This window comes from Nonomuraea sp. NPDC049709 (genome assembly GCF_040674815.1).
Lineage (GTDB): Bacteria > Actinomycetota > Actinomycetes > Streptosporangiales > Streptosporangiaceae > Nonomuraea.
On record NZ_JBFANM010000018.1, the window covers coordinates 1 to 56487 of the forward strand.

54 protein-coding genes (1 of these 54 only partly in view) are annotated in these 56487 nt (G+C 71.3%); 25 read left to right on the top strand and 29 right to left on the bottom strand.

The annotated features are described in order from the left end of the window. Window positions 1-84: 84 nt before the first annotated feature. Window positions 85-651, bottom strand: a complete 567-nt coding sequence (locus tag AB0J69_RS19450) for a GNAT family N-acetyltransferase (protein ID WP_364118673.1) — start codon at window positions 649-651, stop codon at window positions 85-87. 82 nt (window positions 652-733) lie between these two features. Here AB0J69_RS19450 and AB0J69_RS19455 point away from each other — a divergent pair, with 82 nt between their 5' ends. Together AB0J69_RS19455 and AB0J69_RS19460 are read left to right on the top strand one after the other, a co-directional pair. After that, a complete protein-coding gene (locus AB0J69_RS19455) occupies window positions 734-1624 on the top strand; it encodes an alpha/beta hydrolase (protein WP_364118675.1) in 891 nt (296 codons plus the stop codon). 13 nt (window positions 1625-1637) lie between these two features. Continuing rightward, complete coding sequence (locus tag AB0J69_RS19460; protein ID WP_364118677.1) at window positions 1638-2543, top strand: oxygenase MpaB family protein; 906 nt, start codon at window positions 1638-1640, stop codon at window positions 2541-2543. Here AB0J69_RS19460 and AB0J69_RS19465 read toward each other — a convergent pair. From AB0J69_RS19465 to AB0J69_RS19480, 4 genes are read right to left on the bottom strand one after another with little or no spacing between them, the layout of a single operon-like run. After that, window positions 2500-3681: an MFS transporter gene (locus tag AB0J69_RS19465; RefSeq protein WP_364118679.1), complete on the bottom strand. Its 1182-nt coding sequence runs from the start codon at window positions 3679-3681 to the stop codon at window positions 2500-2502. The two genes, AB0J69_RS19460 and AB0J69_RS19465, sit on opposite strands and share 44 nt — an antisense overlap. Window positions 3682-3691: 10 nt before the next feature. Continuing rightward, window positions 3692-4597 (bottom strand): PD-(D/E)XK nuclease family protein, encoded by a 906-nt coding sequence (locus AB0J69_RS19470; protein ID WP_364118681.1) that lies wholly within the window; start codon window positions 4595-4597, stop codon window positions 3692-3694. Window positions 4598-4627: 30 nt separating this feature from the next. Beyond that, the gene (locus tag AB0J69_RS19475) at window positions 4628-5344 is read right to left on the bottom strand and encodes an MBL fold metallo-hydrolase (protein ID WP_364118683.1); all 717 of its coding nucleotides are present in this window, start codon (window positions 5342-5344) and stop codon (window positions 4628-4630) included. Window positions 5345-5396: 52 nt separating this feature from the next. After that, on the bottom strand, window positions 5397-6056 hold the full coding sequence (locus AB0J69_RS19480; protein WP_364118685.1) for a DUF6758 family protein: 660 nt from the start codon (window positions 6054-6056) through the stop codon (window positions 5397-5399). A 41-nt stretch (window positions 6057-6097) separates the two neighbouring features. On the opposite strand from AB0J69_RS19480, the gene AB0J69_RS19485 reads away from it, so the two are divergent. Further along, on the top strand, window positions 6098-6496 hold the full coding sequence (locus AB0J69_RS19485) for an NUDIX domain-containing protein (RefSeq protein WP_364118687.1): 399 nt from the start codon (window positions 6098-6100) through the stop codon (window positions 6494-6496). Between the two features lie 18 nt (window positions 6497-6514). Here the strand turns inward: AB0J69_RS19485 and AB0J69_RS19490 are convergent, their stop codons facing one another. Together AB0J69_RS19490 and AB0J69_RS19495 are read right to left on the bottom strand one after the other, a co-directional pair. Beyond that, window positions 6515-9262 carry a hypothetical protein gene (locus AB0J69_RS19490; protein WP_364118689.1) on the bottom strand — a complete coding sequence of 916 codons (2748 nt, stop codon included), beginning with the start codon at window positions 9260-9262 and terminating at the stop codon, window positions 6515-6517. A gap of 338 nt (window positions 9263-9600) precedes the next feature. Further along, on the bottom strand, window positions 9601-10584 hold the full coding sequence (locus AB0J69_RS19495) for a type II CAAX endopeptidase family protein (protein ID WP_364118691.1): 984 nt from the start codon (window positions 10582-10584) through the stop codon (window positions 9601-9603). Window positions 10585-10683: 99 nt separating this feature from the next. Between AB0J69_RS19495 and AB0J69_RS19500 the strand changes: the two genes are divergently transcribed. Both AB0J69_RS19500 and AB0J69_RS19505 read left to right on the top strand, forming a co-directional pair. Continuing rightward, window positions 10684-11388: a hypothetical protein gene (locus AB0J69_RS19500; RefSeq protein ID WP_364118693.1), complete on the top strand. Its 705-nt coding sequence runs from the start codon at window positions 10684-10686 to the stop codon at window positions 11386-11388. Then, entirely contained in the window at window positions 11385-11930 is a 546-nt protein-coding gene (locus tag AB0J69_RS19505) for a DUF6529 family protein (protein ID WP_364118695.1), read from the top strand. The genes AB0J69_RS19500 and AB0J69_RS19505 overlap by 4 nt, the downstream gene beginning before the upstream one ends. Here AB0J69_RS19505 and AB0J69_RS19510 read toward each other — a convergent pair. Further along, complete coding sequence (locus tag AB0J69_RS19510) at window positions 11920-12852, bottom strand: CoA ester lyase (RefSeq protein WP_364118697.1); 933 nt, start codon at window positions 12850-12852, stop codon at window positions 11920-11922. The two genes, AB0J69_RS19505 and AB0J69_RS19510, sit on opposite strands and share 11 nt — an antisense overlap. Before the next feature lie 84 nt (window positions 12853-12936). Between AB0J69_RS19510 and AB0J69_RS19515 the strand changes: the two genes are divergently transcribed. Next, window positions 12937-13305, top strand: coding sequence for a hypothetical protein (locus tag AB0J69_RS19515; protein WP_364118699.1), 369 nt, complete (start codon window positions 12937-12939; stop codon window positions 13303-13305). Here AB0J69_RS19515 and AB0J69_RS19520 read toward each other — a convergent pair. Beyond that, complete coding sequence (locus AB0J69_RS19520; RefSeq protein ID WP_364118701.1) at window positions 13289-14236, bottom strand: EamA family transporter; 948 nt, start codon at window positions 14234-14236, stop codon at window positions 13289-13291. The two genes, AB0J69_RS19515 and AB0J69_RS19520, sit on opposite strands and share 17 nt — an antisense overlap. A gap of 95 nt (window positions 14237-14331) precedes the next feature. Between AB0J69_RS19520 and AB0J69_RS19525 the strand changes: the two genes are divergently transcribed. Continuing rightward, window positions 14332-15540: a CBS domain-containing protein gene (locus tag AB0J69_RS19525; RefSeq protein WP_364118703.1), complete on the top strand. Its 1209-nt coding sequence runs from the start codon at window positions 14332-14334 to the stop codon at window positions 15538-15540. Continuing rightward, entirely contained in the window at window positions 15530-16009 is a 480-nt protein-coding gene (locus tag AB0J69_RS19530) for a DUF1003 domain-containing protein (protein ID WP_364118705.1), read from the top strand. The genes AB0J69_RS19525 and AB0J69_RS19530 overlap by 11 nt, the downstream gene beginning before the upstream one ends. Here the strand turns inward: AB0J69_RS19530 and AB0J69_RS19535 are convergent. Next, window positions 15981-16454, bottom strand: coding sequence for a MarR family transcriptional regulator (locus AB0J69_RS19535; protein WP_364118707.1), 474 nt, complete (start codon window positions 16452-16454; stop codon window positions 15981-15983). The two genes, AB0J69_RS19530 and AB0J69_RS19535, sit on opposite strands and share 29 nt — an antisense overlap. Window positions 16455-16613: 159 nt before the next feature. Here AB0J69_RS19535 and AB0J69_RS19540 point away from each other — a divergent pair, with 159 nt between their 5' ends. Next, window positions 16614-17750 carry a P-loop NTPase gene (locus AB0J69_RS19540; protein WP_364118709.1) on the top strand — a complete coding sequence of 379 codons (1137 nt, stop codon included), beginning with the start codon at window positions 16614-16616 and terminating at the stop codon, window positions 17748-17750. A 58-nt stretch (window positions 17751-17808) separates the two neighbouring features. Here AB0J69_RS19540 and AB0J69_RS19545 read toward each other — a convergent pair whose 3' ends face one another. The 4 genes from AB0J69_RS19545 to sigE form a co-directional block, all read right to left on the bottom strand. Beyond that, window positions 17809-18177: a sec-independent translocase gene (locus AB0J69_RS19545; protein WP_364118711.1), complete on the bottom strand. Its 369-nt coding sequence runs from the start codon at window positions 18175-18177 to the stop codon at window positions 17809-17811. A 210-nt stretch (window positions 18178-18387) separates the two neighbouring features. Further along, window positions 18388-20127, bottom strand: a complete 1740-nt coding sequence (locus tag AB0J69_RS19550) for a trypsin-like peptidase domain-containing protein (protein WP_364118713.1) — start codon at window positions 20125-20127, stop codon at window positions 18388-18390. Window positions 20128-20292: 165 nt separating this feature from the next. Further along, window positions 20293-20820, bottom strand: coding sequence for a zf-HC2 domain-containing protein (locus AB0J69_RS19555; RefSeq protein ID WP_364118715.1), 528 nt, complete (start codon window positions 20818-20820; stop codon window positions 20293-20295). A 1-nt stretch (window position 20821) separates the two neighbouring features. After that, on the bottom strand, window positions 20822-21454 hold the full coding sequence (gene sigE / locus AB0J69_RS19560; protein ID WP_364118717.1) for an RNA polymerase sigma factor SigE: 633 nt from the start codon (window positions 21452-21454) through the stop codon (window positions 20822-20824). A 196-nt stretch (window positions 21455-21650) separates the two neighbouring features. Between sigE and AB0J69_RS19565 the strand changes: the two genes are divergently transcribed. Further along, window positions 21651-22289 (top strand): O-methyltransferase, encoded by a 639-nt coding sequence (locus AB0J69_RS19565; RefSeq protein ID WP_364118718.1) that lies wholly within the window; start codon window positions 21651-21653, stop codon window positions 22287-22289. A gap of 39 nt (window positions 22290-22328) precedes the next feature. On the opposite strand, the gene AB0J69_RS19570 is transcribed toward AB0J69_RS19565, so the two are convergent. Further along, a complete protein-coding gene (locus AB0J69_RS19570; RefSeq protein ID WP_364118720.1) occupies window positions 22329-23732 on the bottom strand; it encodes a leucyl aminopeptidase in 1404 nt (467 codons plus the stop codon). A gap of 79 nt (window positions 23733-23811) precedes the next feature. Next, the gene (locus AB0J69_RS19575) at window positions 23812-23979 is read right to left on the bottom strand and encodes a DUF3117 domain-containing protein (protein ID WP_020545024.1); all 168 of its coding nucleotides are present in this window, start codon (window positions 23977-23979) and stop codon (window positions 23812-23814) included. Between the two features lie 160 nt (window positions 23980-24139). Between AB0J69_RS19575 and AB0J69_RS19580 the strand changes: the two genes are divergently transcribed. The 3 genes from AB0J69_RS19580 to AB0J69_RS19590 are packed head-to-tail and all read left to right on the top strand — an operon-like array spanning window position 24140 to window position 28005. Next, window positions 24140-24937, top strand: a complete 798-nt coding sequence (locus AB0J69_RS19580) for a PaaX family transcriptional regulator C-terminal domain-containing protein (protein WP_364118721.1) — start codon at window positions 24140-24142, stop codon at window positions 24935-24937. After that, complete coding sequence (locus AB0J69_RS19585; RefSeq protein WP_364118723.1) at window positions 24934-25710, top strand: enoyl-CoA hydratase-related protein; 777 nt, start codon at window positions 24934-24936, stop codon at window positions 25708-25710. The genes AB0J69_RS19580 and AB0J69_RS19585 overlap by 4 nt, the downstream gene beginning before the upstream one ends. Before the next feature lie 36 nt (window positions 25711-25746). Next, on the top strand, window positions 25747-28005 hold the full coding sequence (locus tag AB0J69_RS19590; protein WP_364118725.1) for a polysaccharide lyase 8 family protein: 2259 nt from the start codon (window positions 25747-25749) through the stop codon (window positions 28003-28005). Here the strand turns inward: AB0J69_RS19590 and AB0J69_RS19595 are convergent. From AB0J69_RS19595 to AB0J69_RS19620, 6 genes are all read right to left on the bottom strand, one after another. Further along, window positions 27965-28483 carry a DNA-3-methyladenine glycosylase I gene (locus AB0J69_RS19595; protein ID WP_364119069.1) on the bottom strand — a complete coding sequence of 173 codons (519 nt, stop codon included), beginning with the start codon at window positions 28481-28483 and terminating at the stop codon, window positions 27965-27967. The two genes, AB0J69_RS19590 and AB0J69_RS19595, sit on opposite strands and share 41 nt — an antisense overlap. Before the next feature lie 32 nt (window positions 28484-28515). Then, window positions 28516-29175 carry a hypothetical protein gene (locus tag AB0J69_RS19600; protein ID WP_364118726.1) on the bottom strand — a complete coding sequence of 220 codons (660 nt, stop codon included), beginning with the start codon at window positions 29173-29175 and terminating at the stop codon, window positions 28516-28518. 95 nt (window positions 29176-29270) lie between these two features. Continuing rightward, complete coding sequence (locus AB0J69_RS19605; protein ID WP_364118728.1) at window positions 29271-29855, bottom strand: TIGR00730 family Rossman fold protein; 585 nt, start codon at window positions 29853-29855, stop codon at window positions 29271-29273. An 11-nt stretch (window positions 29856-29866) separates the two neighbouring features. Next, window positions 29867-30664 carry a TIGR00730 family Rossman fold protein gene (locus AB0J69_RS19610; protein ID WP_364118730.1) on the bottom strand — a complete coding sequence of 266 codons (798 nt, stop codon included), beginning with the start codon at window positions 30662-30664 and terminating at the stop codon, window positions 29867-29869. A 228-nt stretch (window positions 30665-30892) separates the two neighbouring features. After that, window positions 30893-31948, bottom strand: coding sequence for a succinyl-diaminopimelate desuccinylase (gene dapE / locus AB0J69_RS19615; protein WP_364118732.1), 1056 nt, complete (start codon window positions 31946-31948; stop codon window positions 30893-30895). Beyond that, entirely contained in the window at window positions 31948-32781 is an 834-nt protein-coding gene (locus tag AB0J69_RS19620) for a 2,3,4,5-tetrahydropyridine-2,6-dicarboxylate N-succinyltransferase (protein ID WP_364118734.1), read from the bottom strand. Before AB0J69_RS19620 ends, dapE begins: the two co-directional genes overlap by 1 nt. Between AB0J69_RS19620 and AB0J69_RS19625 the strand changes: the two genes are divergently transcribed. After that, on the top strand, window positions 32780-33631 hold the full coding sequence (locus AB0J69_RS19625; protein WP_364118736.1) for a hypothetical protein: 852 nt from the start codon (window positions 32780-32782) through the stop codon (window positions 33629-33631). The genes AB0J69_RS19620 and AB0J69_RS19625 overlap by 2 nt on opposite strands. Before the next feature lie 9 nt (window positions 33632-33640). On the opposite strand, the gene AB0J69_RS19630 is transcribed toward AB0J69_RS19625, so the two are convergent. The 3 genes from AB0J69_RS19630 to fdxA all read right to left on the bottom strand — a co-directional run bounded on the left by AB0J69_RS19630 (window position 33641) and on the right by fdxA (window position 35894). After that, window positions 33641-34294, bottom strand: coding sequence for a DUF4178 domain-containing protein (locus tag AB0J69_RS19630; protein WP_364118737.1), 654 nt, complete (start codon window positions 34292-34294; stop codon window positions 33641-33643). 92 nt (window positions 34295-34386) lie between these two features. Next, window positions 34387-35457 (bottom strand): succinyldiaminopimelate transaminase, encoded by a 1071-nt coding sequence (gene dapC, locus AB0J69_RS19635; protein ID WP_364118739.1) that lies wholly within the window; start codon window positions 35455-35457, stop codon window positions 34387-34389. A gap of 110 nt (window positions 35458-35567) precedes the next feature. Next, complete coding sequence (gene fdxA / locus AB0J69_RS19640; RefSeq protein ID WP_357733390.1) at window positions 35568-35894, bottom strand: ferredoxin; 327 nt, start codon at window positions 35892-35894, stop codon at window positions 35568-35570. A 353-nt stretch (window positions 35895-36247) separates the two neighbouring features. Here fdxA and AB0J69_RS19645 point away from each other — a divergent pair, with 353 nt between their 5' ends. From AB0J69_RS19645 to AB0J69_RS19680, 8 genes are all read left to right on the top strand, one after another. Beyond that, complete coding sequence (locus tag AB0J69_RS19645) at window positions 36248-37318, top strand: ABC transporter substrate-binding protein (RefSeq protein ID WP_364118741.1); 1071 nt, start codon at window positions 36248-36250, stop codon at window positions 37316-37318. A gap of 102 nt (window positions 37319-37420) precedes the next feature. After that, a complete protein-coding gene (locus tag AB0J69_RS19650) occupies window positions 37421-38197 on the top strand; it encodes a methyltransferase domain-containing protein (RefSeq protein ID WP_364118743.1) in 777 nt (258 codons plus the stop codon). A 112-nt stretch (window positions 38198-38309) separates the two neighbouring features. Further along, complete coding sequence (locus tag AB0J69_RS19655) at window positions 38310-40724, top strand: hypothetical protein (protein WP_364118745.1); 2415 nt, start codon at window positions 38310-38312, stop codon at window positions 40722-40724. Between the two features lie 4 nt (window positions 40725-40728). Next, complete coding sequence (locus AB0J69_RS19660; protein ID WP_364118747.1) at window positions 40729-42549, top strand: UvrD-helicase domain-containing protein; 1821 nt, start codon at window positions 40729-40731, stop codon at window positions 42547-42549. 48 nt (window positions 42550-42597) lie between these two features. Beyond that, window positions 42598-44442 (top strand): sigma factor-like helix-turn-helix DNA-binding protein, encoded by a 1845-nt coding sequence (locus AB0J69_RS19665; protein ID WP_364118749.1) that lies wholly within the window; start codon window positions 42598-42600, stop codon window positions 44440-44442. A 20-nt stretch (window positions 44443-44462) separates the two neighbouring features. Beyond that, complete coding sequence (gene cysS / locus AB0J69_RS19670; RefSeq protein WP_364118751.1) at window positions 44463-45833, top strand: cysteine--tRNA ligase; 1371 nt, start codon at window positions 44463-44465, stop codon at window positions 45831-45833. An 81-nt stretch (window positions 45834-45914) separates the two neighbouring features. After that, window positions 45915-48401 (top strand): penicillin acylase family protein, encoded by a 2487-nt coding sequence (locus AB0J69_RS19675; RefSeq protein WP_364119072.1) that lies wholly within the window; start codon window positions 45915-45917, stop codon window positions 48399-48401. Between the two features lie 257 nt (window positions 48402-48658). Then, window positions 48659-49633, top strand: a complete 975-nt coding sequence (locus AB0J69_RS19680; RefSeq protein WP_364118752.1) for a hypothetical protein — start codon at window positions 48659-48661, stop codon at window positions 49631-49633. Here AB0J69_RS19680 and AB0J69_RS19685 read toward each other — a convergent pair. Beyond that, the gene (locus AB0J69_RS19685) at window positions 49585-50007 is read right to left on the bottom strand and encodes a hypothetical protein (RefSeq protein WP_364118754.1); all 423 of its coding nucleotides are present in this window, start codon (window positions 50005-50007) and stop codon (window positions 49585-49587) included. The genes AB0J69_RS19680 and AB0J69_RS19685 overlap by 49 nt on opposite strands. A gap of 21 nt (window positions 50008-50028) precedes the next feature. On the opposite strand from AB0J69_RS19685, the gene AB0J69_RS19690 reads away from it, so the two are divergent. Then, entirely contained in the window at window positions 50029-51018 is a 990-nt protein-coding gene (locus AB0J69_RS19690) for a hypothetical protein (RefSeq protein WP_364118755.1), read from the top strand. 185 nt (window positions 51019-51203) lie between these two features. Here AB0J69_RS19690 and AB0J69_RS19695 read toward each other — a convergent pair whose 3' ends face one another. Genes AB0J69_RS19695 through mshB form a run of 3 tightly spaced genes read right to left on the bottom strand, consistent with a single transcriptional unit; the run spans window position 51204 to window position 53049 of the window. Next, a complete protein-coding gene (locus tag AB0J69_RS19695; protein ID WP_364118757.1) occupies window positions 51204-51698 on the bottom strand; it encodes a flavin reductase family protein in 495 nt (164 codons plus the stop codon). 17 nt (window positions 51699-51715) lie between these two features. Next, the gene (locus AB0J69_RS19700; protein ID WP_364118759.1) at window positions 51716-52132 is read right to left on the bottom strand and encodes a DUF6113 family protein; all 417 of its coding nucleotides are present in this window, start codon (window positions 52130-52132) and stop codon (window positions 51716-51718) included. A gap of 11 nt (window positions 52133-52143) precedes the next feature. After that, entirely contained in the window at window positions 52144-53049 is a 906-nt protein-coding gene (mshB, locus tag AB0J69_RS19705; RefSeq protein ID WP_364118761.1) for an N-acetyl-1-D-myo-inositol-2-amino-2-deoxy-alpha-D-glucopyranoside deacetylase, read from the bottom strand. Between the two features lie 33 nt (window positions 53050-53082). Here mshB and AB0J69_RS19710 point away from each other — a divergent pair, with 33 nt between their 5' ends. Together AB0J69_RS19710 and AB0J69_RS19715 are read left to right on the top strand one after the other, a co-directional pair. Next, window positions 53083-55146, top strand: coding sequence for a prolyl oligopeptidase family serine peptidase (locus tag AB0J69_RS19710; RefSeq protein WP_364118763.1), 2064 nt, complete (start codon window positions 53083-53085; stop codon window positions 55144-55146). A 551-nt stretch (window positions 55147-55697) separates the two neighbouring features. Further along, window positions 55698-56487, top strand: partial view of an alpha/beta fold hydrolase gene (locus AB0J69_RS19715; RefSeq protein ID WP_364118765.1) — the 5' portion only. The gene runs 671 nt beyond the window's last position; the window shows 790 of its 1461 coding nt (coding positions 1-790); its start codon is at window positions 55698-55700; its stop codon lies off the right edge, out of view.

A 56487-nucleotide genomic window follows, 5' to 3' on the forward strand; every position in this document is an offset into this window, starting at 1 on the left:
GCGGCCCCCCCCCCGCCCGCCTGGCTCGGGCCGCCCCCCCCCCCGCCGGCGCGCGCCGCCTCTCGCGCCTTCTGGGCGGCGTTCCTACGGCAGGGCGCGGCGCATGATCGGCCGGGTGGGCGAGCGGCGCGCCGCCTCCTCGAACCCCGCCTCCTCGAAGAGCGAGCCCCACCCGTGGTAGAGCTCCCCGGCGGGCAACCGCTTCTCCGTGTCCTTCGGATACCCCTCCACCACTTGAGCCCCCTGCCCCGCCGCGTACGACACGGCCCCCTCCAGCAGGGCCGCGGCCACGCCCCGCCCGCGACCGCCCCGGGCCACGTAGAAGCACGTCACCGACCACACCCCGGCCTCACCGGGGTCGGCGGGCCTGGTGACGGACGACCGGAGGAGCCGTACGTGCTCCTCACGCGGCGCCACGGCGCACCGCCCCACAGGAGTGCCCTCCAGGTACGCCAGCACCCCAGGCGCCCGCTCAGAGCCTTCCACGAGGTCCTGAAGACGGTCCCTGCGCTCGCCGGCCGGCATCGCACCGAACGCCGCCCCGGCGACCCGGAACCACATGCACCAGCACCCGGAACAGGCCCCGTTGGGCCCGAGGACCGTCCGCACGTCGTCCCACGAGGTGGCGGGCCGGATCTCAAGATCGCGCATACCTCACAACTCCTCAGAACTCGCACCAGCGTAATGGCCATGCCGGTGTCGAGGCGCTGACCTCTGGGTATTGTTGCCCCACGTGAGTACGCCGCGATTCCTCGACCTGCCTCCAGGCGTTGCACCACAGAAGATCGAGACGCCACAGGGCACGTTCGCGGCCCTGGAGGCGGTTCCGGTCAGTGGTGTGGTGGAGCGCTGGCCGGCGCTCCTGGTCCCCGGCCTGACGGGCAGCAAGGAGGACTTCATCGCGGTCCTGATGACCCTGGCCCAGTCGGGCCGCCGGGTCGTGGCCATCGACCTGCGCGGCCAGTTCGAGACCCCCGGCCCCGACGATCCGGGCGCCTACACGTGCGCCGCCCTGGGCGCCGACGTCGACGTGCTCGCCCAGGTCATCGGCGCCGGCGACCCCGTCCACCTGGTGGGCCACTCCTTCGGCGGGCTGGTGGCCAGGGAGGCGGTCATCGACGGGCGCACGAAGTTCGCGTCCTTCACGCTCATGGGCTCGGGCCCGGCCGCCATCGAGGGCCGGCGGGCCGGCAACGGCCGGAAGATCATGGAAGAGGTGCCCGTGCTCGGCCTGGAGCACGTGTGGCACAGCAGGTTCGAGCCCGAGGCGCTGGCCGGCGACGTGCCCGACGAGATCCTGCGGTTCCTGCACAAGCGCCTGCTCGCCAACTCCCCGACCGGCCTGTCCTGCATGGCCGAGCAGGTCCTGACCATGCACGACCGCACCGACGAGTTGCGCGAGATCGAGGTGCCCACGCTGGTGCTGTACGGCGAGCACGACGACGGCTGGCCGCCCGAGGCGCAGTCGGAGATGGCCGCCAGGCTCGGGGCCGAGTGCGTGGTCGTGCCGGGCGCGGTGCACTCCCCCGCCGTCGAGGCACCGGAGACGACGGCGGCGGCGCTCGTCCGGTTCTGGAACGCGGCCGAGAGGCATTATTTGGACACACGGTCCAATGCCATGTAATCCTTCACTTACTATGACGAGGCTCGAAGACATCGTCGTCCAGCCGCCGCAGAGCGCGACCTGGCAGGTGCACCTCGACCGCTCGATGTGGATCGGCGGCGTGCGCGGCCTCATGCTGCAGGCGTTGCACCCCCTGGCCATGCTGGGCGTCTGGCAGAACTCCAACTTCCAGGAGGACCCGTTCGGGCGGCTGCGCCGCACGGCCGACTTCGTGGGGCGGGTGACGTTCGGCAGCCCTCAGGAGGCCGACGAGATCGGCAGGCGCGTGCGGGGCATCCACAAGGCGCTGCGCGTCCACGAGCCCGGCAGCGGGCGGACCCATCGGGTGGACGACCCGGAGCTGCTGCTGTGGGTGCACTGCGCGGAGGTGTCGTCGTACCTGGAGGTGGCCAGGCGCGGCGGGCTGGCGCTCAGCGAGCGCCAGGCCGACCGCTACCTCCACGAGCAGCGCAAGAGCGCCACCTACGTCGGCCTGCACGCCGACGACGTGCCGGGCACGTGCGCGGAGATGGACGCCTACTTCAAGCAGGTGCGCCCCGCCCTGCGCGTGACACCGGAGGCGGCCGCGACCGTGCGGTTCCTGCTGTGGCCCCGGCTGCCGAGGGAGCTGCGGATGTTGTCGCCCGGCAAGCCCGCCTACTTCCCCTTCGGCGCGCTCTGCTACTACACGCTGCCCGACTGGGCCAGGCGGATGTACGGCGCGCTGCCCGAGGTCCCCCGGGCGACGGTCACGGCCGCGCTGAGGGCGTTCCGGCTGAGCATGAACGCGCTGCCCGAGCCCGTGCACGACCGCGCCTTCATGCCGGCCACCAGGGACATGCTGCACGCTTCCCGGGAGCGGCTGCGCGCGGCGGGCTACGACGTCGACAGGGGGCTCAAGGGCCTGACCGACCCCCGTCGCTGGCCGAAGGCCGCCTGACGGGCAGGAGCACCGCCCCCGCCAGCACGACCGCCGACACCCCCGCCATCGCCCAGCCGCCGCCACCCAGCCCGGCCCGGTCGAACAGCACCCCGAGCAGGGCGGAGGCGGTGGCCGCGCCGACGTACCTGGACGCCTGGAAGACCCCCACGGCCGCTCCCGTGTCACGCCGGTCGGCGTGCACGAAGACCAGCGAGTTCAGCGCGAACTGGCCCAGCGCCGCCGCCACTCCCAGCACCGCCCCTGCCACCAGCACCGGCCCCACCGAGTCCGCCGCCGCCATCACGCAGGAGCCGCCGAGCAGCAGCGCCGCGCCCGCCACCAGCACCGTGCGCATCCCGGCCCGCGCGGCCAGCCACACCGCCACGGGCGTCATCACGATCCCCAGCCCGGCCAGCGGCAGCACGAGCAGCCCCGCGAGGTGGGCGGGCACGCCGGCCGTGCTCTGGGCCCACAGTGGGACCGCGAAGAAGGCGACGTAGAAGGCCACGTTGGTGAGCGCGAACTGGCCGCAGGTGGCCAGCAGGCCGGGGCTCAGCCGGGGCAGCAGCGCCGACTCGCGGGCGCCGTCCACGCGTACCCGGGGCAGCCACCGCAGGGCAGCGACCAGCGCCACCACCGCGAGCGGCACGTTGACCAGGAAGATCGCCCGCCATCCCCACAGCGAGATCAGGACCCCGCCGAGCACCGGACCGGTGGCGGCGCTGGCGGTGAGGACCATCGAGATCGTCGCGATCACCCGCGGCGGCGGCCGGCCGTCGTCGCCCGGCATCGCGGCCTGGATGATCGCCATCCCCGCGGGCATCGTCGCGCAACTCCCGAACGCCTGCAGCAGCCGCGCCCCCAGCAGCACCGGGAACGACGGCGCCAGCGTGGCCAGCACGCCGGTGACCGCCATCGTCACCAGCCCGCAGCAGAACACCAGCCGCGGCCCGAACCGGTCCCCCAGCGTGCCCATCAGCGGCGGCGCCAGGATCCCGACCAGGTAGAAGCCGGCGGCCAGCCAGGTCACGGCCGCGATGCCGACGTGGAACTCGGCCTCGACATGAAGGAGCGCGACGGCGATCATCGACGAGTTCAGCGGGTTGAACAGCGTGCCCAGAGCCACTGCCGCCGGTAATCGCCCTTCGCGTCTCACATGGCGTCCTTTATTCGGCCAGGCCGTCCCAAGGTTGGCGGTCGGGCCCCGCGGCCCGCCCCTGAGGGCAGTGGCGGCGGAAGTCGCACCAGGAGCAGATGGGGCCGGTGCTGGGCGCGAACAGCTCGTCGATCTCGTCCGGCACCGACGCGGGCCCGACCGGCTGCCGGTCCCCGGCGGGGCGGCGCCGCCCGGGCGCCACGACCTCCCGGTAGCGGTCGTCGGCCGCCGCGGCCTCCGCGGCCAGCTCCTCGGCGCGGCCGAGGTGGCGGGCCAGGGACTCGTCGGTGTGCCGCCACTCGACGACCTCGCCGGTGGGCAGGTGGTGGAGCTCGACCGTGTGGCACGGCGTGCGCATCATCGTCGAGGCCGCGACCGCGTAGATGGCCAGGGCGAGCGAGGAACGGGCGTCGTCCTGGGTGAGCGGGCGGCGGCCGGTCTTGTAGTCGACCACGACCAGCTCGTCACCGCGCCGGTCTAGCCGGTCGATGCGGCCGGACACGGCGATGGCCTTGGTCCGCGTGGCGACCGTGCGCTCGACGCCGACCGGGTCGTCGGACGGATCTAAAGTCGCGACATATCCGGACACGAGGTCGCGGGCGCGGGCCAGCCAGCGCCCCGACTGCTCCTCGTCCCTGAACCCCTCGGTGATCCACCCGTTCGTGACCAGGACGGCCGCCGTCAGCGGGGTCCGGCGGTCGTACGGCTCCCGCCACCAGCCCGCCAGCGCGTTGTGCACGCTCGCCCCGACGCTGTTGTGCGCCCAGGCGGGCCCCTTGGACGGCTGCGGCCGGTCCAGGTAGGTGAACCGGTAGCGGCGGCGGCAGTCGAGCCAGGTGTTCAACCGCGACGGCGTGCACGAATAGAGCCGCCGCGGCATCCCCTCCAGCGGCAGCTGCCCCTGCACGCCGCTCATCCGGCGTGCCCGGTCGCCAGGCGCCGCACCCTACTCGTCGCCCGGGCCGAGCTTGATCCCGGAGATCCTGGTGCCGTCGGTCAGCGGGCCGTCGTCCTCGCCGTCGGTGTCGACGCGGGTCAGGGAGCCCGACACCCAGTCGTCGAAGTGCGGCTCGAGGTCGCCGATCGTGACCTCGTCGCCGTGGGTGGCCAGCACCCGCGTGTCGCCGGGCAGCGTGAACAGCCGCCCGCCGATCGAGGTGAGCTGGTCGGCCAGGGCCGGGTATTCGCCGCCGATCTTGCCGGGGCCGTCGGCCTGCAGGGCCTTGCCGCTGAAGACCGCCCCGAGCGCCTCGCAGTAGAGCGACACGCCGCCGGGCGTGACACCGGGCGTCTCCATGACATCGAGCTGGACGTCGGCCACGCCGAAGATGCCGTCGTCCTCCATGTCGATGTCGGGCCAGGTCTCCCGCCAGGTCTCCCGCCACAGCGGCTTGTCCTTGGGGTGCAGGGCGACCACGGCCTCGTCGCGGCTGGCCACCTCGATGGCCGCCCCGACGTGGTCGGGCAGGCCCGCCGTGCAGATGACGGCCAGCACCTCCCGCTCGCCCACCTGCTCAAGGATCTTCTCGGCGTCACGCGCCGCGTCGATGACGATCACTTCGTCGTCGTCACCCACGATCCAGGTGTTGTTCTCGACCTTGTGCTCGGTGCCGTCGATGTCGACGACTCCCTCGGTCACCACTCGCTCGATACGCGCTGTCACGCCTCCGAACTCTAGCCCGTCTGCATGACAGCGCGAATCGCGTACGCGCGGGCTAATCCTCAAGTCTGGGCGAGAACGCCCCGAACGGCACATCCAGGTCATGATCGCGGGCGTCGAGCAGTGACAGCTCGGCGAGCGCGATCACGCAACCCGCGTCGGCCGGCCAGGCGATCGCCCACAGCCAGTTGCCCAGCGCCTCGCCCGCGTAGACGGCGCGGTCGTCCTGGCCGTCCACGCACCACAGGGCGGTGGGATGGCCGAGGACCGTGATCTTGGCGTTCGGCGGTCCCGCGTCGAACCCCTCTCCGGGGTCGGGCCCGTCGAGCCCCGCGAACGCCGCGCCGAGCCCGATTCCGGGCTCCTCGGCGATGACGATCAGATCGGCCGGCCCTTCCATCAGCGACGGCCCGGTCAGCGCGACCAGGCTCGCCCGGGCGCCGGTGCGCTGGTCGCCCACCTCGCCGAAGCCGGTCACCAGCCAGCCGGCGGGCAACGGCCACGGCAGCCATACGGGCACGACGGAAGACTTGCGTATCGCCTCTAGCGCGGTGCTGGTCGGCGGCCACGGAGGCTGATACGGCAGGACATCACCGTGCGCATCACATCGAAACGCACTAGACCAGGCGCTCGGCCCGTGAAGCGGGCCAAAACACCGCGGGCAGGTTGGAGCCGCTCTCACAACTACCCACGGTGCTTTCTCCGGCACGGCCACGTCAAGACCGCTACCCGTTATCCCGTCGTAATCTTGGTCATGTGCGCGTAAATTGTGTCGGCGCGATCATTTTCGACGCCTCTGACCGGCTCCTTCTCATCAAGCGCGGCCACCCGCCGGGCATGGGGCTGTGGTCCGTCCCCGGGGGGCGGCTGGAGCCTGGAGAGACGGACGAGGCCGGCGTGTGCCGTGAGGTGCTGGAGGAGACGGGGCTGGAGGTCGAGGTCGGCCGCCTTGCGGGCACGGTGGACCGGCCGGGGCCGGGCGGGGTCACGTACGTGATCCGCGACTACCTCGCCACCGTGTCGGGAGGGGTGCCCGCCGCCGGGGACGACGCCGCCGACGTGCGCTGGTGCGACCGCGCCGACCTGGTACGGCTGCCGCTGTCCGAGGGCCTCCTGGAGTCGCTGACGGCGTGGGGTGTGCTCCCGCCGAACTGAGCCGGGAGCCCGCCCCACCTATCGGCTGGACGTCAGGCTGGAGGTCCAGAGGATCAGGTGGTCGGCGCTGTACGTCGTGGACCGGCCGAGCGCCACGACCTCCGACCCCGCCACGGCCACCGCCGACAACCACTGCGTCCCCTGGCCCGCCAGGCGGTCCTGGGTGAGCCCGATGCGGTTCCACGACAGCCCGTCCTGCGAGGTCCAGGCCGCGCTGTCGCCCTCGCCGGGCACGCCGTGCCAGCCGACGGCCACGAGGCCCTCCTCCGCCGCCGCCAGGTCGTACACCGCGGCCGCCCGGTCCGCCGGGAGCCAGGCCGTCTGCCAGGTCCGGCCCTCGTCCTCGGAGACGGCGGCGAACGCGTGCCGCGTCCCTCCCGTCAGGGCCGTGCCGATGGCCACCAGCTTGCCCTGGTAGGTGGTGACCCGGCGGAGCCCGGCCGACGTCGCGTCCGGAGGGGACACGCGGTCGCGCGCGCTCCAGTTCACGCCGTCCTCCGAGTGCCAGACCACGGTGGTCTCCTGGTCGGCGTTCCCGGAGCCGCCCACCGCCACGTACCCGTCGCCGGTGGCGATGGCGTCGTGGACGCGCACGCCCGAGCCGCCCTGCGGCAGCTTCTTCGACCGGGTGTACTTGCGCATGTCGGGGGTGAACCACATGGCGGCGCCGAGGGTGCCCGACTGGTCCTTGGTCTCGCCCGCCACCACATAGCCCTCCTTGCCGGCTGTCACCACGTGGGCCCGCAGGTAGGGCTGGTCGGGCCGGCGGGCCAGGTCGCCGGTGGCGTTCACCTTCTTCCAGCTCTCGCCGTCCTCGGAGGTGACGAGGAGGGGGTCGGCGACGGCGACGTTCGTCTCGGTGCCGCCGACGGCCAGCCAGCCGCGGCCGCCGTGCGCCACGTCCTCCAGCGTCTGCCTGCCGGTGCCGCCCAGGCTCATGGACTTCCAGCTCTGCCAGTTCTTGATCGTCCACAGGCCGGCGTCGCCCGAGGCCGAGCCGACGGCGACGTACCGGCCGCCGGCGCCGGCCAGCGCGTTCGTCTCGCGGGCGATCCTGGTCAGGCCCTCTACCTCGCCGAGCGGCACCCGGGAGACGGAGCCGCGCGGGGGCGCGGTCATGAGCACGAGCTGGTTGTCGACGTCGGAGGCCGCCTGGTCGCCGCCGGCGAACAGGGTGCCGCCGGAGGAGATCGTGAAGCCGCGCAGGGTCGCCCCCTGCAGGTCCCCGAGGTCGGTCCGCTTGGCCCAGTCACTCCCGTTCGCGGTGGTCAGGACCGCGTACTTGCCGATCACGGACTGCGCGATCGCCGCGACGCCCGTCGGGTAGGAGATCAGCGACTCCACGCCGGGGCTCTCGGGGCCGAGGCCGCCGATGGAGCCGCACTGCGACCACTGCGCCCCGGTCGGGGAGCAGTAGACGCGTACGTCGCCCTCGGCCGTCCGCCGCCGCGTCGGCACCAGCACGAAGCGCTTGGGCAGCACGGCGACCATCCCGGCACGCGGGGCGAGCGCCTCGGGGAGCTGGAAGCCGGTCGCCTGCCAGTTGCGGCCGCCGTCGGCCGAGCGCAGCACCCGCGATCCCTCGCCGTCCGCGGGTACTCCGATGGCCACGACCGTGTCGCCCTTGGCCACCACGGCCTTGATCTCCCGTACTCCCAGCTCCCTCGTCTCGATTCGCTCCCAGATGGCGCCGTCGCCGGAGCGCCAGGCCGCGGGGCCGGAGCCGCCGTCGGCTCCCGTCGCACGTCCCACGGCGACGAACCCGGAGCCCGTCCTGGCGATGTCGTCGATGTGGTCACCCGCCCTGAAGGCGGACCCGGTCTCCTCCACGGCCGTCCAGCTGAACCCGTCGGTGCTGGTCCACAGGCCGCGCTCGCCGGAGACGTCGTCGCCGCCGCTGGCCAGCCAGCGGCCGTTCCCGCCGACCACGCGCCGGACCGTGGGGGTGGAGGCCCGGTTCACCTGGCCGAGCTGCCAGTTCTTGCCCCCGTCGGGGGAGAACAGGAAGAGCGGGCGCGGGGTCGGGCTCGTCGTGTCGCTGCCGACCGCGACCACCGCGCGGCCCACCGAGGTCATGTCGTTGAGCTTCTGATTGGCGCCGACGCCCGCGGCGGGGACGGTGAACAGCTCATCCCCCGACCGGCCGGTGCCCGCCGCCAGGCTCAGGCCCGGGGCCTCGTCGTCGCTCCACTGCCACACGAGCACGCCGGTGGCCACCAGGACGGCCGCGGCCACGGTCAGGACGACCGGGACGGCCCTGCTGCCCCGGTGGACGGGGCTGGACCGGCGTACGGCGGCGGGGGCCGGGCCCCTGTGGTGGCGGCCGCTCGACCCCTGGGGGCGCGGCGGGCCGGTCGCGACGAGCAGGTCGGGCCGGGTGGGACGGCCCGCCGGTGGCCGCCCGACGCGCCGCACCTCCGGCTCGTCCACCGTCTCCTCCTTACCGGAGGGCTCCTGCTCGATGTCCTGGGAGGCGGCCACGTGCGGCTCAGGCGCCTCGGAGACCGGCTCTGGGACGGGTTCGGTGGCGGGCTCAGGGGCGGGCCCGGGGATGGGCCCAGAGGTGGTCTCGGAGGCGGGCGGCTCCGAGGCGGGGTCCGCGGAGAGGGGCGCGCCGGCGACCAGCTTGTCGGGCCGGTTGACGATGCGCCGGGGCCGGCGGCGCTGCTCCACCTCGGGCTCGGCCGTCGGTGAGCTGTACGGCCGGCGCCCCTTGGGCCAGTCCTGCGGCTCCTCCTCGGGTATGGGGGCGGCGAACGGCGGCATCCCCCAGGGTGAGGTCAGCGGTAGGCCTCTGGCCCGATCATCGGTGGGGCCGGGTGGCGAATGGCTGATCCTGGGCTCTTCGGAAGGATGCGGTTCTGAAGCGCCCTCGGAACGCGGGTCGTCGTCTTCCGGCGGTCGCCGTGGCGGTTCGCTGGGGCCGGAGGCCACGCGCCGTACCTCCTAGTCAAACGAGTCGTACAGGTAGATCTCGGCCGGGTCGCGGACCGTTCCAGGAGGGTCCAGGAGGGACCCGCGCCGGCCGACAGCATCCAGACCAGCATGACTCAGCCGGAATAGCGAGACCTCTCTAGCGAGATTCCCCGCACCTCTCGCCGGATTTATTCCGAAATGGTGCTAATCGACCGCTTTTTGGCTAGATACATCACACCAAACGCATACACCCCGAGCTGCACCACGGTTCCCGTCAACGCCTGCCAGGGCACCGGCATCTTTCCCTGATCCAGCGCGTCGTCGAGGTTCCCGGCGGCGGAGCTCACCCCGAAGGCCACCACGTTGTTGATCACGTGCAGGGCGATCGGGGCCTCCAGGCCGCCCGTACGCACCGCCAGCCAGGCCATGACGGCCCCGAACGCGAACACGTCCAGCAGCCCCGCCCACGAATAGCCGTGCAACGACGCGAACAGCGCGGACCCGATGACGATGGCCCAGACGGGATTGCGCACGTGCGCCCCGACGGCCTGCATGAACCAGCCGCGGAAGACGTACTCCTCCGCCGCCGCCTGGAACGGCACCAGCACCACGATCACGATGAGCAGCGGCAGGAACACCTGCCACCCCGCCCATCCGAACATGTCGGCGTCCAGGCCGGAGACGCTCAGCGCCACCCACTGCGCGCCCTGGCCGAGCGCCAGCGCCAGCACCGCGATCCCCGCGCACCGCATCATCCAGGACCAGCGCAACCCGCCCGCCACGGACGAGAGCGTCCCGGGCCGGCGCCGCTGGACCAGCGCCGCCGTGCCGAGCACGAGCAGGAGCACGGGCGCGATCGACAGCAGGGTCATGGCCAGCCCGAGAGGCGTGCCCTCCGGCATCCCGGACGCGTCGACCGGCGAGGGGAGGCCCAGGATGCCGGCCGGCACCACGAAGGCGACGACGACCACGACGCCGATCATGACGAACCCGGCGCCGACGACGAGCGTACCCACTATCGCGCGCCACGGACGGGCCGCGGCGTTCCTGGCGAGGTGGTCGAAACGAGCCCCACGAGGAGCCGGCAGGAACCAGGACGGCGGCTGCCCGTACGGATGAGCGGGCACCTGGCTGCCGTACGGCGGATATTGAGGCCCTGGATTCTCCTGCATCTCTCCATTCTGTCCGCTTGATGCGCATTAGTTCACAGACGGCCCGCCGTTTTAGGCGGATGCTCGGAGGCGTAAGCATTTCGACCCTGGGAGCAGTCCATGTCAAGGCTGGGACCTTTCATCACCCTCGCGGCGGGAGCAGTGCTCGCCGTGGGGCTGGGTGTCGCCAGCATCACCGCGACACCGGCGGCCGAGAACCCGGCCGCCAACACCGCCGCGGAAGCGCCGTCGGTGGAGGAGGGCACCACCGAACAGAACTCCGCGGCACCGTCCCCCTCACCGACGCGTACGGAGGCGCAGAAGATCGCCAAGGCCGACTACGGCGGCCGGGTGAAGGGCAACGGCGCGCTCATCGCGATCTCGATCAGGAACGGCAAGGCGGTCGGCTACTTCTGCGACGGCAGGACCGAGGCCTGGTTCAAGGGCGACGAGTCGGCGGGCACGCTGCAGCTGAAGGGCGTGGCCAACGCCGGCTCCAAGATCTCGGCCGCACTCGGCGGCGGCCAGGCCAAGGGCTCGGTGTCCGTCGGCGGCAAGAAGTGGAGCTTCGTCGCGCCCACGGTGGTCAAGCCGTCGGGCCTGTACCGGGCCACCGCCGTGGTCAGGGGCGCCAAGCTGCGCGTCGGCTGGATCATGATCAAGAACCCGAACGGCGGCTACTACCAGGTCGGCGCCGCCTTCGCCGGAGAGGAGCAGCTCGACATCCCGCAGCTCGACAGCGAGCAGCCGACCGCACCAGTGACTGTCGACGACACCACGGTCTACCCCGAGGACGTCGACGGCTTCATCGAGGAGATGCAATGACCGCCGTCCACCAGCAACCCTCCCGCAGCCTGACCCCGTTACTGGTGCCGCTGCTGGCAGGCGGCCTCGTGGTGCTCGCGCTCGGCGTGTACGGGCGGGCCCACACGCCGACCGGATTCGCGGTCGGCGTGGCCGGCTTCTCCGCGGCGCTGCCGATGAAGGTGTGGCTGACGACGGGCGCGTTCGTGCTGGCGATCGTGCAGGTCGTCTCGGCCCTGTCGATGTGGGGCAAGCTCGGGGTCACCATCCCGCCGGCGGTGCACCGCTGGTCGGGCCGGCTGGCGTTCCTGCTCACGATCCCGGTCGCCTTCCACTGCCTGTACGCCCTCGGCCTGCAGTACGACGTGCCCCGCGTGCTCGCGCACTCGCTGCTCGGCTGCTTCTTCTACGGTGTGTTCACCGCGAAGCTGCTGTCGCTGCCCAAGCGCAACACGCCCGGCTGGACGCTGCCCGTGCTCGGCGGGCTCGCGTTCACGGCGCTGGTGGGCCTCTGGCTGACCTCGTCGTTCTGGTTCTTCACCGCCGTCGGGTTCAAGGTGTGAAGCTCGTCGTACGGGTGAGCCCGGCCGCCCGCCCCTTGGCGGCCACGACGAGCGCCATCTTGCGCGAGGCCTCGTCGATCATCTCGTCACCCAGCATGACCGCGCCGCGCTTCTCCACGGAGGTGTAGTAGTCGTACGCCTCCAGGATGAGCTCGGCGTGGTCATAGTCCTCCTGCTCCGGCGAGAACACCTCGTTGGCCGCGTCCACCTGCCCGGGATGGAGCACCCACTTTCCGTCGAACCCCAGCGCCGCCGCCCTGCGCGCCACCCGGCGGAAGCCTTCGACGTCCTTGATCTGCAGGTAGGGCCCGTCGATCACCTGCAGGTCGTGCATCCGCGCGGCCATGAGCAGGCGCATGAGGATGTAGTGGTAGGCGTCGCCCTCGACGTAGCCGGGCGGCTGCTCGCCGACGACGAGCGTACGCATGTTGACCGAGGCCATGAAGTCGGCCGGGCCGAAGACCAGTGTCTCCAGCCGCTCGGAGGAGCCGGCGATGGCGTCGGCGTTCACCAGGCCGCGCGCGTTCTCGATCTGCGCCTCGATGCCGATGCGGCCCACTTCGTAGCCCATGGTCTTCTCGATCTGGGTGAGCAGGGTGTCCAGCCAGACGACCTCGGTGGGGTCCTGCACCTTGGGCAGCATGACGCAGTCGAGGAACTCCCCCGCCCCTTCGACGACCTCGATCACGTCGCGGTACGTCCACTGCGTCGTCAGGTCGTTCACCCGGACCACGCGCGTCTTGCCGGACCAGTCGCCCTCCCGCAGCGCGGCGACGATGTTGGCCCGCGCCTCCTCCTTGGCCAGCGGCGCGACGGAGTCCTCCAGATCGAGGAAGACCTCGTCGACGGGCAGGGTCTGGGCCTTCTCCAGGAACCGCGGGTTGCTGCCCGGCACGGCGAGCACAGAACGTCGTGAGCGCATGCGCACACGCTACTCGGCGATCATCCGGGTGAAGTCGCCCGCTCCTCTAACGGGCCCGGGAGCCCGCCGGTTACAGTCGGATCCGTGAGCGACAACACCGCGGCCGTCGAGGAGGGCGCCAAGAAGTCCGGCATCCTCTGGCTCACCCTCGACCGCCCGCGCCTGGCCTGGCACGCCTGGCACGACGGCGCCATCTACCTGGTGACGGGGGGCGAGGAGCAGCAGTTGCCGGGGCTCGACGCCCTCGACCGGGTCCACGTCACGCTCCGCAGTAAAGACAACGGCGCGCGGCTGGTGGAGTTCGAGGCCGCGGTCGCGGCCGTCGACCAGGCCGCGGCGGCCGACGTCGTGGCGGTGCTGGCCAAGGAGCGGCTCAACGCCCGCGACAGCGAGCACCTGCCCGAGCGCTGGGCCCGCGAGTCCACCGTCTGGCGCCTCACCCCCGAGCGCTGACCGCCTCCAGGTCCGGCACGGGCTCCGGCTGAGAGGCCGAGGTGGCGGTCTGGGCGAGCAGCGCGCCGGAGAGCACGATCAGGCCGCCCACGATCTGGAACACCCCGAGTGTCTCGCCGACCAGGGCCCAGGCCACGATGGCGCCGCCGATGACCTCCAGGGACGCGACGGTGGCGCCCACCGCGGCCGACAGCCGCCGCACCGCGTTGACGCCCAGGATGTACGCGATCACGGTGGCGATCAGCACCATCCACAGGTACGCGGCCAGCACCGGCAGCGTCACCCCGCCCTCAGGGGCGGCGGAGACCGTGAAGGCGCTCCACGGGATGTCCCACGGGCGGGAGAACGGGATCAGCACGACCGCCGCGCCGGTCATCCCCCAGGCGATCAGGCCCAGCGGGTCCACATCGTCGCCGAAGCTATCGTTCATCAGGAAATATCCGGCGCAGCACGCCCCGGCCAGCAGGCCGAGCAGCAGGCCCAGCGCGTCCAGGCGCAGCCCCTGCCACGCCTCCACGACGATCGCCAGGCCCACGACGGCGACGACCGCGCCGACGTACGCGGCCCGCGCCAGCCGGAGCTTGCGGACGAACCGCACCCAGGCCACCACCATCACCGGCGCCATGAACTCCAGCAGCAACGCGATCCCCACCGGCAGCCGCGTGATCGCCACGAAGTACAGTGCCTGCACGCCGGCCACCGCCATGACCGCGTACAGCGCGAAGAACGGCAGCCTGGCGCTGGGGATCCGCAACGCCCGCGGCCGCACCACGGCCAGCACCGCCACCAGCAGCAGCCCCGCCCCCGCCATCCGGGTCCACACCGCCTCCATAGGCGCCAGCCCGGCGGCTATGAGGTATTTCGCCATGGGTCCCGAGAACGCGAAGCAGACCGAGGACACGAACGCGAGCGCGAGTCCCGCATACCTCACCGCACACCCCCGTCAAGTAATTACCGTTACGCAGGTTTGATACTGACATGTCCGGCGTTCCTGGCGCAATGGGGCAGCACTGTTAGCCTGGCCACGTGCAGATCTTCGTGGCCCGGTTGGCGGGGACACCGGTCTTCGACCCGGCCGGCGACCAGATCGGCCGCGTCAGGGACGTCGTGGTGGGGCTGCGCATCGGCGGCCGGCCCAACGTCCACGGTCTCGTCGTGGAGGTGCAGCCGCGCCGCCGCGTCTTCCTGCCCATCACCCGCGTACGCCGCATCGAGGCCGGGTCCGTGGTCTTCACCGGGCGGCTCAACATGCGCAGGTTCGAGCAGCGCGGCACCGAGACGCTCGTCATCGGCGAGATGCTCGACCTCACCGTGAGCCTCGGCGACGAGCCCATGACCGTCTATGACGTGGCCATGGCGGAGATCAAGCCGTCCACCTGGGAGATCACCAAGGTCGCCGTCTACAAGGGCAGGCGGCGCGAGCCGCGGACCGTCGACTGGGGCGAGGTGTCGGGCTTCGACAAGCTGCAGAAGGACCAGGGGGCGGCCGGGCTGCTCGCCGCGTTCGAGTCGCTGCGGGCCGCCGACATGGCCAGCGCGCTGCACGACCTGCCCAGCAAGCGGCGGGTCGAGATCGCCCGCGCGCTGAACGACACCCGGCTGGCCGACGTGCTGGAGGAGCTGCCGCCCGACGACCAGATCGGGATCCTCGGCACGCTGGAGCCCGAGCGGGCGGCCGACGTGCTGGAGGAGATGGGGCCCGACGACGCCGCCGACCTGCTGAACGACCTGCCGGAGGAGAAGGCGGCCGAGCTGCTGGCGCTGATGGAGCCCGGGGAGGCCGAGCCGGTGCGGCGGCTGCTGACATACCCGGAGACCAGCGCGGGCGGCGTGATGACCAGCGAGCCGGTGATCCTGCCGCCCAGCGCCACGGTGGCCGAGGCGCTCGCGCACATCAGGCAGGGAGACCTGACGCCCGCCGTGGCCGCCCAGGTCTACGTCACCAGGCCGCCGACGGAGACGCCGACGGGCACGTACCTGGGGGTCTCGCACTTCCAGCGGCTGCTGCGCGAGCCGCCGTCCACGCTGCTCGGCGGCGTGATCGACCCGTCGATCGACCCGATCAGGCCGGACTTCACGCTGCGCGAGGTCACCTACTACCTGGCCAACTACAACCTCGTCGCCGCCCCCGTCGTCGACGAGCTGGGCCGGCTCGTCGGCGCCGTGACGGTGGACGACGTGCTGGACCACATGCTGCCCGAGGACTGGCGCGAGAGGGCCGACAGTGACGTCTGACCGACTCGACCAGCCGCGGGCCCTGCGCCGCTCGCTGCGCCCGCACTACGACCCGGAGGCGTTCGGCCGCCTCTCCGAGCAGATCGCCCGCTTCCTCGGCACCGCCCGGTTCATCGTCTACATGACCGTGTTCGTGGCGGTATGGGGCATCTGGAACGTGTTCGCGCCCGCCAACCTCAAGTTCGACCCGTACCCGTTCATCTTCCTCACGCTGATGCTGTCACTGCAGGCCAGCTACGCCGCGCCGCTGATCCTGCTGGCCCAGAACCGGCAGGACGACCGCGACCGCATCCAGTACGAGCAGGACCGCGAGACCGCCGAGCGCAACCAGGCCGAGATCGAATATCTGACGCGCGAGATCGCGGGCCTGCGCCTGGTGCTGAACGAGGTCGCCACCCGCGACTACCTGCGCTCGGAGCTGGGCAAGCTGCTGGAGGAGCTCAGGAACACCCCTGAGGAGCGCCGGTGAGGTCAAGCCTGGCGAGCATCGCCCGCACGTGGGCGATCTCCCCCGACCCCAGTAGGTCGAGGAACTGGGTCCTGATGCCGCGCAGGTAGGTCGGCGTCGCCTCGGCCAGCCGCGCCGCCCCGCGATCGCTCAGCACCGCGTAGAGCCCGCGGGCGTCGTCGGCGCAGGCCTCCCGCGTGACCAGCCCGTCCCGCTGCAGCCGGTCGATGAGCCTGGTCAGGCCGCTGCGGGAGAGCAGGACACGGTCGGCGAGGTCGTTCATGCGCAGCCGCCGCTCCGGGGCCTCCGCGAGCTGCATGAGCACCTCGTACGAGGCCAGCGGCAGCTCGTGGGCGACGAGCAGCTCCCCCTCCAGGTGGCGGGTGATGCGCACCTGTGCACGCTGCAACATGTGCCAGACCGTCAGCTCCTCTACGGTCAGGCCCTCGTCGCCTAGAAGAGTCACGGAGTAACCTTAGACGTTGTTGCACAGACATCTAACAGTGCGGATTAACCCAGCGAGGGCTCCGGTTCATACCATGGAGGGGCATCCTCGCTGGCGCCCAGCGCCTGTCACACATATACCGACAAAGGAGGGACGGCACTCCCTCGTGCCGAGACTTCGATGGCACCAACCCAGGAACTGGTGACGGCGGCACTGTCCACCGTCATCGACCCCGAGATCCGTCGCCCGATCACGGATCTCGACATGGTCAAGAGCATCGAGATCGCTCCCGACGGGGCGGTGCGCGTTGGCGTCTACCTCACCGTGGCCGGTTGCCCGATGAAAGACACCATCACCCGCGACGTGACGAACGCCGTCTCCAAGGTCGAAGGTGTGACGGGCGTCAAGATCGAACTTGACGTCATGAGCACGGAGCAGCGCAAGACGCTGCAGACCAAGCTGCGGGGCGACCGCGGGCCGGAGAAGGAGATCCCGTTCAACCAGCCGGGCTCGCTGACCCGCGTGTTCGCGGTGGCCAGCGGCAAGGGCGGCGTCGGGAAGTCCTCGGTGACGGTCAACCTCGCCGCCGCCATGGCCTCCAGCGGCCTCAAGGTCGGCATCGTCGACGCCGACATCTACGGTCACAGCATTCCTCGCATGCTGGGCGCCGCCGAGCGGCCCACGAAGGTCGAGGACATGATCATGCCGCCGGTGGCCCACGACATCAAGGTCATCTCGGTCGGGATGTTCAAGCCCGAGGGCAACACGCCGGTGGTGTGGCGCGGTCCGATGCTGGACCGGGCGCTCCACCAGTTCCTCGCCGACGTCTACTGGGGCGACCTCGACATCCTCCTGCTCGACCTGCCTCCGGGCACCGGCGACATCGCCATCTCGGTGGCCCAGCGGCTGCCGTCGGCGGAGATCCTGGTCGTGACGACGCCGCAGATGGCCGCCGCCGAGGTGGCCGAGCGCGCCGGCTCGATCGCGGCCCAGACCCACCAGCAGATCGCCGGCGTCATCGAGAACATGGCGTGGCTGCCCTGCCCCCACTGCGACGAGCGCATCGCGGTGTTCGGCGAGGGCGGCGGGCAGACGGTGGCCGACGCGCTGACGCGTACGCTGGGCGCCCGGGTGCCGCTGCTCGGTCAGGTGCCCATCGACCTGCGACTGCGCGAGGGCGGCGACGAGGGCAAGCCGCTGGTGCTGACGGAGCCGGACGCTCCGGCGGCCGCCGAACTGCGCAAGATCGCGGCTGACCTGAGCAAGCGGTCCTCCAGCCTGAAGGGCCTCCAGCTGGGCCTGGCACCCCGCCGCTGACACCGAACGGGCCCGCTCCCTTCGGGGGGCGGGCCCTTTCGCGTTCGTGAGGGGCTTCTCAGGTCGCTTCTGAGTCGTACGGGGGCAATTCCCCATAATTGAGCTCGTCGACCGGCTCAGGCACGTAGGGGGCCGTCGTGGCGGGTTCCAGCTCGCGCGACTTGTCGGTGTTGTTCCAGTCGTCCTCGATGTCGTCGAGGAGATGCTTACGCACGAAGTTGCGCGGGTTGAGGTCGGCGGGGTCGAAGTTCTGGAACTCCGGCCCCAGACCGGCGCGCAGGTCGTCGCGCGCGTTGTTGGCCATCCGGCGCAGGTTGCGCAGCGTCCTGCCCGCCTGTGAGGCTGCCTGGGGCAGTTTTTCCGGACCGAAGACGAGCAGCGCGATCACGATCAGCGCTCCGATCTCCATCCACCCGAGTCCGAACACCGTGAGCTCCTACCGCAGTCCAACCTCTCCGAGGACAACCCCGGCCTATCCACAGACTAAGGGCTCCTGCGGGTAGGTCGGTCGTCTCCCCTAGGTCATATCACCGGCGAGAACGACCCCCCACCCTGCAACAGTCTTCCATCCAAGAAACGGCCGCGCCGCAGGAGGCGGGTGCCTGCTGCGGCGCGGTGGGAAAGCGTGGTGGTGTGGTCAGGACGGCGTGGGCGTCGGCTCCTCGTCGGCGACGACCACCAGCGTGGCGGTACGCTCCTGCCCCGCCCGCTGGTACTTGATGGTGATCTTGGCCCCCGGCGACTTGCTGCGGATCAGGGCGATCAGCTCGTTCCCGTCCTGCAGCGCCAGCCCGTCGATCTCCAGGATCACGTCACCGGCCTTCAGCCCGGCCTTCCCGGCGGGCCCGTTCGCGTCCACCGGCTGCTGCCCACCGGCGGGCTCCGAGGCGATGCGTACGCCCTGCCCCCGGTAGTCCTTGTCCAGGACGATGCCGATCTTGGGTCGCTTCGCCTTGCCGGTCGTGATCAGTTCCTCGGCCACCCGCCGCGTCTGGTTGACGGGGATCGCGAAGCCCAGGCCGATGCTGCCGCTCTGGCTGCTCATCGAGCGCCCGAGCGTGGCGATCGCCGAGTTCACCCCGACGACCTCGCCCCGGCCGTTCACCAGCGGCCCGCCGGAGTTGCCCGGGTTGATGGCGGCGTCCGTCTGGATGGCGCTGATGTAGGCGGGCTCCTCGGTGCTGGTGCCGGTGTCGTCCCCGGCGATGACCGGGCGGTTGAGCGAGCTGACGATGCCGGTCGTCACCGTGCCGGTCAGGCCCAGCGGGGAGCCGATGGCGATGACGGGGTCGCCGACCACGACCTGGTCGGAGTTGCCGAGGGTGATCTCCGGCGTGCCGAACGTCTCCTCCGGCTTCACCACGGCCAGGTCGGAGCCGGGGTCACGGCCGACGATGCGGGCCGAGGTGGTCTTGCGGTTGTTGAACATGATCCGGATCTCGCCGCCCTTGGCGGCCAGCGACACCACGTGGTTGTTGGTGACCACGTAGCCGTTCTTGATCAGGAACCCGGAGCCCGACGCGCCCTCGGTGTTGCTGCCGTTGCCCACCTCCAGCGAGACCACGCTGGGCAGCACCCGCGAGGCCACGCCGGCCACCGAGTCGGGCGCCCGGTTGGTGGCGCCGGTCGGGAGCGGGCCGAGGCTGTAGGAGGGGTCGTTGCTGCCCGTCGGCTTCGTCAGCAGGTAGGTGCCGACGCTGCCGAGCAGCGAGGCCACCAGGGCGATGACCACGGCCATGGCGACCAGGAACCCGATGGAGGGTCCGCGCCTCAAAGCGCCCGAGCCCTGCGCGCCCGGAGGCGGCGGCGCCCAGCCCGCGCCCATGGGAAGGGCCTGGCGCGGGGGCGGTGGCGGCGGGGTCCCGCCGCCGTAGGAGGGCGGGGCGCCGAACGACGGCCCGTCGGAGGAGCCGCCGAGCGGCGGGCCCTCATAGGAGCGCGCCCCACCGTCCGGGGCGCCGAAGAACGGGCTGTCGTAGGAACGCGTGCCGGAGTCGGGCGGGCCGAACGACGGGCCGCTGTCGAAGGAACGCGGGCCCCCTTCCGGGGGGCCGAACGACGGGCTGTCGTAGGAGCGGGTCCCCGCCTCCGGCGAGCCGAAGGAGGGAGCGCCGTATTGGGGGCCGGTCTGGGCAGGGTTGTCCTGGGCTCCGTACGAAGGGCCGCTCGGGGAGTCGTACGAACGCGGCTCGTACGGCGGCGCGCCGAAGACCTCGGGTCGGCCCGAAGGGTCGCCCCACGACGAGCCGAACGAGGCGGGCGGCTCGGGCCGCATGCCGTTCTGGTCGCCGTCCGCGGGCAGGAAGTCCGGCCGCCCCTGTGGCTCGGGGGAGTCCGACGTCGTGCGTCCTTCGGTGGGGCGCGTCTCGTCGGTCATCTAAGTCTCACCACTCCTTGGCTCGGCCACCGCAATCCTCGCTCTTGCGGCATACGAGGGCTATAAAGCTTTATCAGGACTTGTCTGTAACAATTCCCGAACCCAGATCGTATGCCCCGCGGGCCGCCGACTACGCCAACCGAGTGTCCCCGGCATACCGGGGGGTCAAGGCGTGGCGGTCGAAGGCGCGTTCGTAGGCGTAGTACGAGCCGGCTGCTGGAACAGTTCAACCGGTGGGGCCGGATTGTTCTGCCCCACGCCGCTCGCCGCGAAGAAGGTGCCGAGCGCCACGGCCGCGGAGACCATCCCGACCGCGACGTACGTCGTCCGCCGCCTAGCGCCACGACCAGGGCCCGAGGCTCCACCGGTGGCGTCCCTGCGCGGGCGGTTGTCCAGAGGAGCGATGCTGTGCGGCCCAGGAATGGGCACTCCCCCGAACGTGCGCGTGGGGAAAGGGCGCTCCCTCGGCGGCAGCGGACCCCCGGGCTCCGCCATCCGGAGCAGGGACATCGTCAGGTCCGCCGGCATCGCCGGTGTGTCGAGCGAGCGCAGGCGCGACTTCAGCGCCCGCACCGACTCGACCTCGCGCCTGCAGTCAGCGCAGAAAGTCAGATGGGCGAGCGCGCGCTCGCGTTCGGTGTGGTTGAGCTCTCCGTCGACGAGCGCGGAAACGCGTTCTCCAAGATGAGCCATGTCAGACTTCCTCCCCACGGATCACGGTCGGGGGGAGTTGGGTAGTACGGGGGGCCCGGTGGTCGAGCGCCTCCCGCAACTGCGCCCGGCCACGGTGAATACGGCTTCGGACCGTACCCAGCTTGACGCCGAGCGTGGCCGCGATCTCCTCGTAAGACAGGCCCTCGATGTCACACAGCACGATCGCGGCCCGGAACTCGGGGGCGAGCGCGTCGAGGGCGGCTTGGATGTCGGGCTCCAGGTGGGCGTCGTCGAACGCCTGCGCCGGAGAGGGTTCGCGGCCGCGAAGCCGCTCGGCGGCGTCGTCGGCGAGTCCCTCGAACCTGATGCGCTGCTTGCGCCGCGCCATGTCGAGGAACAGATTCGTCGTGATCCGGTGCAGCCACCCCTCGAACGTGCCGGGGGTGTAGCTCGACAGCGACCTGAAAACCCGGACGAAGACCTCTTGGGTCAGGTCCTCGGCATCGTGGACATTGCCGGTCAGCCGGTAGGCCAGCCGATACACACGTGCGGAGTGTGTCCGCACCACTTCCTCCCATGTGGGAGGCGTCCAGTCGGACGACATCGGAGTATCGGTCTGGTGGTCGCTTTCGTCCACCAGAACTCCTCTCTCTGGGACCACCGCTACCGCCATAGTGCCTGGTTTCGTCCCTTCGTGCGCACTGCCTGCCTTCCGGACCGGCAAAGCCCGTTTAAACCTGCAACGCCTTAGGTCCCTCCTGAGTTCCCGTCCCGGCGTGTCTCCCCTAGGCTGCGATCGGTGGCAATGGCGTGTATGACGTGTTGCGACTGGTGCGGGCAATCAGAACGAAAGTGTGGGGAGGAGGCCGATGACCACTCCGGTGGAGGCCACTCTGGCCTATGCGGAGCAGTTCCATCACGAGGATGAGATCCTGCACGCGGCGCGGCAGCGCGGGCTGGAGATGGGGGCCACGCCCATCCTTCCCGGCGGCGGCGCGGCGTTGTGCTTCCTCGCCACCGCCGTCAACGCCAAGTCCGTCGTCGAGGTCGGCACGGGCTGCGGGGTCTCGGGGCTGTGGCTGCTGCGCGGCATGCGCGCGGACGGCACGCTGACGAGCGTCGACGTCGAGCCCGAGCACCAGCGGCTGGCCAGACAGGCGTTCGCGGAGGCCGGTTTCTCCGGCGGGCGGGTGCGCCTCATCTCGGGCCGCGCGCTCGATGTGCTGCCGCGGCTCTCGGACGGCGGCTACGACATGGTGTTCGCCGACGGCGCGAAGCAGGAATACGCCGACTACCTCGCCGAGGCCGTCCGCCTGCTGCGCGTGGGCGGCATCGTGGCCTTCGACAACATGTTGTGGCACCACCGCGTGGCCGACCCTACGCAGCGCGACACCGACACGGTGGCGCTGCGCGAGGTGGGCAAGCTGGTGCAGTCGGACGAGCGGCTGCGCTCGGTGCTCATGCCGCTCGGCGACGGCCTGCTGGCCGCGATCAAGATCTCCGACTAGCGGCGGGGAGCCGGACGCGGGCGCCCAGCTCCCAGTGGGCTAGCCGCGGGTGAGCCACTCCAGGAGCACGCGTACGCCGAACCCCGTGGCTCCCTTGCTGAGCGTGCCCTCCTCCACGGTGCTGCGCCCGACGCCCGCGATGTCGAGGTGCGCCCACGGCCGATCCCCCGCGAACTCCCGCAGGAACAACGCCGCCGTGATCGACCCCGCCCCGAACCTGGACCCGGCCTCGACGTTGGCGAGGTCGGCGATGGACGACTCCAGCGCGGGCGTGTAGTCCTCGATCAACGGCATCCGCCACAGCCGGTCGTCGGCGCTCTGCCCCGCCTCCACGAGCTGCTTGGCCAGCACGTCGTCGGAGGAGTAGACGGCGCCGACGTTGCGGCCGAGCGCCACCGTGATGGCCCCGGTGAGCGTGGCGATGTCCACGACCGCGTCGGGGTCGAGGACGGCGTCGGCGTAGGCGAGCGCGTCGGCCAGCACGAGCCGCCCCTCGGCGTCGGTGTTGAGCACCTCGACCGTGCGCCCGCCGTAGTGCTTGATGACGTCGCTGGGCCGCTGGGAGGTGCCCGAGGGCATGTTCTCGGCGGCGGCGATCAGCCCGGTGACGCGCACGGGCGCGCCCAGCGCCGCCAGCGCGCCCAGCACGGCGATGACGACCGCGCCGCCGGCCATGTCGGTCTTCTGGGTCTTCATGTTGTCGGTCGGCTTGAGCGACAGCCCGCCCGAGTCGAACGTGATGCCCTTGCCCACCAGCACCACGTGCCGGTCGGCCGGCTCGGCGGGCGTGTAGGAGAGCTGGATGAGCCGCGGCGGGCTCGCCGAGCCCCTGCCGACGGCGAGGATGCCGCCGAACCCGTCGGCCAGGAGCCGCTCCTCGTCCCAGACCTCGACCGGCAGGCCGACCTCGGCCGCGCGCTCGGCGAGCCAGGCCGGGTCCTTGACCGAGGACGGCGTGTTGGCCAGGTCGCGGGCGAGCGCCACCGCGTGCGCGACGGTCTCCGCCCGCCGCACCTGCCCCTCGTCCGCCCCGGCGAACGCCAGCGCCCGCACGGCCTTCTTGCCGGTCTCGCCGATCCGGAACGTGTACGCGGCCAGCAGGGCAGCCTCGGCGAACGCGGTGACGTCGCCCTCGGGCACCACCACGGTCAGCGTGTCCCGGCCCTTGGCCCGTCGGGTCAGCGCGGCGGCGGCCCTGCGCAGGGCACGCGGCGAGCCGTCGCCCACCCCGTACAGCAGGACCCGCCCGATGCCGCCGCCCCGCGCCACCGGAACCTCGACGATCTCTCCCGCCTCCCCCTTGGCCTCGTAGTGCGCGAGCAGGTCGGACACCGGCAGGTGCAGATCGACCGCGGGGCTGAGGTCGGAGGCGTAGGGTACGGCCAGCAGCTCGGCGTCGTCGGGAACCTCGGCGACCACCGACGCAGTGGTCTCAATGGGCACGGAACATCTCCTCAAACGTCAGCGACCCTGGCGCCGTGGTTACGCCAGGGTCGTGGATCAAGTTGTCTCTCGGGAGCTCTCAGCCGACGACGTTCTTCAACGCCTCGCCGAGCGCCTTTGCCTCGTCGGCGGAGATCTCCACGACGAGCCGGCCGCCACCCTCCAGGGGGACCCGCATGACAATGCCGCGCCCTTCCTTGGTGACCTCGAGCGGACCATCGCCGGTCCGCGGCTTCATCGCCGCCATGCGTGCATCCCTTCCTGCCTTGGGCTCCCGCGGCCCGCGATTTCCGACCTCCCGTGGGGGGTGGTCGGCGCATTCACGTCTTCTGTGATGTCCTATTCTCCCGCATCGAGAGCCCTCATGGGTAACGATCTCCTCCCAGAATGCGTTGTCGAGGCGTGCGATGACGTCCAAACTGGACTTCGTGCACGCTCGCGCCGCTCTGTTCGATCTCTATGGAGACCACCTGCGTTCGCGCGGTGGACAGGCGTCCGTCGCCTCCCTCGTACGCCTGATGAAGCCCCTCGAAATCGCCGCTCCAGCCGTCAGGACAGCGGTTTCACGCATGGTGCGGCAGGGGTGGTTGCGACCCCTGAGACTCCCTCAGGGAGCGGGTTACGGGCTGACGCCGAAATGCGTCAGGCGGCTGGATGAGGCCGCGCTGAGAATTTACCGAGCCGGAACGCTGACCTGGCACGGCCGCTGGCACGTGATCGTCTTCGAGCCGGTCAAGGAGCGGCCGCGCAGGGAGCGGCTCAGAGCCGATCTGACATTTCTCGGCTACGCGTCGTTGTCCGAAAGCACCTGGATCGGTCCACGCTCCTCGATCGAGCTGGACAACCTGCTGGAGAGCGAGGGCGTGCGGGCCGACAGGTTCGACGCGGCGCTCGAGGGCGACCCGCGCGAGCTGGTCGCCAGGGCATGGGATCTGACCGCCATCGGCGAGGCGTACGAGCACTGGCACGCCGAGGCTGTCACGCTGATCAGCACGCTGCCCGAGACGGCCCCGGCCGACCAGGTGTTCGCCACGCGGAGCCGGCTGGTGCACGGCTGGCGCAACTTCCTGTTCCGCGACCCCGGCCTGCCGCCCGAGCTGCTGCCCGCGGGCTGGCCGGGCGAGAAGGCCAGGGCCTACTTCGAGCAGGAGGCCGCCCGGCTGCTGCCCGCAGCCGCCGCGTTCGTCGACAGGGAGTTGATTTGATCCGCTATGACGTGGCCGACGCCGTCGCCACCATCACCCTCGACCGCCCCGACGCGATGAACTCGCTGACCGCCGAGACCAAGGAGGCCCTCTACGCCGCGCTGCGCCGGGCCGCGGCCGACCGCTCGATCAGGGCCGTCCTGCTCACCGGCTCGGGCCGGGCCTTCTGCGCGGGCCAGGACCTGCGCGAGCACGCCGCGAACCTGGAGGCGGGCCGCGGCCTGGCCAACACCGTGCGCGAGCACTACAACCCGATCGTGGAGCTGATCAGCACCATGGCCAAGCCGGTGGTGGCCGCGGTCAACGGCGTGGCCGCGGGCGCGGGCGCGTCCCTGGCCTTCGCCTGCGACCTGCGGGTGGCCTCGGAGAAGGCCAAGTTCGCGCTGGCGTTCGCCGGCATCGGCCTGTCGCCCGACTCGGGCGCGTCGTGGACGCTACAGCGCCTGGTGGGGCAGGGCCGCGCCGCCGAGCTGATGCTGCTCGGCGAGCCGCTCGACGCGGCCCGCGCCCAGGAGCTGGGCCTGGTCACGCGCGTGGTGCCCGCCGACGACCTGCTGAAGACCGCCCACGACCTCGCCGTACGTCTCGCGCAGGGCCCGACCCTGGCCTACGCCGCCACCAAGCGGGCCCTGGCCTACGCCGCGACGCACGCGCTGCCCGACGCGCTGGCCCTCGAAGCCGACCTTCAAGATGAATGCGTCGCGACCCATGACCACCAGAACGCCACCCGAGCGTTCCTGGCGAAAGAACTTCCAACCTTCGACGCTGAGTAACTGATCCATCACACCCGTATGGGTAAAGCTAGCGCCATGCGCCCATCCGACGTCCCGCGCCCGCCCGCCCCGCACGACTTCGAGGCTCTCCGCGCGACCGCCGTGACCCTGCTCACCGGAGGTGAGTTCGACGCCTCCGACCCGGTCTACGTCCGGCCGCTGGCCGCGCTGAGCGGACGGGCCGCGGACTGGCTGGCCCAGATGGTCCCCGGCCTGATCTGGCCGGACCTGCCGCTCGAAGGGCGGCCGGGCAACGTCACCGGCAGTTACGGCCGCCTGCGCCTGATCGCCACCGCCTGGGCCACGAGCGGCACGGCCCAGCACGGCGACGACGCCGTGGTGGCGAAGGTGGTCGAGGCGCTCGACGTGCTCCACGAGCGCCACTACAACGCGGCGCTCCCCGAGACGGGCAACTGGTGGTTCTGGGAGATCGGCACGCCCGCCGAGCTGGCCCGCACGTGCGTCCTGCTCGGCGACCGGCTCGACGAGGGCAGGCTGGAGGCGTACCTGGGGGCGATCGACCGGTTCTGCCCCGACGCCGACCGCCGCGCCGGCTGGCCGGACGCCAGCGAGAGCGGCGCCAACCGGGCCGACAAGGCGGCCATCGTCGCCTTCCGCGGCGTGGCCGGGCGCAGCGCGGGCAAGCTGGCCCTGGCCCGCGACGGGCTGTCCGACGTGCGGGACGGCGGGCGGCACAGCGTGTTCGGGTACGCCGACTCCGGCGACGGCTTCTACCGCGACGGCTCGTTCATCCAGCACGGCGACCTCGCCTACACCGGCTCCTACGGGCTGTCCCTGCTCATCGCGGTCGCCGAGACCGTGGCGCTGCTGCACGGCTCGCCGTGGGAGGTGGACGATCCCGGGCGGCGGGTGGTGCTGGACGCGGTCGAGCGCTCCTTCGCGCCGTTCGTCCATGACGGGCTGCTCATGGACACCGTCAGGGGGCGGGCCGCCACCCGGCAGGCGTTCTCCGACAGCGTGGCCGGTCACGGCCTGATCGGGGCCGTGCTGCTGCTGGCGCAGAGCTCGCCGGAGCCGTACCGGAGCCGGTTCAGGGAGCTGGCCAAGGGCTGGATCGAGCGCGGCAGGGCCCGGCCCTACCTGGACCACGCGAACGTGCCGGAGACCCGGCGGGCGGTCGCGGTGCTGGACGACAAGACCCTGGAGGCCGCGCCCGGGCCCGTCGGGCACTTCGTCTTCCCCTGCATGGACCGGGTGGTGCACCGGCGGCCCGGCTGGTCCCTGGCCATCAGCCTGTCCTCGCAGCGGATCGCCGCCTACGAGGCGATCAACGGCGAGAACCTGCACGGCTGGTACACCGGTGACGGCATGACCTATCTCTACGGCTCCGACCTGGGCCATTACGGGCATGACTACTGGCCGACGGTGGACCCGTACCGGCTGCCGGGGACCACGGTGGACACCCGCCGGCGCGAGGATCTCAGCTTCCGCGCCTACCGGCCGGCCAACGCGTGGGCGGGCGGCGTGGCGCTGGAGGGCCGGTACGGCGTCGCCGCCATGGAGCTGGTCGGCGACGGCGTGAGCCTGCGGGCCCGCAAGTCGTGGTTCTGCCTGGACTCGGCCGTGGTGGCGCTGGGCAGCGGCATCACCGGCTCCGACGGGCGCACGATCGAGACCGTGGTGGACAACCGGGCCACGGGCGCGCGGCCGTACATGGGGGACGGGTGGGCGCACCTGCCGGGGGTGGGCGGTTACGTGTTCGACGGGGCCAGGATGCTCGTGGAGACGCGTACGGGCCGCTGGCGCGACATCAACGCGGGCGACGACACCGCGGGCGCCTTCGACCCCGTCACGCGGCCCTACGTGACGTTCTGGTTCGACCACGGCGTGGATCCCGTGGACGCCGGCTACAGCTACGTGCTGCTGCCGAACGCGACGCGGGAGCGGACGCGGTCGTTCCGGGGCAGCCGTCCGGTGCGGGTGCTGTCCAACACGGACCGGTTGCAGGCCGTGGAGACGCGCGGGCTGCTGGGGGCCACGTTCTGGGCGGCGGGCGGCATCGGGCTCGTCGAGGTGGACGCGCCGTGCATGGTGCTGCTGCGCCGGGCCCGCGAGCGGCTCATCCTGGCCGTGGCCGATCCGAGCAGGACGGTGGACGTCGTGACGATCACGCTCGGCCGCGGCGCGCGCTGGGTGGCGCGGGCCGACGACACGGTGTCGGTGCGGACGGGGAAGGTGCCGGTCGTCACGGTCAAGCTCGGCGGGTCGCTGGGGCGCAGCCACAGCGTGGAGCTCACCTCGTTCGTGCCAGGCAACCCTCGATATGGTCGTTGACCAGGCCGATCGCCTGCATCAGCGCGTAGGCCGTGGTCGGGCCGACGAACTTGAAGCCGTGCTTCTTCAGCTCCTTGGCCAGCGCCTTCGAACCGGGGGTGACGGCGGGCACGTCGGCCATCGTCCTGGGCACCGGCGCGTCGGGGTCGGCGTGTCGCCACACCAGGTCGGACAGGCCGCCGGGCAGGTCGAGCGCGGCCCGGGCGTTGGCCACGGCCGCCTCGATCTTGGCGCGGTTGCGGACGATCCCGGCGTCGCCGAGCAGGCGCTCGACGTCGTGCTCGGTGTACGCGGCGACCTTGGGGATCGAGAAGCCGTCGAAGGCGGCGCGGAAGTTCTCCCGCTTGCGCAGGATCGTCAGCCACGACAGGCCCGACTGGAACGCCTCCAGCGACACGCGCTCGAAGACCTCGTCGTCGCCCTTGAGCGGGCGGCCCCACTCCTCGTCGTGGTAGGCGACGTACATCGGGTCGGCCATGCCCGCCCAGGCGCAGCGGATCACCGGCTCGGTCACGCGCGATCGTCCCCGTCCTTGCCGAGGCTGGCGCGTACGGGCTCTTCCCCGGCCTGGCCGGCGGCCCCCGGCTCCTTCTCGTCCTCGTCCCCGTCCTCCGCGAGCTCCGAGAGCTCCGCGCGCTCCGAGGTCTCGGAGGTCTCGGCGGGCTGCTCGGCGTCGGGCTGGGGCACGCGCCACTCCGGCTCCTCCGGCGGGTGCCTCATCTCCGCACCGCCGTCCCAGGACACCGAGGCCCCGCTGGCGGACACGGGGTCGCCGGACTCCGGCAGCTCGCGGGACTCGGCGGGCGCCTCGGGCTCGTGCTCGGTGCGCGGCCCGGCCCCGGGCGCGGCGTAGATCTCCTGGCGCGCGTGCAGGCGGCTCGACAGCAACTCGGAGACGCGCTGCTCCAGCACCGCGATCCGGGTGTCGCGCGCGCTGATGGCGCCGGCGGCCCGGCGCAGGGTCTCGTCGACGCTCTGCGTGTGGTAGCCGACCAGGTTGACCGGCAGTTGGAGCGCCATGAAATCGACCGCCGTGAGCTGCCCGGCCTCGGGCAGGTCGAGCGGGGGCACGTCGGGCGGGAACTCGGTCAGCTCACCGCCCCTGCCGAGGGAGACCAGGACCACGCAGGCCAGGATGGCGAGGGCGGCGATGGCGAGTATGACCAGCACATTGGCATCGTACTCACATGGCGGACCGCGATGAGCGGTCCACCACAAGTAGCGCATTCCGCGCGTACCCTCTCCGAGCGCGGCGGCGGCGCAGGTCAGCCGGTGGCCTCGCCCAGCTCGGCGACGCTGGGACGCACCGGCTGCGCCCGCGATTCGAGGTGGGCGAACGCCTCCTCGACGGTCGAGGTCCAGGAGATCGCGTCGAAGACGTCGGGGCGGGTGAAGCCCTCGTCGTACATGCCCGTGACCAGATTCCTGAGCGGCTCGTACAGGCCCCAGGGGTCCAGCAGCACCAGGGGGCGGTCGTGGATGCCGAGCACCCGCGCCGTCCAGATCTCGAACAGCTCCTCCAGCGTCCCGATGCCGCCCGGCAGCACCAGGAACGCGTCGGAGCGGGCGTCCATGATCCCCTTGCGCTCGCGCATGTCGGCCGTGACGATGAGCTCGTCGGACTCCTCGTCGGCCACTTCCATGTCCACCAGGGCCTGGGGGATCACGCCGACCGTGTGACCGCCGGCGGCACGGGCGGCCGAGGTGACGGCGCCCATGCACGAGACCGAGCCACCGCCGCTCACCAGGGTGTGGCCCCGCTTGGCGAGCTCGGTGCCGACGCTCGCGGCCAGCTCGATGTATTTCCGGTCGATGGTGAGGCTCGAGGCGCAGAAGACGCAGATATTCACGTCGGCAAAGCCTATTGGGGCTCCGCCGTCTGGACGGCGGTGGCCTCCTGCTCCTCCTCGCGCTGCCTGGAGCGGGCCAGGTCGGAGTCGACGATGATGCGTACGGCCTCGTCGGCGTCGTCGGTGACGGTGATCAGGTCGAGGTCCTGGGGGGCGATCTTCCCGGTGCTCAGCAGCGTGCCCTTGATCCAGTCGAGCAGCCCGCCCCAGAACTCCGTGCCCATGAGCACCACGGGGAAGGAGGTGACCTTGTGGGTCTGCACCAGCGTGAGCGCCTCGAACAGCTCGTCGAGCGTGCCGAAGCCGCCGGGCAGGGCGATGAAGCCGCAGGAGTATTTGACGAACATCGTCTTGCGCACGAAGAAGTAGCGGAACTCGATGCCGAGGTCGACGTAGTCGTTCATGCGCTGCTCGAAGGGCAGCTCGATGCCGAGCCCGACCGACACCGCGCCCTCGACCTCGCTCGCGCCCCGGTTGGCCGACTCCATGACGCCGGGCCCGCCGCCCGTGATCACGGCGTAGCCGGCCTCGGCCAGCCGCCGGCCGAGCCCGCGGCCCATCTCGTACTCGGCGGAGTCGGACGGGGTGCGGGCCGAGCCGAAGACGGTGACCGCCGGGGGCAGCTCGGCGAGCTGGCCGAACCCCTCCACGAACTCCGCCTGGATGCGCAGCACCCGCCACGGGTCCATGTGCACCCAGTCGGAGGGGCCCTGGCGGGCCAGCAGGCGCTGGTCGTGGGTGGAGGTGGGGACGAGGCTGCCACGCACGACTGCCTGACCCTGGCGGCGTTCCCGACGTATCTGGTTCATGCGGATCACGCTAGCCTCTCTCGCACATGGCCGGTTCCCGGGCCCGGTCGAGCTCCTAGATTGCCCGCGGCGAGCGAAATCGCCGGTTACCCAGGCAGAACAGGGATCTAAAAAATCTTGAAAGAACCGTGGAACCGAATTTCGACTCCCCCGCGTCTAATCGGCGAGGGTGCTGCTCGGGACTGAAAGTGGTCTTCCCCGCCAAATGGCCGGCGAGGAAGGCCACTTTCATATTGTGAGCCAGTCCAGCATCGCCCGCTCGCTCTCCACGATCTTCGGCAGCGACACGTACTCGCCCTGCTGGTGCGCGAGATTCGGATCGCCAGGACCGTAGTTGACGGCGGGAACCCCCAGCGCGGAGAAGCGGGCGACGTCCGTCCAGCCCAGCTTGGCGCGCGGTGTGCCGCCGACCGCGGCGGTGAAGGCCGCCGCCACCGGATGCGTCAGCCCCGGCCGGGCCGCGGGCGCGGCGTCCACGAGGCTCACGGCGAACCCGTCGAACACCTCGCGTACGTGCTCCTCCGCCTCCTCGATCGACTGGTCGGGCGCGAAGCGGTAGTTGACGCTCACCACGCACAGATCGGGGATGACGTTGCCCGCCACCCCGCCCCGCACGCCGACGGCGTTCAGCCCCTCGTGGTATTCGAGCCCGTCGACCACCGGCCGGCGCGGCTCGTAGGCGTTCAGCCTGGCCAGCACCGGCTCGATCCCGTGGATGGCGTTGACCCCGAACCACGACCTGGCGCTGTGGGCCCGCTTGCCGGTCACCGTGACCTCGGCCCGCAGCGTGCCCTGGCAGCCGCCCTCGATCACGCCGTCGGTGGGCTCCATCAGAACCGCGAAATCAGCCGCCAGCCAGCCGGCGTGGTCCCTGGCGACCCGGGTGAGGCCGTTGCGCTCGGCCTCGACCTCCTCGCAGTCGTAGAAGACGTACGTGACGTCCCTGTTGGGCGCGGGCACCGTGGCCGCCAGCTTGAGCGCGACCGCCACGCCGGCCTTCATGTCGGAGGTGCCGCAGCCGTACAGCAGGTCGCCCTCCACCCGGCTGGGCAGGTTACCGGCGACGGGGACGGTGTCGAGGTGCCCGGCGATCAGCACGCGCTCGGAGTGCCCCTGCTCGGTGCGGGCGACGACCGTCTCCCCCGATCTGGTCACCTTCAGGTGCGGCAGCGCCGCCAGCGCCCGCTCGACCTCGTCGGCCAGCGCCTTCTCGCCCCCGCTCACCGACTCGATGTCCACGATCGCGGCGGTCAGGTCGCGTACGTCCTGGGTCAGGTCAAGCATCAGGTGTTCACTCCGTGTTCGCGCAGCACCTCGTTGAGTGCCGCCTTGTCATGCCGCCGCCCCGGCTCCAGGCGCTTGATCACCAGCACGCACGGCAGGCCGAACGTGCCGCCGGGGAACTCCTTCTGCCGCGTGCCGCTCACCGCCACGCTCCACGCGGGCACCTGGCCGCGGGCCAGCTCCCCGCCCGTCTCGGCGTCGATCACCGGGATCGAGGCGGACAGGATCGTGCCGGCCCCGACGACCGCTCCCCGGCCGACCCGGGCACCCTCGACGATCATCGCCCGGCTGCCGATGAGCACGTCGTCCTCGACGACGACCGGCACGGCGTTGGGCGGCTCCAGCACGCCGCCGATCCCCACGCCGCCCGACAGGTGCACGTTCTTGCCGATCTGGGCGCAGGATCCGACCGTGGCCCAGGTGTCGACCATCGTGCCGGAGTCCACGTACGCGCCGATGTTCGTGAACGACGGCATCAGCACCACCCCCGGCGCCAGGTACGAGCCCCAGCGCGCGATCGCGCCCGGCACCACCCGCACGCCGTCGAAGGTGCTCTTCAGCGGGTGCCTGTCGTGGTGGTGGAAGTCGCCCACCTGGGAGCGGCCCATGCCGAGCACCTTGAAGCTGAGGAGGATGGCCCGCTTGGCCCGCTCGTCCACGACGACCTCGCCGCCCACCAGCCGGGCGGCCCTGGCCGCGCCCTTGTCCAGCAGGTCCACCGCGCCGGCCACCAGATGGCGGGCCTCGACGTCGGCCGGCGACAGCTCCGCGCGGCGCTCCCACAACTCGTCCACCACGGGGGGTATCGGTGACGAGGTGCTCACGTGACTCATGGCCACGGAGCTTATCCGGCCGGGTAGGTTTTTCAGGGTGCACCTGCGCTTCTCCCGTGGAGTCATCACCATCGCGATCATCGTCGTCGTGCTCGCCGTCGGCGTCTCCGTGGGCCTCTACCAGCTGCTGAAAAGGACACCGCTGCGTGTTCCCGAGGCCTACTGCAGCGTGACGACCCCCGACGGTGTGCTGTCCCTGCTCCCGCATCAGGCGCAGATCGCGGCCACCATCGCGGCCGTCGCGGCGCGGCGCAAGCTGCCCGAGCGGGCCGTGGTGATCGCGTACGCGACGGCGATGCAGGAGTCGAAGCTGGAGAACGTCGGCTATGGCGACCGCGACTCGGTCGGGGTCTTCCAGCAGCGGGAGTCGCAGGGCTGGGGCACCAAGAAGCAGCTCATGGACCCGGTCTACGCCACGAACAAGTTCTTCGCCGCGCTGGTCAAGGTCAAGAACTACCGGAAGATCCCGCTGGCGGAGGCGGCGCAGGCGGTCCAGCGGTCGGCGGGCGGCTACGCGTACGCGCCGCACGAGTCGGACGCGAAGCTCCTCGCGGCCGCCTTCACCGGGCGGGTGCCACAGTCCGTGCACTGCTTCTATCCCTCCGACAAGACCCCCGCGCCGCAGCCGCGGACCGCCGAGGCGCGCAAGCAGCTCGCCAGGGCGCTGGGGAGCACGGCGATCACCACGACGAAGCGCGGGTGGCTGGTGGCGGCCTGGTGGGTGGCGCACGCGGAGAAATACGCGCTCAGCCGGGTCCAGTACAGCGGGGCGACCTGGTCCAACAACGTCGAGCTCGAAGGCTGGCAGAAGGGTGGCCAGGCCGGGAACCGCCAGGTGGAGCTGGCCTGACGGGGCCCTTCAGGACGCGCGGCGGACGATGGAGATGGAGCCGGGCGGGAGGGGCTGGGCGTAGCTGGCGGTCCAGGCGCTGCCCTGGATGCGTTCGAAGGACAGCAGCCGCCCGTCCGAGGCCCGGTAGTCGGCGAAGTCCAGCAGCCCCCTGTCGGGGTTGCCCGTGTCGCCCTCGCTCCTGAACGCGGCCGTGCCCCGCTCGATGGGGAAGAACTCCACGCCCTCCATGATCAGCATGCTCTTGGCCGGCACCATGCCCTGCGTCGGCACGTCGGTCCAGAGATGCACCTCAAGGTGTGGCGGGTTGCCGTCGCGCACCTCGACCGAGAGCCACTGGAAACGCCGGGAGGCGTCCCTGAGCAGGAATTCGGTCCACTGCTGACCCTGCCAGGAGATGTACATGGCACCGAGCACCCGCGCGGGTGACCCGTGCACCTCGATCCGGTCGCCGACCCGGATCGTGCGCGGGTCGGTGTAGTCGGTGCCGGCCTGGCCCGGGGCGCTGACCGGCGCCGCCAGCGGGGTCTCGATGGGAGCGACCTCGGCCGGCGCGGTCGAGCGGCCCCTCCTGTCCTGCCGCAGGGTGGCCCAGAAGGCGCCCAGCAGCAGCAGGATGGTGGCGATGCCCAGCCCGAGAACGACCATGGAGGTCATGCTCATCGATCAGCTCGCTCCACTCGCGGTCTGCCTCGGCATAAGCCCTTATCAATTTATGCGTATCGAGCCCGTAAGGCGGGCTTTGACGGGCGATCCTACTGGAGCCGGCGCACCGCCGCACCGATCCGCTCATCAGTAGCGGTGACAGCGATGCGGATGTGCCGTCCACCTGCTGATCCGTAGAACTCACCCGGCGCGACCAAAATGCCGATTTCGGCAAGTTTGCCTACCTGATCCCAGGCGCTCTGCCCGTTCGAGGCCCAGAGGTAGAGCCCGGCCGTCGAGTGGTCGATGCTCCACCCGGCCTTCTCCAGTGCCGGGCGCAGCAGGGCGCGGCGGGCGGAGTAGAGCTCGCGCTGCCGGTCGGCGTGCTCGTCGTCGCCGAGCGCGGCGGCCATCGCCGCCTGCACGGGCTGGGGCATGATCATGCCCGCGTGTTTGCGGGTCTCCAGCAGCCGCTTGACCAGGACGGGGTCGCCCGTCACGAACCCGGCGCGGTAGCCGGCCAGGTTGGAGCGCTTTGAGAGCGAGTGCACCGCGAGCAGCCCCTCGTGGGAGCCGCCGCAGACGTCGGGGTGGAGGATCGAGATCGGCTCCTCTTCCCAGCCGAGCTCGATGTAGCACTCGTCGGAGGCCACGACCGTGCCGCGTTCGCGGGCCCAGGCCACGACCTTGCGCAGGTGTTCGGCGGGCAGCACCCGGCCCGTGGGGTTGCCCGGGGAGTTGATCCAGATGAGGTCGACGCGCTCGGGGCCGAGCGCGAGCGTGCTGTCCGACGCCGTGCCCACCGCCCCGGCCAGCCGGGCGCCCACGTCGTAGGTGGGGTAGGCCAGCTCGGGAAAGACCACCCGCCCGGCGCCCAGGTAGGTGGGCAGCCAGGCGACGAACTCCTTGGAGCCGATCAGCGGGAGCACGTCCTGCTGGTCGACCGTGACGCCGTGCCTGCGGCTCAGCCACCCGGCGGCGGCCTCGCGCAGCGCCTTGGTGCCGTGGGTGAAGGGATAGCCGGGGCTGTCGGCCGCCCGCACGAGGGCGTCCTGGACGATCGGCGGCACGGGGTCGACCGGTGTGCCGATCGACAGGTCGACGATGCCGTCGGGGTGTGCCAGCGCGCGGGCTTTGTACGGCTCCAGCCGGTCCCAGGGGAAGTCAGGCAACTTGTTCACGATTCTTCTCCAGGGTGTCGCAGTGCCGTACCGATGCGCGCGGGCACGCCGCGCGAACGGGGCGCACCCACCCGGATGCCCCCGTGCACGGACGGCGTGGTGCCAGTCCTCTAGTGGTCCTCGGCCTGCGGTGGCAGCGCCGCCACCACCGGGTGGTCCTTGTCGATCTTGCCGACCTTCGAGGCGCCACCGGGCGAGCCGAGGTCCTCGAAGAAGTCCACGTTCGCCTTGTAGAAGTCCTTCCACTGCTCGGGAAGGTCGTCCTCGTAGAAAATCGCCTCGACGGGGCACACAGGCTCACACGCGCCGCAGTCCACGCACTCGTCGGGGTGGATGTAAAGCATGCGCTCGCCCTCGTAGATGCAATCGACGGGGCATTCCTCGATGCACGCCTTGTCCAGGACGTCCACGCAAGGCTGCGCGATGACGTAGGTCACCTCGAGCTCCTTCTTCTCCGCACCATGGCATGACTCTGACCGCGGTTTGCTAGGCCCTAGTATTGCCGTGCTTGCCAGCTGGCCGAAACGGAGGGTGGCAAACTCGTGGGCGCACGCCTCGTCATCGCCATCACAAGCAAGGATATAGGGGCACGGATCACTACTCGCAGACGCGTGCCCGGCGGGTTTCGCGACGCGGTGGGGATCCTCGTGTCCTGGGCGGACGGAGTGCTCAAAGTTCGCAAAAGAGATGGCACGGTGGTGGAGATTCCCGAAGAGACACTCGTGGCCGCCAAGGTCGTTCCGGCCGCGCCTCCTCGACCTGGGCGTATGTAACAGTAAGTATTCGTTCTGTGACTGTACGTACCTGCGCCGCCGCAGCAGCCATCCTCGCCAGCGCCGGATGCGGCGCGTCGTCCCCGGACTCCCGCACCACGGAGGCCAAGAACCTGCCGCCGATCAACGCCCAGGCGAGCTCGCTGAAGGCGGGCTTCGGCACCATGGACCGCCTCGCCGAGGCCGCCAAGCGGGAGGGCGAGCTCAACGTGATCGCCCTGCCCCGCGAATGGGCCAACTACGGCGAGATCATCGACACCTTCGCCGACAAATACGGGATCAAGGTCAACGAGCTGGAGCCCGGCGCCAGCAGCAAGCGGGAGCTGGACGCCGCCGCACAGCTCAAACCCGACGTGTTCGACCTGACCATGGACATGGCCGTCTCCGGCGCCGACCGGTTCGCCCGGTACAAGGTGCAGGGCTGGCAGGACCTGCCCGACCACGTCAAGGACCCGTCCGGCGCCTGGTACGCCGCCTACGGCGGCTACATGTCCATCGGGTACGACCCGCGCAAGGTCAAGCCGCCGGCCTCCTTCGCGGACCTGCTCAAACCCGGCTACCAGGTCGCGCTCGACGGCGACCCGCTGCGCTCGGCGGCGGCGTTCGGGGGCGTCATGGCGGCCTCCATGCGCTCGGGGGTGCCGCAGCCGGAGCAGGGTGTGGCGCTGTTCGCCAAACTGAAGCAGGCCGGGCAGCTCACCGACCTGGCCAAGGCCAACGTGGTCGTGGCCTGGGACCACCTGAACGCCGCCCGCAGCGCGCACCAGGCCGACGCCTGGAAGGTGACGATCCCCCGGGACTCGGCGCTCGGCGCCTATCACGTGCAGGCGATCAACAAGGCGGCCCCGCACCCGGCGACGGCCCGGCTCTGGCAGGAGTTCCTGTTCTCCGACGAGGGCCAGAACCTGCTCCAGAAGGGCTACACCCGCCCGGCGCGCGGCGAGGCGATGCTCATGAAGGGCACGCTCGACGCCGAGCAGGCCGCGAAACTGCCCAAGGCGCCCGGGCCTCCCGTGCTCATGACGATTCCGCAGGCAGACGCGGCGAAGGCCTACCTCAGGAAGGAGTGGGCCAAGAGCGTGGGATGAGTCCGAAGTGACTTGATATGTCGTAGGGACGATCAGGCTCTAAAGTGAACAGACAGCACGGCCACGGGGGCCCGACGTCTGATCGAATGTGAGCTGATCGTCTTGCGATACGACACACCGAGCTTGGAGCGGTGGAACAGTCGCGCCTACGACAGCAGTTTCGGCTACGTCTCCACGCAGGGCGCGCCGCTGGTCGACCTGCTCGACCCCCGGCCGGGCGAACGCGTGCTCGACCTCGGCTGCGGCACCGGGGTGCTGACCGCCCAGATCGCCTTCAGGGGCGCGGACGTCCTCGGCATCGACGGCTCGGCCGCGATGATCGAGAAGGCGATCGCGCAGTACCCGGGCATGAACTTCATCGTCGGCGACGGGCACGACTTCACGGTCGTGAACCCGTACGACGCGGTCTTCTCCAACGCCGCGCTGCACTGGATGAGCCGCGATCCCGGCGCCGTGATCGCGAGCGTCCGCGAGGCTCTCACGCCTGGCGGGCGCTTCGTCGCGGAGATGGGCGGGGCCGGAAACTGCGCCGAGCTGACCACCGCGATGCTGACCGCCTGGCGCGAATACGGCCTGCGCGAACCCGAGCTGCCGTGGTACTTTCCCACGCCTGCCGAGTACGCCCGCCGCCTCGAGCAGGAGGGGTTCGTGGTCAGGTTGCTCGAATACTTCGACCGGCCGACCCCCCTGGACGAGTGCCCCGGCGGGGCCGCCGACTGGGTGCGCATGTTCGCCGGATCGGTGCTCGAAGGGCTCCCCCCGGAGATCGTTGAGCCCCTGCTCCACCGCGTCAACGAACTGGCCGCGCCCGCACTTCGCAGGGAGACTGGCTGGATGGCCGACTACGTGCGTCTACGCTTTGCCGCTGTTCGGCGTTGATGCGTCGGGCATGATGCGTAGGGCTGTTTTGCCGGACTATGGTCTGTTCCGTGGGCGGCGAGATTATGGCTGCACCGCTGCGGCGGCGTGAGGGGCTGGTGAACGGAACGGGATGAACTTCTGCCTGAGCGACCTCGTACCACCGTTGAGGTGGAGCGACGCGTCGACGATCACGCTACTCACCGGGCAGCCGGACCTGCCGGACGCGTGGTGGCGCAGCCTGCCCATGCCGCTCGTCCTGACGGCGATCGGCCCCGAGTCGCTGGGCGAGCTGCTGACGGAGATCGCCCTGGAGCACTGGCCCGCGGCCGCGGTGGGCGACGTCCTGCCGGCACTGCACGTCCTGGACCCGGACGAGGCCGACGAGCCCGCCGTCGCGATCGCGCTCGACCGGGCGGGGTCGTGGGCCGGGCTGCTGGCGCTCACCAGCCGGGAGCTGGTGGACCAGCCCTTCATCCAGGCGCGGCCGGTGCTGAACACGCTGTTCTCGGCCGTACTGGTACGTCTCGCGCACTCGCACGAGCACCCGCACGCGCACGCGCACGCGCGCCCGCACGTCGCCACGCCCGTCCCGGTCACGCCGGAGGCGGGGGTGCCGGTGGCGCTGGACGCCGAGGCGCCCGCCGTCGCGCCGGCACCGCTGGCCCACGAGCCCTTCGCGCACGAGCGGGCCGTGGAGGAGCAGGCCGTCCACGAGCGGGAGCCTCAGGAGTACCCCGCGCAGGAGCCTTCCGCGCACGAGTCGCTGGCGCACGAGCCCCTCGACGAGGAGCCGGTCGCGCACGAGGCTTCCGCGCAGGAGCCTCTCTCGGAGGAGCCCGTCGCGCAGGAGCCTCTCGCGGAGGAGGCTGAGCCGGTCGCTGCGGCGCCGGAGCACGGGGCCGCGGACGAGGAGTCCGCCTTCGAGGCGTTCGCCGTGCAGCACGCCGCTGAGGCCCCCGGGGAGCGCGACACCGCCCCGGAGGGCGAGCCGGACGAGCTCCAGGAGTCCCCGGAGGACGCCGGCGCCCCGGCCGAGGCCGCCTTCCGCCAGGAGGCCGGCCAGTCCCACGAGGCCGCCTTCCCCGAGGAGGCCGCCCCGCCGGACGAGGTCGCCGCGGCTCATGAGGACGTCCCCGCCCATGAGAACGTCCCGGCCCATGAGGAGTCGCCGTCCGACGAGGACGCGGTGCCGCACGACGAAGCGCCGGAGGGCGCCGAGCGGGTCGTGGACGCCGACGCGGAGCCGACGGCCGACGAGGCGCCCGAGCCGGAGCCCGAGCCCGTGCTGGACGCCGCCGATGAGCCCGCCCCCGAGCCGGCCGCCCAGGAGGCCGCCGAGCTCCAGGAGGCGGCGCTCCAGGAAGCCGCGTTCCAGGAAGCCCCGTTCCAGGAAGCCGCGTTCCAGGAAGCCGAGGACGCGGACGAGGGCGCCGAGCGGGAGCCTGAGCACGACGAGCAGGAGCAGGAGCTGCCCGAGCTCATCGAGGCCGCGTTCGCCGGGCTCGACGACAAGAGCTGGGCCGTGGCACAGAACCGGGTGTTCACCGACGAGCCCTCCGCCGTGGACCAGCTGGCCAAGCTCTTCGCCGTCCCCCCGGCCGAGATCGCCGCCACCGAGAACGAGCTGCGCACCCGCCTCGACCACTGGCTGGCCAGCGAGGAAGCGGCCCCGTACCGGGCGCACCTGGACGAGCTGGTCAGGACCATCGGCCCGACGGCTCCCAAGGAGCAGCTCATCGGCGCGGCCGCCTGGCACAACGTGGAGATCCGCGCGCTGGAGGTCCCGGCCTGGCAGTTCGTGCTGGCGACCCTGGCCCCGCCCCCGCCGCCCGTCCAGCTGCCCCCGGTCCAGCAGCTCCCGCCGCAGCCGCAACCGCAGCCGCCGGTGGAGCTGGTGCAGTCGGCGTTCGGCCCGGTGCAGTTGCCGCCGCCGCCTCCCCCGGGCCCGCCGCAGTTCCAGGCGTTCACCCCGGTCGCCCCGCCCGTCGGCGAGACCAACGGCGGGGCGCACGAGCAGGAGCAGCCGTACCAGCCGCTCAAGGACGTCTCCCAGACCAGGCGCTGCTTCCGGCAGCCCGACGGCCGGTGGTGGTTGCGCATCGACGTGACGGCCGAGCAGCTGGCGGGTGGTGAGTGCGCGCTGCCGACGGGGTTCGCGTCGTACCTGGGCCTGTCGCCGGGCGAGAGCAGGACGGTCAGGAGCGCCGCGGGCGAGCTGACGATGACCTGGCACGGCCGGCCGGTGCTGGAATCCATCGAGCGCCTCCTCATGGACGTGGGCGCCAGGGAGGGCGGGCACCTGTTCCTGACGCTGTCGGACGAAGGGGTGCTGCGGGCCAGGCACCTCCCGGTCGCCGCCCAGGGAGCCGAGAAGATCACCAAGGCGCTGCGCCTGGTCGGCTACACGGCGCCGGGAGGCACCCGGGACCAGGCGGCGAGGGTGATCGCCACCAGGATCGGCATGACAGGTCCGGTCGCCCTGCCCGAACTGCTCGACAGGCTCCGCGAACGCGGAGACCGCGACCTGCTCGAACTGCTGGACTGAGCCGGTGCCGCGGCTCGCGATCGGCCCCGAGTTCCCCAGGGAGCTCAGCGCACTGGCCCAGCCGGTGCGCAGGGACGCCGTGGTCGCGCTGCGCCGGTTCCTGCTGAACGTGTCCGGCGCCCCGCACCCCGAGCGGGTCAGGGGCGCCAGGGACCCGCGGGTCGCGACCCTGCGTCTGGCGGACGGGCACCGCGGAGTGGTGGTGCGGCAGCGGGACGTGTACTGGTTGCGCACGGTGCTGCCGGACGCCGAGGCCTGGTCGTATGCCCGCCGCCACCGGTACGCCGTCAACCCCGCGATCGGCGTCGTCGAGGAGTGGGACGCCGCCGCCCTGGAGCGGGTGGAGCCCGCTTTACGCAGGTCGGTGCGGCCCTCGCGGCTGTTCGACCCGATCTGCGACGGCGACCTGCTCGGGCTGGGCCTGGACGGGCACGCGCTGCCGCTCTTCCGGCTGATCACGACCGAGGCCGACGTCGCCGCGCTCGAACCGCTGCTCCCGCCGACCCAGCACGTCCCCCTGGCCGTGCTGGCCCGCGGCGGCACGCTGGCGGAGGCGTGGCGGGAGCTGGACGCCTGGCGCGCGTCCGACGAGGAGACCGGCCCGATCGACCCCGAGGACCTGTACGCGGCGCTGCGGCGCAGCCCGGACCGCGCGGTGTTCGTCCCCGACAAGGTGGCGCTCGACCGGGTGCTGCAGTCGCCGGACTGGTGCACGTTCCTGCACCCGCCGCAGCACCGGCTGGCCAGGGCCGCCAGGTACGAGCAGCCGGTCCTGGTCGTGGGCGGCGCGGGCACCGGCAAGACCGTCGTCGCCCTGCACCGGGCCGCCCACCTGGCCGCGCGCGGCGCAGGGCCCGTGCTGCTGGTGACGTTCTCGCAGAGCCTGGCCGAGGAGCTGTCGGCGAAGCTGGACCTGCTGATCGAGGACGAGGTCGTGCGCAAGCGGGTCGAGGTGGACAACGCCGAACGCCTGGCCCTGCGGATCGTGGCCGACTCGGAGGGCCGCCGCCCGGTGCTGGTCGGCCCGGGGGCCCGCTCGCTGGCCCAGCTGACGGACGACGCGCTCCGGTTGTTGTCGATCTCGACGGGTGACCTGCTCGACGATGTGGATCCGGGGCTCAAGCCGTACCGTCACGTGGTTGTGGACGAGGCACAGGACATCAGCCCGGCGCAGTGGCGGCTGCTGCGCGCTGCGGTGCCGCGGGCGCGCGACGACCTGTTCATCGTCGGCGACCCGCACCAGCGCGTCACCGACACCCGGGTGGCGCTCGGCGCGATCGGCATCCCCGCCGACCAGCACACGCTCGGGCTCTCCTACCGCCTGCCCCAGGAGCTGCTGTCCTTCGTCGTCCGCCTGCGGGGCGGCGGTCCCTCGACCGGCCTGGTCAGGGGCGCCACCGACATGTACGGCTTCAGCGCGACGCACAACGGCGAGCGGCCGGTCGTCAGGGCGTACGACACCGCCGAGGCGGAGCTGGCCGGGCTGCGCGCCACCGTCGACGCCTGGCTGGCCGACGGCGTGGCCCCCGGCGAGATCGCGGTCGGGGCCCGCAACCAGCGGCTCGTCCGCGACGCCAAGCGGGTGCTCGACGGGCTGGACGTGCGGGTGTCGATCTTCCAGCAATTGAAGGGACTCGAGTTCGAGCGGGTGGCGCTCATCGGCGTGGCGGAGGGCGTGGTGCCCGAGCCGCCGCCGGAGGAACCGTACGCCCGGGCTCGTGCCCTGCAGCGTGAACGGAGCATACTGTTCGTCGCCTGCACCCGGGCCCGCTCGATGCTCTATATCTCCCATTCCGGAAGAGGCAGCCCGTTTCTACCCCTCTGATCACATAGTCTGAACTGCGGATATCTTCCCTTTGCCGGTTGGACCTCAATGAACCTCAGCCTGAGCGACCTCGCGCCACCCCTGCGCTGGACCCCCCCTGGTCAGATCGCGCCGATCGTGGAGGAGCCCCAGCTGCCCGAGGCCTGGTGGCAGGCGATCCCTCTCGACCGCGCGTGTGCCATCGTCGGGACGCAGACCGTGGCAGGCCGTCTGGCCGAACTGGCCGTGGCCTGCTGGGGACATCTGATGCTCGGCGACATCCTGCCGCTGCTGCGTTTCTCCGACCCCGCCGAGTCCGAGCGGACGCCGGAGAGCCTGGGCAAGGACGTGGTGCAGAAGCTGTTCAGCGGCGTGTTCGAACGGCTGCTCGAGCCCGTGCCCGAGTCCGTCCCCGCGCCCTCCCGGCCGGACCGGCCGCTGCCCGAGCTGATCGACGAGCTGTTCGGGGCATTGGACGACCGGCAGCGGGCCATCGCCCGCGACCGGCTGTACGCGACGCAGCGGGCCACGCTGGACGAGCTGGCCCAGCGGTTCTCGGTGACGCGGGAGCGGATCAGGCAGATCGAGCGCGACCTGCGCGACCATGTGGAGGCCTGGCTCGGCAAGCCCGAGGCGGCCGCCCTGGCCGCCCATGTGACGTGGCTGCGCGGGCGGCTGGGCTCGGCGGTGCCGGCCGACGACCTGCAGGCCGCCGTGCCGTGGCACCGCGGCGAGCTGCGCACGCTGGGGATCCCGGCGTGGCGGTTCGTGCGTACGCTGCTGACCGGCTACGACCAGGCCGACGGGTGGCTCGTGGCAGGCGGGGCCGACGAGCTGAGGGAGAAGACCCGCCAGCTCTTCTCCGACGGGCCGCGCCCGCTCGGCGAGGCGGTGGCCATGGTGGCCCAGCTCGGCGTGCGCGAGGACGTGGCCGAGCGGTGGATCCTGGCCGTGCCGCAGCTCCGCGTGCTGGGCCAGCACGTGGTGCCGTGGCCGCGCAGCATCAACGAGAAGGCCGAGGCGGTGCTGGCGGTGGCGGGCACGCCGCTGTCGCCCGAGGAGATCCAGGAGCGCATCGGCGAGGACTACAGCCTGGTCGGCATCCGCAACCAGCTCACCGCCGACGAGCGCTTCCGCCGGGTCGACCGCAACAAGTACGGCCTGACCAGGTGGGGCGGCGACGAGTACCTGGGGATCAGGGAGATGATCGCCAGGGAGATCGAGCGGGCCGGCGGCGAGGCGTCGGTGAGCACGATCGTGACGAACCTGACCTCCCGCTACGAGGTGAGCGAGAGCTCGGTCCGGGCCTACTCCGGCGGGCCCGGGTTCGAGCGCACGCAGCGGGGCTGGATCCGGGTGGCGGGCACGTCGCCGAGCGGTGAGGTGGAGCCGTACCAGCCGCGCAAGGACGTCTCGGAGACCCGGCGCAGCTTCCGCTCCCGCGACGGCCGCTGGTGGCACCGGGTGGACGTGAACGCCGAGCACCTGCGCGGCTCCGGGTCGCCGCTGCCGACGGGGTTCGCGGCGTACCTGGGGATGGCGCCGGGCGGTCAGCTCACGGCCTCCGCGCCCTCCGGCGACGTGGTGATCAGCTGGCACAACCAGCCCACGATGGGGTCGATCCGCAACGTGCTGGCGGACTACAAGGCGAACGAGGGCGACCACGTCTTCCTGACCGTGTCGGACGGCGGCGAGTTGCTGACCCGCTACCTGCCGGCCGCGCCCGTCGGGATGCCGCCCATCAACCGGGCGCTCTACCTGTTCGGCTACACCGCGCCCGTCAGCTCGGAGATCGAGGGGCTGCGGCTGATCGGCGCCAGGATCGGGCTGCCCGACACGGCCACCCGCGAGGAGATCCTCGGCAGGCTGCGCGAGCGCGGTGACCGGGACATACTCGGTTTCCTGGGCGGATGACGCCGGGCTAAGCTCGGGAGATGTTGCGGATCTACGACACGCGTGCCCGGCAGGTCGAGGAGATCGCCGCCGGGCGGGCGCTGCGGATGTACACGTGCGGGCCGACGGTCTATCGTCGCGCCCACGTGGGCAACCTGCGCACCTACCTGCTGTCCGACCTGATCAGACGGGTCCTGGAGCGACGGCGGGTGCGGGTCCTGGTCTGCCAGAACATCACCGACGTCGGCCATCTCGTCGAGGACTCCTCCGACGACGAGGGCGAGGACAAGGTCCTGGCTCAGGCCAGGGCGGAGGGGCGCTCGCCGCTGGAGCTGGCGCGCTTCTACGAGGACGCCTTCAGGAGCGACACCGCCACGCTCAACCTGCGACCGCCCGAGCACACGCCGCGGGCCAGCGAGACCGTCGACCTGATGATCGAGCTGATCGCCAAGCTGATCGAGCAGGGGCACGCGTACACGGTGCCGGACGGGTCGGTGTTCTTCGACGTACGCACGTTCCCGACGTACGGCGAGATCTCCGGGAATCGCCTCGACGCGCTCAAGCCCGCCCACCGCATCGAGGCCGTCGACCCGCGCAAGCGCTTCCACGCCGACTGGGCCCTGTGGAAGCCCGGCGAGGGCGAGCTGACCTGGGAGACGCCGTGGGGGCGGGGGTTCCCCGGGTGGCACGTGGAGTGCTCGGCCATGTCGCTGCGCTTCCTCGGCCCGCGCTTCGACATCCACACCGGCGGGATCGACCTGCGCTTCCCGCACCACGAGGACGAGCGGGCCCAGTCCGACTCGGCGGCCGGGCACGAGGTGGTACGGCACTGGGTGCACGGGGAGCACCTGCTGTTCGACGGGCGCAAGATGGCCAAGTCCACGGGGAACGTGGTGCTGCTGTCCGACGTGGCCGACGCCGGGCTCGACCCGCTGGCCGTGCGGATGGCGTTCCTGGAGCACCGCTACCGCCAGCAGATGAACCTCACATGGGACACGCTGCGCGCCGCCGACCGCACGGTGCGCAGGTGGCGGGCGCGGGTGGCCGAGTGGTCGGAGTCGGTCAGCGCGCCCATGTCCCAGGTCCACGCCGAGCGGGTGGAGGCGGCCTTCGACGACGACCTGGACACCCCGGCGGCGCTGCGGATCCTGCGGGAGCTGGAGCGGGACGAGTCGGTGGCGCCCGGGGCCAAGTTCGAGACGTTCCTGCACCTCGACCAGGTGCTCGGGCTCGACCTGTCCACGGAGATCGGGAAGACGCCGGTGCTGCCGGCCGGGGCCGGGGAGCTGCTGGAGGCGCGGGCCCGGGCGCGGGCGGCGCACGACTGGGCGGCGGCCGACCGGCTGCGGGACGAGCTGGCCGAGCTGGGGGTGCGGGTGTCGGACACGCCGGAGGGTCAGACCTGGGTCTGAGCGGGACCGAGCAGTGATCGCGAACTGCCAGACTTGATGCCAGTTCGGCACAAGGAGGTGGCGGTGAGGCCCTATGCGTGGATGCCGTGGCCGTTGCGGTGGTTCGCTCGGGTGTTGACCGTCTTGGTCGCGCTGGCTCTCGTGCTGGCCGGGGTTCTCGTGTACACGGTGCGGAAGTCGTTCCCACAGGTGGACGGGTCACTGCGGTTACCCGGGCTGACGGGGAACGTGGAGATTTATCGTGAAAAATCAGGAATTCCGCACATCTACGCCGACAGCTCCGCGGACCTGTTCATGGCGCAGGGGTTCGTCCACGCCCAGGACCGCTTCTACGAGATGGACTTCCGCCGCCACACGACCGCCGGACGCCTCTCCGAGCTGTTCGGCGCGGCCACGCTGGACAACGACAAGGCCCTGCGGACCATGGGCTGGCGCAGGGTGGCCGAGCAGGAGCTGCCCGAGCTGGCCCAGCAGACCCAGGACTACCTGAACGCGTACGCCAAGGGTGTGAACGCCTGGCTCAGCGCCAACCCGAACGCCTCCGACCGCAGCCTCGAATACTCGGTACTGAAGCTCCAGGGCGGCGGCGGCACGCCGGAGAAGTGGACCGCGGTCGACTCCCTGGCCTGGCTGAAGGCCATGGCGTGGGACCTGCGCTCCAACGTGGAGGACGAGATCGACCGCGCCCTCGCGCTGACCAAGCTGCCCAGGGAGCGGGTCGAGCAGCTCTACCCCGGCTACCCCTTCGACCGCCACCTCCCGATCGTCAACGAGGGCACCCTCGACCAGGGCCGCTTCAACCAGCGGGCCGAGCCCCGGCTGCCCGCGAACCGGGTGCTCGCCCAGGCCGCCAAGACGCTGGCGGCCGTGCCGAGCACGATGAGCACCGCCGACCGCGACGGCGTCGGGTCGAACTCGTGGGTGGTCTCCGGCGAGTACACCGCGGGCGGCAAGCCGCTCCTGGCCAACGACCCGCACCTGTCGGCGCAGATGCCGTCCGTCTGGTACCAGGCGGGGCTGCACTGCCGGAAGGTCACGGAGGAGTGCCCGTACGACGTGACCGGGTTCACCTTCTCCGGGGTGCCCGGGGTGATCATCGGGCACACGGACAAGATCGCGTGGGGGTTCACGAACCTGGGGCCCGACGTGGCCGACCTCTTCCTGGAGCAGGTGGAGGGGGACACGTACCTGTACAAGGGCTCGCGGATCCCGCTGGAGACCCGGCAGGAGCAGATCAAGGTGGCGGGAGGCGCCCCGGTCACGATCACGGTCAAGAGCACGCGGCACGGGCCGCTGGTCAACGAGGTGATGGGCAGCGTACGGCCCAGCGGCGAGGCCAACGCGGTGGCGCTGCAGTGGACGGCGCTGACGCCCGGCCGGACGGCCGACGCCATCTTCGCGCTGAACAGGGCGGGCGACTGGGGGGAGTTCAAGGCCGCCGCGGCGCTGTTCGAGGTCCCCTCGCAGAACCTCATCTACGCGGACACAAGCGGCAAGATCGGATACCAGGCTCCCGGGCGCATCCCCGTACGGGAGAACGGTGACGGCACCTTCCCGGTCCCCGGCTGGACGGGCGAGTACGACTGGCGGACCGCGCCCATCCCGTACGACCAGCTCCCCTCCGTCGAGGACCCGGCCGACGGTTTCATCGTCACGGCGAACAACGCCGTCATCGACCCGAACCGCTACCGGCCCCTGCTGACCAAGGACTGGTCGTACGGCTACCGCTCCGAGCGCATCCGCACCCTTGTCAAGGACGCCGTCAAGAAGGGCCCGATCGACGCGGCCGCGATGTCGCGGATCCAGCAGGACACCTACAACGGGTTCGCCGAGACGCTGGTCCCGGCCCTGATGCGGGTCGACCTTGCGGGTCCCGCCGGGCAGGCCCGGCAGCTGCTGAAGACGTGGGACCGGCGGCAGGACCTGGGCTCGGCCGCGGCGGCGTACTTCAACGCCGTCTGGCGCCAGGTGCTCGTGCTGACGTTCAACGACGACCTGCCGGAGTCGGCCCGGCCCACGGGCGGGGACCGCTGGTACGAGGTCGTCAGGCGGCTGTTGGAGGCCCCGGAGGACCCGTTCTGGGACGACGTCACCACCGCGGACGTCAAGGAGACCCGCGACGACATCCTGCGCCAGGCGATGGCCTCGGCGCACCAGGAGGTCGCCGACCTGCTGGGCGAGGACGTCAAGGCGTGGCGCTGGGGTGACCTGCACCGGTTGGAGCTGGTCAACGGCTCGCTGGGGACCTCGGGCATCGAGCCGGTCGAGGCGCTGTTCAACCGGGGGCCGCTCTCGGTGCCCGGTGGCAAGGACGCCGTGAACGCCACGGGTTGGAACGTTCAGACCGGCTACGAGATCACCGCCGTGCCGTCCATGCGCATGATCGTCGATCTCGGGGACCTGGACAAGTCGCGGTGGATCAACCTCACGGGCGCCTCGGGGCACGCCTTCCACGCCAACTACTGGGACCAGGCGGAGGTCTGGGCCCGAGGCGAGCTGCTGCCCATGTACTCGAAGGAGGAGTCGGTCAAGAAGGCGGCGGTGCACACGCTCCGGCTGACCCCCTGACCGTACGCCCCGGGGTCACCGCCCGCCCTCAGGCCGGCTCCCTGACCGTACGACCAGGCTCACCGCCCGCCCTCAGGCTGTCTGCTTGACCGTACAACCAGGGTCACCGCCCGCCCTCAGGCTGTCTGCCTGCGAGTACGGCCCGGGGTCGGTGCTCGGGCTCAGGCCGATGCTGCTGAACCTACGACCAGAGTTGTAGCCGCGATCCAGACCCTCGTCCGACGCGCCCGCCGTAGCCCGGCTGCCAGCATGGCGCCATGAATCGCCTCTGGTATGCCATCGGAGTCCTGCTGGTGCTCGCGGGCCTCGTTCACCTGGGCGTGTTCGTCGTGGACGGCGGGCCGTGGGAGGGCGCGGTGTCGTGGCGCAAGCCGTTCACGTTCGGCGTCTCGTTCGGTCTGAGCGTGCTGACGCTGACCTGGGTCGCCCGCTTCGTCCGGGTGCGCGCCCGGGCGTGGCTGGTGGGCGCGTTCGCGGTGGCCTCGACGGTGGAGGTGACGCTGATCTCCCTCCAGACGTGGCGGGGCGTGCCTTCGCACTTCAACATGGAGACCGCCTTCGACACGGCCGTCGCGAGGAGCCTGGCGGCGGGCGGCGGCGTCCTCATCGCCATCGCCATCACCATGACCATCGCCGCCTTCCGCCCCGACCCCACCCCCACCAACCTCAGCCCTACTTCCACCCCTGGCCCCGGCCCCGGCCCTCAACCCAACCCCGACCGCTGGTCCGACAGTCGGCTCAACGCCCGGTCCGAACCCGGCCTGGGCCTCGCGCCGAGCATGCGATTGGCCGTGCGGGCGGGTTTCGCCACCCTCATCGTCGCCGTGACCTTCGGGGGCATCATGATCGCGCGGGGAGTGGTGGAGGTCATGACCGGCCACCAGCGGCTCGCGTACACGGTGGCCGTGGCGCTGAAGCCCGCGCACGCGGTCTTCATGCACGGCGTCCTGCTCCTACCCGCCCTGGCCTGGCTCCTGGCCCACACGTCGCTCTCAGAGCCTCAGCGGCTGCGGATGGTGCGGCTGGCGACGTGGACCTACGTGACCTCAGCCACGGCCGTCTCGGCCCTCGCCGTGGCCGGCCTCACCCCCGTGTCCGCGTCCACGGCCTCGGTCCTCTGCGCCGGGGCCATTTCGGGCCTGGCCATCGCCACCCTCGTCCTGGGCCGGATCCAGCCGGCGGGTCAGCAATCGCCCCTCGGCCGCCGCCACCACACCGGCTGCCGGGGATAGCCGCCGTCATCCAGACCCGCGAGTCGCTCGAAGACGTTGTATGAAGCCTGATGGCCACAGACGATCACGGAGGCGAGCATGGCCGCCAGATAGAGCGGCAACATGGGCAGCCCGACGCACCACGCCCACTGCGTGGCGTGTCGCCCCTCATGGCGGATGAGCTGCTCGTTCAGCGAGTCTCTCCTGGTCAGGACGACGTTCCCGACCGTGAACGCCCCCGCGACGGGGAAGCGGTAGCGGTAGCCGAAGGCCAGGACGAGCCCGTTCGGACCGGGCTGCCGGGTCGCGCCACCGACGATCGCGATCAGCAAACCGAGCGGCGTCGAAAGATTGATGTAGTTCGCCGCACGCCGGAACCAGAAGCGCCTGTCCATGCGTCTCAGTCTTGACCAATCTTGACAAGTCGGAATAATGATCCCCGTCCTGAAATCTCCCACAAGAGCAGGATTATGAGATTCTCCATCCTGGGCGCGCTGCTCGGCACCGTTGCACTGGCAGGAGCCGGCGGAGTCGCGATCACCCAGACGTCAGCGACCGATCCCCTACGATTCACTGACACTCCTCTCAACGCGCGAGTGGCGTTAGCCGGCGACCCGACCACGTCGCCGCCCCCCACGACGTCGCCGTCCCCGACCGAGACCCCCACGCCGACGGCGAGCCCCACGAACGGGGAGTACACCGCCAAGACGCAGGTGGTCAAGAGAAGAGGCGTTTCCTATCTGAACGTCTCTGTCACCTACGAGGGAGCGGCCCTCTTCAACGTCAAGCAGAGGGTGTGCAAGAAGAGATCGTGCAAGACCGCGAGCGTGGAGCTCACGGTGCTCGGTGGCGAAGGAAGCACGACGGCCCGGCTGGGCTGGGGCACGTACAAGAAGAGGGGGCAGGCCGCCGCCGCCATGGCGCCCCTGCCGACCGTCACCGTACGAGAGACGGTGACGGTGACCGAGCCAGGTCCCACGGTCACCGTCACTGAGCCCGGCCCGACGGTCACGGAGACGTTCACCTGTCAGCCCTTCGTGGAGCCGACGGAAACCCTCCCGCCGTCCGAAGAACCCACCGGCACAGTGTCGCCGACCGAAACCGTTTCCCCGACTGTCTCCCCGACCGAGAGCGTGACACCCACCGTCACGGAAACCCCGACGCCCACGCCGACGGGCACCGTGACCGACACCCCGACCGACACCCCGACCGACACCCCGACCGACACCCCGACCGACACCGTGTCGCCCACGGTGACCCCCACGGAGATCCCCACCTGTCCGCCACCGTCCGAGGAACCTCCCACGGAACTTCCCACGGAGACCCCGACGCCGACGGACACGAGCGTGCCGACCGAGACCCCGACGACCACACCGTCGGAAACGGTCACCCCTCCCGCGCAGTAAGCCCGGGACACGGCAGCTGATCGGGCCAGGCCAGGCGCCTGGCCCGATCCACGCCTGCCGGACAGCCCTCCAGCGGCCCTCCCGAGCCAGAGGGCCCTGCAGCCAGCAGCCTCCCGAGCCAGAGGGTCCTGCAGCCAGCGGCCCGGCGCGAGCCGGAAGATCCTGCGGCAGCGGCCCGTCGCGGGTCAGAGGGACTTGTAGCGGCCCTCGTGATAGAGCAGCGGCGCCCCGTCCGCCGGAATGTCCAGCGCGGTCACCTCGCCGACCACGATCGAGTGGTCACCCCCGTCGTGCACCGCCGACGTCGCGGCCTCCACGGTGGCGATGGCCCCGTCGAACAGCGCCACTCCCGACTCACCCCGATGATGCGGCCACGTGGCGAGTTGCCCGTTCAGGGGGCGCCCCCGATGGGCGAAGAACCGCGAGGCGTCCTCCATCGAGGCGGGCAGCACCGACACCCCCCACACCCCGGCCTCCAGCACCGCGTCGTGGAACCGGGCCAGCTTCTCCGCGCAGAACAGCACGAGCAGCGGTTCCAGGGAGACGGAGGTGAAGGAGTTGACCGTCATCGCGTGGTCGACGTCGCCCAGCCTGGTCGTCACGATCGCGACTCCGGTGGCGAAGCGGCCGACGACCTTGCGGTATGTTCCCGGGTCCACGTGCCGCTCGATGGAATGCACCTAGCTACTTTATGCCGCTACGTCGGATTCTTCGGAGGGTACCCGTGCAGGAGCCATGATCCACGTCTTGACGAGGGCGAAAGCAGATAGGCCGCCACGAGGCCCACCAACCCTCCGTACAGGTAGACATAGCCGGCGGCGCCGTGCGCGATCACCAGGTCGCCCGCTTGGAGCTCCAGGGTGAACGGCATCGTCACCAGCAGCCACCCGAGCGCCGCCGCCATGGCCCCGAGCCGGGCGCGCATCAGCTTGCCCGCCCCCAGGCACACGCCGAACAGCATCAGCACCCAGACGATCGCCGAGCCCGGGATCGGCCCGGGCTGCCACTCGGGATGCGTGAAACCGCCCACGATCCCCATGACGACGCCCAGGACGAACAGCATGCCGTACGCCGCCCCGGCCAGCGCCGACTCGGCCTGGCTGCGATGTTCCATGTCGTACGAGATTAGTGGATGCCCGCGAAGAGATCGTTCTCGCGGTTGTGCGGCTCACCGAGCCCCCCGGCCTCGACGGGCGGTCCGGGCACCGGCGGGCCGGGCACGCCGATGGCCAGCGTGTAGTGCTCGACGGCCAGCACCTCCTGGCCGATGTTGTTGGACAGCGCGAACCACGGCGCCTCCACGCTGATCTGGGTGGCGTGCGCGCGCATGGCCTCCAGCTTGTTCCCGATCCAGGGGCGAGCGTCGATCTCGGTGGTGATGTCCTCGTCCTGGCTGCCGAACGGCACGTCGTCGACGTTCTCGGTGATGAAGTCGACGTCGGCCTCCAGCAGCGCCTCCGCCGCGCGCCGCATGACGGACCTGGCGACCGCCGTGTGGTAGAACTTCGCGATCTGCCAGGGCTCGCCCTCGCCGAAGTCCGGTTTCGCGGCCAGCTCGAACGCTCTGCGCGAAACGCGGTGCGCCTGGATGTGGTCGGGGTGGCCGTAGAAGCCGTTGTCGTCGTACGTGACGAGGACCTGCGGGCGTACCTCGCGGATGACCTTGACCAGCTCGCCCGCCGCCTCGTCGAGGTCGGCGCGCCAGAACGCCTTCGGGTGCTCATTGGTGGCCACCCCCATCATGCCGGAGTCCCGCCAGCGGCCGGGCCCGCCCAGGAAGCGGTGGTCCTCGACGCCGAGGGCCTGGCAGGCGGCGGCGAGCTCGCCGATCCGGTAGGGGCCCAGGGCGTCGTCCTGGTCGGCGGCCAGGTGCGCGAGGTCACCGGGGATGATCTCCCCCTCCTCGCCCAGCGTGCAGGTCACCAGCGTGACGTGGGCGCCCTCCGCCACGTATTTCGCCATGGTCGCGCCGGTGCCGATCGACTCGTCGTCCGGGTGGGCGTGCACGAGCAGCAGCCGTCGATCAGTCATGCCCACGAGCGTAGCAATGGCAGGATTGAGGCCATGAGCGAGAGCTTCCCACGACTGTCTGCCAGGACCCGCCGGTTCACGCTGGGAGTGCCCAGAGGCTTCACGATCTCCCCGGACGGCGGCCGGGTGGTGTTCCTGCGGACGAAGTCGGGCACCGACCCGGTGACCTGCCTGTGGGAGCTCGACACGGAGACGCATGTCGAGCGCCTGGTCGTCGACCCGCGCACGCTGCACGCCTCCGAGGAGGATCTGCCGCCTGAGGAGCGGGCCAGGCGCGAGCGCAGCCGCGAGGCGGCCGGCGGCGTGGTGGCCTTCGCCGCCGACTCCGAGCTGACCAGGGTCTGTTTCGCCCTGTCCGGCGGGCTCTACGTGGTCGACCTGGCGGGCGGGGATGCGCGCAGGCTTGACACGCCGGGTGCGGTCATCGATCCACGGTTGTCCCCCGACGGGCGGCATGTCGCGTACGTCACGGGTGGCGCCCTGCGCGTCCAGGACCTGGGCTCGGGCGCGGACCGTGCGCTGGCCGAGCCGGAGTCGGAGACGGTGACGTACGGGCTGGCCGAGTTCATCGCCGCCGAGGAGATGGACCGGATGCGCGGCTACTGGTGGGCGCCGTCGAGCGACGCGCTCCTGGCCGAGCGCGCCGACGAGGCGCCCGTGCACGTGTGGCACATCGCCGACCCGGCCAACCCCGACCGTCCGCCCGTGGCCCAGCGCTATCCGGCCGCCGGGACGCCCAACGCGGCCACCGAGCTGTTCGTGCTGGGGCTCGACGGGTCGCGGGTGGCGGTGCCGTACTCGGAGGAATACCTCACCACGGCGGCTTGGGACTCCCACGCGCTCTCGATCGTGACGCTGACCCGCGACCAGCGGACGATGCGGCTGTTCACGGTCGATCCGGCGACGGGCGCGTCCACGCTGGTGCGCGAGGACACCGACCCCGCCTGGGTCGACATCGTCGGCGGCGTGCCCGCGCACCTCGACGACGGTTCGCTGGTGTGGGTGGCCAACTCCGAGGGCGGTCACCGGCTGTTCGTGGGCGACCGCGCGGTCACGCCCCCGACGCTGCAGGTGCGGGCCGTGCTCGACGTCGACCACGACAGCGTGCTGTTCAGCGCGAGCGGCGACCCGACCGAGATCCACCTGTGGACCTGGGACGGGCATTCATTGCTGCCCGTCTCGACCCGTTCCGGGGTGTTCTCGGGGCGGATGTCGGGCGGGGTGGGCGTGCTCACCGAGCAGAGCCTCGAAGCCGAGGGCGTCTCGACCACGGTCGTACGACGCGACGGCATGGCGGTGCCGATCCCGTCGTTCGCCGAGCGTCCCGGCCTCGACCTGCGGGTCTCGATCGGGCGTGCCGGCCGCCGCGAGCTGGCCACCGCCGTGGTGCTGCCTTCCTGGTACGAACAGGGGTCGGGCCGGCTGCCGGTGCTGATGGACCCGTACGGCGGGCCGCACGCGCAGCGGGTGCTCAACCGGCGCGGCGCGTTCCTGGAGAGCCAGTGGTTCGCCGAGCAGGGCTTCGCCGTCATCGTCGCCGACGGGCGCGGCACCCCCGGCCGGGGCACCGACTTCGAACGTGCCGTGCTCAACGACCTCGCGACCCCCGCGCTCGACGACCAGATCGACGCCCTGCAAGGCGTGGCCGAGCAATATCCTGACGACCTCGACCTGACGAGGGTGGCCATCCGCGGCTGGTCGTTCGGCGGTTTCCTGGCCGCCCTCGCGGTGCTGCGCCGTCCCGACGTGTTCCACGCGGCGGTGGCGGGCGCGCCGGTGACGGACTGGCGGCTGTACGACACCTGCTACACGGAGCGCTACCTCGGCCACCCCGACCAGCAGCCGGAGATCTATGAGAAGTCCTCGCTGTTCGCGGACGCGGCCAAGCTCGAACGCCCGTTGCTGCTGATCCACGGCCTGGCGGACGACAACGTCGTGGCCGCCCACACGCTCCGCCTGTCCTCGGCCCTCCTCGCGGCCGGGCGCGCGCACAGCGTGCTGCCGCTGTCGGGCGTGACCCACATGACGCCGCAGGAGGTCGTGGCGGAGAACCTGCTCCTGCTCCAGGTGGACTTCCTCAAGCGGTCCCTGGGCTGAGCCCGCGGCTGTCAGAGGGCGGCGGACGCGCCGAAGGCGGCGGGCTTGCCGAGGGTGGCAGGTTTCGTGGGAGGGCGGCGGACTTGCCGGAGATCCACCGGCAAGCCCCCCGGGTCCCACCCCCGCCTTCCCCGCACCACCGCCTTCCCCGCACCACCGCCTTCCCCGCACCACCGCCTTCCCCGCACCACCGCCTTCCCCGCACCACCGCCTTCCCCGCACCCCCGCCTTCCCCGCACCACCGCCTTCCCCGCACCACCGGTTCACCCCGAAACCGTTCACTCCCGGAATCGTTCACTCGGGCACCGCCGCTCACTAGCGCACCCGCTCGGGCACCGCCGCTCACTCTTGCACCACCGTTTCACCCTCGGCAGCGGCGCCTTGTCCCACTGCCGCCTGCAGGGACGGACGTTCCATGGCGTTGGCCAAGCACCCCGGACACCCGCGACAATCAAGCCACGGTCTGTCAACCCCTGGTCCGACCCGCCACCCCCGAAAACCAAACCCAGGTCCGACGCGATCCCACCACCCGCTCCGGCATCGTGAACGCCATGCCGAATCCCCTCACCATCACCAAGCCCCTCACCATTACCAAAGCCCTCGCCATCACCTTGGCCCTACTCAACGCAGCAGCCCTGAACCCCACACCGGCCGTAGCCGCAGCCACAGGCCCCGCAACGCTCTCGCCATCCACCCTGAAATGGGAGCCGTGCCCCAACGACAAGATCGGCATGGACTGCACCGACCTCCAAGTCCCCGTGGACTGGCAGAAACCCACCGGCCGAAAGATCACCCTTAAGGTGGGCCGTCTGAAGGCGACCACCGGCACCTCAAAAGGCTCGGTCCTGGTGGCCTATGGCGGCCCCGGCGGCCCGGGCATCTCCCTGACCCAGTCCCTCTCCTCCTGGTGGGCCGATCTGCGCCAGCAGCAGATGGACCTCGTCACGTGGGACACCCGCGGCTACGGCAGCGAGCAGTTCCAAGGTCTCAGCACGGGCCTGCCGTGCACCTGGACCCGCATCCCCATCGCCGACTTCCCGAGGGACGACGCCGACTTCGGCCGCCTGTCCGACGCCAACCGAGGCTACGCCGAAGCCTGCCGCCTCAAGGACCCCGAGCTGTTCGCCAACATGAGCTCGGCAGACCAGGCCAGGGACATGGAGGCGATCAGAAAGGCCCTCGGCGAGGACACGCTCAACTACTACGGCGCCTCCTACGCCGGCTTCTACGGCCAGGCCTACGCCCGCCTCTTCCCTGACCGGGTCCGCACGATGGTGCTCGACGGCACCTGGAACCACAGCGCCGCCGACTGGCGACGCGAGCTGGAAGAGACGGCCAAGA

Coding starts and splice junctions, on each gene's coding strand:
- AB0J69_RS19685 (WP_364118754.1), bottom strand. CDS start 50,007: ATGGACAGGCGCTTCTGGTTCCGGCGTGCGGCGAACTACATCAATCTT.
- AB0J69_RS19680 (WP_364118752.1), top strand. CDS start 48,659: ATGAATCGCCTCTGGTATGCCATCGGAGTCCTGCTGGTGCTCGCGGGC.
- AB0J69_RS19700 (WP_364118759.1), bottom strand. CDS start 52,132: ATGGAACATCGCAGCCAGGCCGAGTCGGCGCTGGCCGGGGCGGCGTAC.
- AB0J69_RS19655 (WP_364118745.1), top strand. CDS start 38,310: ATGAACTTCTGCCTGAGCGACCTCGTACCACCGTTGAGGTGGAGCGAC.
- AB0J69_RS19620 (WP_364118734.1), bottom strand. CDS start 32,781: ATGAGTCACGTGAGCACCTCGTCACCGATACCCCCCGTGGTGGACGAG.
- AB0J69_RS19630 (WP_364118737.1), bottom strand. CDS start 34,294: ATGAGCATGACCTCCATGGTCGTTCTCGGGCTGGGCATCGCCACCATC.
- AB0J69_RS19675 (WP_364119072.1), top strand. CDS start 45,915: ATGCCGTGGCCGTTGCGGTGGTTCGCTCGGGTGTTGACCGTCTTGGTC.
- AB0J69_RS19500 (WP_364118693.1), top strand. CDS start 10,684: ATGTCAAGGCTGGGACCTTTCATCACCCTCGCGGCGGGAGCAGTGCTC.
- AB0J69_RS19550 (WP_364118713.1), bottom strand. CDS start 20,127: ATGACCGACGAGACGCGCCCCACCGAAGGACGCACGACGTCGGACTCC.
- AB0J69_RS19625 (WP_364118736.1), top strand. CDS start 32,780: ATGGCCACGGAGCTTATCCGGCCGGGTAGGTTTTTCAGGGTGCACCTG.
- AB0J69_RS19555 (WP_364118715.1), bottom strand. CDS start 20,820: ATGGCTCATCTTGGAGAACGCGTTTCCGCGCTCGTCGACGGAGAGCTC.
- AB0J69_RS19590 (WP_364118725.1), top strand. CDS start 25,747: ATGCGCCCATCCGACGTCCCGCGCCCGCCCGCCCCGCACGACTTCGAG.
- AB0J69_RS19710 (WP_364118763.1), top strand. CDS start 53,083: ATGAGCGAGAGCTTCCCACGACTGTCTGCCAGGACCCGCCGGTTCACG.
- AB0J69_RS19610 (WP_364118730.1), bottom strand. CDS start 30,664: ATGAACCAGATACGTCGGGAACGCCGCCAGGGTCAGGCAGTCGTGCGT.
- AB0J69_RS19510 (WP_364118697.1), bottom strand. CDS start 12,852: ATGCGCTCACGACGTTCTGTGCTCGCCGTGCCGGGCAGCAACCCGCGG.
- sigE (WP_364118717.1), bottom strand. CDS start 21,454: ATGGCGGTAGCGGTGGTCCCAGAGAGAGGAGTTCTGGTGGACGAAAGC.
- AB0J69_RS19580 (WP_364118721.1), top strand. CDS start 24,140: ATGACGTCCAAACTGGACTTCGTGCACGCTCGCGCCGCTCTGTTCGAT.
- mshB (WP_364118761.1), bottom strand. CDS start 53,049: ATGACTGATCGACGGCTGCTGCTCGTGCACGCCCACCCGGACGACGAG.
- AB0J69_RS19565 (WP_364118718.1), top strand. CDS start 21,651: ATGACCACTCCGGTGGAGGCCACTCTGGCCTATGCGGAGCAGTTCCAT.
- AB0J69_RS19470 (WP_364118681.1), bottom strand. CDS start 4,597: ATGAGCGGCGTGCAGGGGCAGCTGCCGCTGGAGGGGATGCCGCGGCGG.
- AB0J69_RS19505 (WP_364118695.1), top strand. CDS start 11,385: ATGACCGCCGTCCACCAGCAACCCTCCCGCAGCCTGACCCCGTTACTG.
- AB0J69_RS19540 (WP_364118709.1), top strand. CDS start 16,614: ATGGCACCAACCCAGGAACTGGTGACGGCGGCACTGTCCACCGTCATC.
- AB0J69_RS19575 (WP_020545024.1), bottom strand. CDS start 23,979: ATGGCGGCGATGAAGCCGCGGACCGGCGATGGTCCGCTCGAGGTCACC.
- AB0J69_RS19460 (WP_364118677.1), top strand. CDS start 1,638: ATGACGAGGCTCGAAGACATCGTCGTCCAGCCGCCGCAGAGCGCGACC.
- cysS (WP_364118751.1), top strand. CDS start 44,463: ATGTTGCGGATCTACGACACGCGTGCCCGGCAGGTCGAGGAGATCGCC.
- AB0J69_RS19490 (WP_364118689.1), bottom strand. CDS start 9,262: ATGCCGCCGTTCGCCGCCCCCATACCCGAGGAGGAGCCGCAGGACTGG.
- dapE (WP_364118732.1), bottom strand. CDS start 31,948: ATGCTTGACCTGACCCAGGACGTACGCGACCTGACCGCCGCGATCGTG.
- AB0J69_RS19450 (WP_364118673.1), bottom strand. CDS start 651: ATGCGCGATCTTGAGATCCGGCCCGCCACCTCGTGGGACGACGTGCGG.
- AB0J69_RS19665 (WP_364118749.1), top strand. CDS start 42,598: ATGAACCTCAGCCTGAGCGACCTCGCGCCACCCCTGCGCTGGACCCCC.
- AB0J69_RS19495 (WP_364118691.1), bottom strand. CDS start 10,584: ATGCAGGAGAATCCAGGGCCTCAATATCCGCCGTACGGCAGCCAGGTG.
- AB0J69_RS19595 (WP_364119069.1), bottom strand. CDS start 28,483: ATGGCCGACCCGATGTACGTCGCCTACCACGACGAGGAGTGGGGCCGC.